The sequence below is a fragment of the Hyphomonas sp. KY3 genome (assembly GCF_017309975.1).
In the GTDB taxonomy this organism is placed as follows: Bacteria; Pseudomonadota; Alphaproteobacteria; order Caulobacterales; family Hyphomonadaceae; genus Hyphomonas.
In genome coordinates this window covers 1006282-1061446 of the sequence record NZ_CP022271.1, presented here as the reverse complement: position 1 = coordinate 1061446, position 55165 = coordinate 1006282, and the positions used below count along the sequence as shown (strand labels likewise).

58 protein-coding genes and 1 riboswitch (2 of these 59 running past the window's edge) are annotated in these 55165 nt (G+C 59.9%); of the genes, 28 read left to right on the top strand and 30 right to left on the bottom strand.

What is annotated here, in order from left to right; genetic code table 11:
• Positions 1–523, bottom strand: partial view of a quinone oxidoreductase gene (locus CFA77_RS05465; protein ID WP_206992581.1) — the 5' portion only. Its footprint begins 449 nt before the window's first position; 523 of the gene's 972 nt are visible here — the first part of the coding sequence; its start codon is at positions 521–523; its stop codon lies beyond the left edge, outside the window.
• 61 nt (positions 524–584) lie between these two features.
• Here CFA77_RS05465 and rnhB point away from each other — a divergent pair, with 61 nt between their 5' ends.
• The 6 genes from rnhB (at position 585) to ttcA (ending at position 4944) form a co-directional block, all read left to right on the top strand.
• The gene (rnhB, locus tag CFA77_RS05460; protein WP_206992580.1) at positions 585–1172 is read left to right on the top strand and encodes a ribonuclease HII; all 588 of its coding nucleotides are present in this window, start codon (positions 585–587) and stop codon (positions 1170–1172) included.
• A gap of 171 nt (positions 1173–1343) precedes the next feature.
• Positions 1344–1769, top strand: coding sequence for a GIY-YIG nuclease family protein (locus tag CFA77_RS05455; RefSeq protein WP_206992579.1), 426 nt, complete (start codon positions 1344–1346; stop codon positions 1767–1769).
• Between the two features lie 73 nt (positions 1770–1842).
• Positions 1843–2331, top strand: coding sequence for a DUF4440 domain-containing protein (locus tag CFA77_RS05450; protein WP_206992578.1), 489 nt, complete (start codon positions 1843–1845; stop codon positions 2329–2331).
• A gap of 143 nt (positions 2332–2474) precedes the next feature.
• Positions 2475–2936, top strand: coding sequence for a helix-turn-helix domain-containing protein (locus CFA77_RS05445; protein WP_206992577.1), 462 nt, complete (start codon positions 2475–2477; stop codon positions 2934–2936).
• Positions 2937–3008: 72 nt separating this feature from the next.
• Positions 3009–4043, top strand: a complete 1035-nt coding sequence (locus CFA77_RS05440) for an energy transducer TonB (RefSeq protein ID WP_206992576.1) — start codon at positions 3009–3011, stop codon at positions 4041–4043.
• Positions 4044–4050: 7 nt separating this feature from the next.
• The gene (gene ttcA, locus CFA77_RS05435) at positions 4051–4944 is read left to right on the top strand and encodes a tRNA 2-thiocytidine(32) synthetase TtcA (RefSeq protein WP_206992575.1); all 894 of its coding nucleotides are present in this window, start codon (positions 4051–4053) and stop codon (positions 4942–4944) included.
• Between the two features lie 6 nt (positions 4945–4950).
• On the opposite strand, the gene CFA77_RS05430 is transcribed toward ttcA, so the two are convergent.
• Both CFA77_RS05430 and CFA77_RS05425 read right to left on the bottom strand, forming a co-directional pair.
• Positions 4951–5433, bottom strand: a complete 483-nt coding sequence (locus CFA77_RS05430) for a DUF2165 family protein (RefSeq protein WP_206992574.1) — start codon at positions 5431–5433, stop codon at positions 4951–4953.
• 126 nt (positions 5434–5559) lie between these two features.
• Positions 5560–6861 (bottom strand): acyl-CoA dehydrogenase family protein, encoded by a 1302-nt coding sequence (locus CFA77_RS05425; RefSeq protein WP_034814082.1) that lies wholly within the window; start codon positions 6859–6861, stop codon positions 5560–5562.
• 152 nt (positions 6862–7013) lie between these two features.
• On the opposite strand from CFA77_RS05425, the gene CFA77_RS05420 reads away from it, so the two are divergent.
• The 3 genes from CFA77_RS05420 (at position 7014) to CFA77_RS05410 (ending at position 9612) form a co-directional block, all read left to right on the top strand.
• The gene (locus CFA77_RS05420) at positions 7014–7760 is read left to right on the top strand and encodes a sulfite exporter TauE/SafE family protein (protein WP_206992573.1); all 747 of its coding nucleotides are present in this window, start codon (positions 7014–7016) and stop codon (positions 7758–7760) included.
• Between the two features lie 155 nt (positions 7761–7915).
• On the top strand, positions 7916–8815 hold the full coding sequence (locus CFA77_RS05415; protein WP_034814084.1) for a LysR family transcriptional regulator: 900 nt from the start codon (positions 7916–7918) through the stop codon (positions 8813–8815).
• Between the two features lie 32 nt (positions 8816–8847).
• A riboswitch (yybP-ykoY riboswitch) is annotated at positions 8848–8949 on the top strand.
• Positions 8950–9042: 93 nt separating this feature from the next.
• Complete coding sequence (locus CFA77_RS05410) at positions 9043–9612, top strand: TMEM165/GDT1 family protein (RefSeq protein WP_206992572.1); 570 nt, start codon at positions 9043–9045, stop codon at positions 9610–9612.
• Positions 9613–9620: 8 nt separating this feature from the next.
• Here the strand turns inward: CFA77_RS05410 and CFA77_RS05405 are convergent, their stop codons facing one another.
• Together CFA77_RS05405 and CFA77_RS05400 are read right to left on the bottom strand one after the other, a co-directional pair.
• Entirely contained in the window at positions 9621–11351 is a 1731-nt protein-coding gene (locus CFA77_RS05405) for a cation:proton antiporter (RefSeq protein WP_206992571.1), read from the bottom strand.
• A gap of 31 nt (positions 11352–11382) precedes the next feature.
• On the bottom strand, positions 11383–11844 hold the full coding sequence (locus tag CFA77_RS05400; RefSeq protein ID WP_242517497.1) for a nucleoside deaminase: 462 nt from the start codon (positions 11842–11844) through the stop codon (positions 11383–11385).
• Positions 11845–11894: 50 nt separating this feature from the next.
• Between CFA77_RS05400 and rsmD the strand changes: the two genes are divergently transcribed.
• Positions 11895–12455: a 16S rRNA (guanine(966)-N(2))-methyltransferase RsmD gene (gene rsmD, locus CFA77_RS05395; protein ID WP_206992570.1), complete on the top strand. Its 561-nt coding sequence runs from the start codon at positions 11895–11897 to the stop codon at positions 12453–12455.
• On the opposite strand, the gene CFA77_RS05390 is transcribed toward rsmD, so the two are convergent.
• The gene (locus tag CFA77_RS05390) at positions 12452–13456 is read right to left on the bottom strand and encodes a patatin-like phospholipase family protein (RefSeq protein ID WP_206992569.1); all 1005 of its coding nucleotides are present in this window, start codon (positions 13454–13456) and stop codon (positions 12452–12454) included. The genes rsmD and CFA77_RS05390 overlap by 4 nt on opposite strands.
• Before the next feature lie 203 nt (positions 13457–13659).
• Here CFA77_RS05390 and CFA77_RS05385 point away from each other — a divergent pair, with 203 nt between their 5' ends.
• Genes CFA77_RS05385 through CFA77_RS05375 form a run of 3 tightly spaced genes read left to right on the top strand, consistent with a single transcriptional unit; the run spans position 13660 to position 15977 of the window.
• Positions 13660–14682, top strand: a complete 1023-nt coding sequence (locus CFA77_RS05385; protein ID WP_206992568.1) for a glycosyltransferase family 2 protein — start codon at positions 13660–13662, stop codon at positions 14680–14682.
• A gap of 2 nt (positions 14683–14684) precedes the next feature.
• Positions 14685–15131, top strand: coding sequence for an NUDIX hydrolase (locus CFA77_RS05380; RefSeq protein ID WP_242517496.1), 447 nt, complete (start codon positions 14685–14687; stop codon positions 15129–15131).
• Between the two features lie 60 nt (positions 15132–15191).
• Positions 15192–15977 carry an SDR family NAD(P)-dependent oxidoreductase gene (locus tag CFA77_RS05375; protein ID WP_206992566.1) on the top strand — a complete coding sequence of 262 codons (786 nt, stop codon included), beginning with the start codon at positions 15192–15194 and terminating at the stop codon, positions 15975–15977.
• Between the two features lie 73 nt (positions 15978–16050).
• Here the strand turns inward: CFA77_RS05375 and CFA77_RS05370 are convergent, their stop codons facing one another.
• Positions 16051–16347, bottom strand: coding sequence for a hypothetical protein (locus tag CFA77_RS05370; RefSeq protein ID WP_206992565.1), 297 nt, complete (start codon positions 16345–16347; stop codon positions 16051–16053).
• A 418-nt stretch (positions 16348–16765) separates the two neighbouring features.
• Between CFA77_RS05370 and CFA77_RS05365 the strand changes: the two genes are divergently transcribed.
• Positions 16766–17749 (top strand): nitronate monooxygenase family protein, encoded by a 984-nt coding sequence (locus tag CFA77_RS05365; protein ID WP_206992564.1) that lies wholly within the window; start codon positions 16766–16768, stop codon positions 17747–17749.
• Positions 17750–17805: 56 nt separating this feature from the next.
• Here the strand turns inward: CFA77_RS05365 and CFA77_RS05360 are convergent, their stop codons facing one another.
• Complete coding sequence (locus tag CFA77_RS05360; RefSeq protein WP_206992563.1) at positions 17806–19026, bottom strand: PQQ-dependent sugar dehydrogenase; 1221 nt, start codon at positions 19024–19026, stop codon at positions 17806–17808.
• Between the two features lie 65 nt (positions 19027–19091).
• Positions 19092–20081: an NAD(P)-dependent oxidoreductase gene (locus CFA77_RS05355; RefSeq protein ID WP_206992562.1), complete on the bottom strand. Its 990-nt coding sequence runs from the start codon at positions 20079–20081 to the stop codon at positions 19092–19094.
• Between CFA77_RS05355 and CFA77_RS05350 the strand changes: the two genes are divergently transcribed.
• Positions 20082–20474 (top strand): TIGR02301 family protein, encoded by a 393-nt coding sequence (locus CFA77_RS05350; protein ID WP_242517495.1) that lies wholly within the window; start codon positions 20082–20084, stop codon positions 20472–20474. It begins immediately after the preceding gene.
• On the opposite strand, the gene soxR is transcribed toward CFA77_RS05350, so the two are convergent.
• Entirely contained in the window at positions 20471–20938 is a 468-nt protein-coding gene (gene soxR / locus CFA77_RS05345; RefSeq protein ID WP_034814093.1) for a redox-sensitive transcriptional activator SoxR, read from the bottom strand. The two genes, CFA77_RS05350 and soxR, sit on opposite strands and share 4 nt — an antisense overlap.
• A gap of 97 nt (positions 20939–21035) precedes the next feature.
• Here soxR and CFA77_RS05340 point away from each other — a divergent pair, with 97 nt between their 5' ends.
• From CFA77_RS05340 to CFA77_RS05325, 4 genes are all read left to right on the top strand, one after another.
• Entirely contained in the window at positions 21036–21419 is a 384-nt protein-coding gene (locus tag CFA77_RS05340; RefSeq protein WP_034814406.1) for a VOC family protein, read from the top strand.
• A gap of 134 nt (positions 21420–21553) precedes the next feature.
• On the top strand, positions 21554–23542 hold the full coding sequence (locus CFA77_RS05335) for a gamma-glutamyltransferase family protein (protein ID WP_206992560.1): 1989 nt from the start codon (positions 21554–21556) through the stop codon (positions 23540–23542).
• A 33-nt stretch (positions 23543–23575) separates the two neighbouring features.
• On the top strand, positions 23576–24235 hold the full coding sequence (locus tag CFA77_RS05330) for a uracil-DNA glycosylase (RefSeq protein WP_206992559.1): 660 nt from the start codon (positions 23576–23578) through the stop codon (positions 24233–24235).
• A 63-nt stretch (positions 24236–24298) separates the two neighbouring features.
• Complete coding sequence (locus CFA77_RS05325; protein ID WP_206992558.1) at positions 24299–25096, top strand: hypothetical protein; 798 nt, start codon at positions 24299–24301, stop codon at positions 25094–25096.
• Between the two features lie 10 nt (positions 25097–25106).
• On the opposite strand, the gene smpB is transcribed toward CFA77_RS05325, so the two are convergent.
• On the bottom strand, positions 25107–25586 hold the full coding sequence (gene smpB / locus CFA77_RS05320) for an SsrA-binding protein SmpB (RefSeq protein WP_206992557.1): 480 nt from the start codon (positions 25584–25586) through the stop codon (positions 25107–25109).
• Positions 25587–25595: 9 nt separating this feature from the next.
• Positions 25596–26477: a 4-hydroxy-tetrahydrodipicolinate synthase gene (gene dapA / locus CFA77_RS05315; RefSeq protein WP_206992556.1), complete on the bottom strand. Its 882-nt coding sequence runs from the start codon at positions 26475–26477 to the stop codon at positions 25596–25598.
• Between the two features lie 102 nt (positions 26478–26579).
• Here dapA and CFA77_RS05310 point away from each other — a divergent pair, with 102 nt between their 5' ends.
• Entirely contained in the window at positions 26580–28604 is a 2025-nt protein-coding gene (locus tag CFA77_RS05310) for a lytic transglycosylase domain-containing protein (RefSeq protein WP_206992555.1), read from the top strand.
• Positions 28605–28607: 3 nt separating this feature from the next.
• Here the strand turns inward: CFA77_RS05310 and CFA77_RS05305 are convergent, their stop codons facing one another.
• The 4 genes from CFA77_RS05305 to CFA77_RS05290 form a co-directional block, all read right to left on the bottom strand.
• Complete coding sequence (locus CFA77_RS05305; RefSeq protein ID WP_206993176.1) at positions 28608–30155, bottom strand: acetolactate synthase large subunit; 1548 nt, start codon at positions 30153–30155, stop codon at positions 28608–28610.
• A 67-nt stretch (positions 30156–30222) separates the two neighbouring features.
• The gene (locus CFA77_RS05300) at positions 30223–32097 is read right to left on the bottom strand and encodes a feruloyl-CoA synthase (RefSeq protein WP_206992554.1); all 1875 of its coding nucleotides are present in this window, start codon (positions 32095–32097) and stop codon (positions 30223–30225) included.
• A gap of 42 nt (positions 32098–32139) precedes the next feature.
• Complete coding sequence (locus CFA77_RS05295; RefSeq protein WP_242517493.1) at positions 32140–32925, bottom strand: potassium channel family protein; 786 nt, start codon at positions 32923–32925, stop codon at positions 32140–32142.
• Complete coding sequence (locus CFA77_RS05290; protein WP_206992553.1) at positions 32922–34256, bottom strand: dihydroorotase; 1335 nt, start codon at positions 34254–34256, stop codon at positions 32922–32924. Before CFA77_RS05290 ends, CFA77_RS05295 begins: the two co-directional genes overlap by 4 nt.
• Before the next feature lie 108 nt (positions 34257–34364).
• On the opposite strand from CFA77_RS05290, the gene CFA77_RS05285 reads away from it, so the two are divergent.
• From CFA77_RS05285 to CFA77_RS05270, 4 genes are all read left to right on the top strand, one after another.
• On the top strand, positions 34365–35177 hold the full coding sequence (locus CFA77_RS05285; RefSeq protein ID WP_206992552.1) for a folate-binding protein YgfZ: 813 nt from the start codon (positions 34365–34367) through the stop codon (positions 35175–35177).
• Entirely contained in the window at positions 35170–35748 is a 579-nt protein-coding gene (locus CFA77_RS05280; protein ID WP_206992551.1) for a DNA-3-methyladenine glycosylase I, read from the top strand. Before CFA77_RS05285 ends, CFA77_RS05280 begins: the two co-directional genes overlap by 8 nt.
• 3 nt (positions 35749–35751) lie before the next feature.
• The gene (locus tag CFA77_RS05275) at positions 35752–36066 is read left to right on the top strand and encodes a hypothetical protein (RefSeq protein WP_206992550.1); all 315 of its coding nucleotides are present in this window, start codon (positions 35752–35754) and stop codon (positions 36064–36066) included.
• Positions 36067–36184: 118 nt separating this feature from the next.
• Positions 36185–37306, top strand: coding sequence for a beta-ketoacyl-ACP synthase III (locus CFA77_RS05270; RefSeq protein WP_206992549.1), 1122 nt, complete (start codon positions 36185–36187; stop codon positions 37304–37306).
• Positions 37307–37322: 16 nt separating this feature from the next.
• Here CFA77_RS05270 and CFA77_RS05265 read toward each other — a convergent pair whose 3' ends face one another.
• Positions 37323–37472 (bottom strand): hypothetical protein, encoded by a 150-nt coding sequence (locus CFA77_RS05265; protein ID WP_156947865.1) that lies wholly within the window; start codon positions 37470–37472, stop codon positions 37323–37325.
• 270 nt (positions 37473–37742) lie between these two features.
• Between CFA77_RS05265 and CFA77_RS05260 the strand changes: the two genes are divergently transcribed.
• Together CFA77_RS05260 and CFA77_RS05255 are read left to right on the top strand one after the other, a co-directional pair.
• Positions 37743–38270 (top strand): HD family hydrolase, encoded by a 528-nt coding sequence (locus CFA77_RS05260; protein ID WP_242517492.1) that lies wholly within the window; start codon positions 37743–37745, stop codon positions 38268–38270.
• On the top strand, positions 38267–39217 hold the full coding sequence (locus tag CFA77_RS05255) for an NAD regulator (RefSeq protein WP_206992548.1): 951 nt from the start codon (positions 38267–38269) through the stop codon (positions 39215–39217). The genes CFA77_RS05260 and CFA77_RS05255 overlap by 4 nt, the downstream gene beginning before the upstream one ends.
• Before the next feature lie 9 nt (positions 39218–39226).
• Here the strand turns inward: CFA77_RS05255 and CFA77_RS05250 are convergent, their stop codons facing one another.
• From CFA77_RS05250 to CFA77_RS05190, 13 genes are all read right to left on the bottom strand, one after another.
• Positions 39227–40633, bottom strand: a complete 1407-nt coding sequence (locus CFA77_RS05250; RefSeq protein ID WP_206992547.1) for a pitrilysin family protein — start codon at positions 40631–40633, stop codon at positions 39227–39229.
• A 1-nt stretch (position 40634) separates the two neighbouring features.
• On the bottom strand, positions 40635–41990 hold the full coding sequence (locus tag CFA77_RS05245) for a pitrilysin family protein (protein WP_206992546.1): 1356 nt from the start codon (positions 41988–41990) through the stop codon (positions 40635–40637).
• 50 nt (positions 41991–42040) lie between these two features.
• Positions 42041–42535, bottom strand: a complete 495-nt coding sequence (locus CFA77_RS05240) for a DUF3035 domain-containing protein (protein WP_034814107.1) — start codon at positions 42533–42535, stop codon at positions 42041–42043.
• Between the two features lie 33 nt (positions 42536–42568).
• A complete protein-coding gene (gene lspA, locus CFA77_RS05235) occupies positions 42569–43093 on the bottom strand; it encodes a signal peptidase II (RefSeq protein WP_206992545.1) in 525 nt (174 codons plus the stop codon).
• A gap of 49 nt (positions 43094–43142) precedes the next feature.
• The gene (ileS, locus tag CFA77_RS05230) at positions 43143–46130 is read right to left on the bottom strand and encodes an isoleucine--tRNA ligase (RefSeq protein ID WP_206992544.1); all 2988 of its coding nucleotides are present in this window, start codon (positions 46128–46130) and stop codon (positions 43143–43145) included.
• 193 nt (positions 46131–46323) lie between these two features.
• The gene (locus tag CFA77_RS05225; RefSeq protein ID WP_206992543.1) at positions 46324–46869 is read right to left on the bottom strand and encodes a hypothetical protein; all 546 of its coding nucleotides are present in this window, start codon (positions 46867–46869) and stop codon (positions 46324–46326) included.
• 74 nt (positions 46870–46943) lie between these two features.
• Positions 46944–47867: a riboflavin biosynthesis protein RibF gene (gene ribF / locus CFA77_RS05220; protein ID WP_206992542.1), complete on the bottom strand. Its 924-nt coding sequence runs from the start codon at positions 47865–47867 to the stop codon at positions 46944–46946.
• Positions 47867–48298: a MaoC family dehydratase gene (locus CFA77_RS05215; protein WP_206992541.1), complete on the bottom strand. Its 432-nt coding sequence runs from the start codon at positions 48296–48298 to the stop codon at positions 47867–47869. Before CFA77_RS05215 ends, ribF begins: the two co-directional genes overlap by 1 nt.
• A gap of 58 nt (positions 48299–48356) precedes the next feature.
• Positions 48357–49208: a TIGR01459 family HAD-type hydrolase gene (locus CFA77_RS05210; RefSeq protein ID WP_206992540.1), complete on the bottom strand. Its 852-nt coding sequence runs from the start codon at positions 49206–49208 to the stop codon at positions 48357–48359.
• A gap of 32 nt (positions 49209–49240) precedes the next feature.
• Positions 49241–49741, bottom strand: coding sequence for a hypothetical protein (locus tag CFA77_RS05205; protein ID WP_206992539.1), 501 nt, complete (start codon positions 49739–49741; stop codon positions 49241–49243).
• Positions 49742–49807: 66 nt separating this feature from the next.
• Complete coding sequence (locus CFA77_RS05200) at positions 49808–51037, bottom strand: EAL domain-containing protein (RefSeq protein WP_206992538.1); 1230 nt, start codon at positions 51035–51037, stop codon at positions 49808–49810.
• A gap of 299 nt (positions 51038–51336) precedes the next feature.
• Entirely contained in the window at positions 51337–52062 is a 726-nt protein-coding gene (locus CFA77_RS05195) for a hypothetical protein (RefSeq protein ID WP_206992537.1), read from the bottom strand.
• A gap of 13 nt (positions 52063–52075) precedes the next feature.
• Entirely contained in the window at positions 52076–52912 is an 837-nt protein-coding gene (locus tag CFA77_RS05190) for a fumarylacetoacetate hydrolase family protein (protein WP_034814122.1), read from the bottom strand.
• 112 nt (positions 52913–53024) lie between these two features.
• Between CFA77_RS05190 and CFA77_RS05185 the strand changes: the two genes are divergently transcribed.
• The gene (locus tag CFA77_RS05185) at positions 53025–54683 is read left to right on the top strand and encodes a DUF262 domain-containing protein (protein WP_206992536.1); all 1659 of its coding nucleotides are present in this window, start codon (positions 53025–53027) and stop codon (positions 54681–54683) included.
• Positions 54684–54766: 83 nt separating this feature from the next.
• Positions 54767–55165: the 5' portion of an SDR family NAD(P)-dependent oxidoreductase gene (locus CFA77_RS05180; protein WP_206992535.1), read on the top strand. It continues 369 nt past the right edge of the window; the window shows 399 of its 768 coding nt (coding positions 1–399); the start codon lies at positions 54767–54769; its stop codon lies beyond the right edge, outside the window.

Sequence of the window (55165 nt, the reverse complement as noted above, 5' to 3'; positions counted from 1 at the left end):
CCTCAGTGGAGGTGACGGCGATGACGCGCGCGCCGAGACTGGCGGCCCATGGCACGAGCAGGCTGCCGACACCGCCGACCGGCGCCCAGACGAGAATCGTCTCCCCGGCCTGAAGCGGGCGGACCTCGAACAACAGCGCCCAGGCGGTGAGGCCTTTCAGAAGGACGGCGGCGGCATCCTGCGGGCGGATGTCATCCGGCAGGAGCAACATTCGGTCGGCCGGGCCGGTGAAATGGCTGGCATAGGTGCCGCTGCCCAGATAGGCGACCTTGTCGCCGGGCTTCAGATGGGTGACGCCCTCGCCGACTTCCTGAACCGCGCCGGCGCCCTCCTGGCCGGGCGTGAAGGGAAAGCGCACGGGATAGAGGCCGGTGCGGTGATACGTGTCGATGAAGTTGAGGCCCGCCGCGCTCTGGCGCACGGTCACTTCGCCGGGGCCGGGCTTGCGGGGGATGAAATCCTCGACCTTGAGCACGTCTGGCCCGCCGGTCTCATGCATCTGGATGCGGTATGGCTGTGTCATGTGTGCAGTAGAACCCCGGAGCGCGCTGGAGCGCAAGAGCGACTCGCGTTTTGGTTGGGCGATGGCGACAGCACAGATCCTTATTGCGGGCGTGGACGAGGCCGGGCGCGGGCCCTGGGCGGGGCCGGTGACGGCAGGCGCGGTGATCCTCGACCCGGCGCGGCCCATCGACGGCCTGACCGATTCCAAGAAGTTGACCGAGGCAAAGCGCGATGCGCTGGCGCCGATGATCCGCGACCGGGCAGCGGCGTGGAGCGTGGCGCATGCCACCCCGGAAGAGATTGACCGGCTGAACATTCGCCAGGCGACGTTCCTCGCCATGGAGCGGGCCGTGACGGGGCTGGGCCTGGCGCCGGGGCATATATTGGTGGATGGCAACGCCCTGCCCGCCGGCTTTCCGTGCGCGGCGACAGCGATTGTGAAGGGCGACCTGACCGAGCCCGCGATCTCGGCTGCCTCAATCCTCGCCAAGACAGTGCGCGACGCGCTGATGAAGGAGATGGATCTGGCGTTTCCGTCCTATGGCTTTGCCCGGCACAAGGGTTATGGCACCGCCGCCCATGCCGCGGCGCTGATGGCGCACGGGCCCTGCGCCCACCACCGGATGAGCTTTGCCCCGGTCAAGCGGGCACTGGCCGCGAGCGCCTGATTCGCCCCGGACCGCCCTGCCCGGCGCTCCCCCCTTGCTCTGGGGCCCGGAGCTTAACCAATTGGGCAAATCGGGAAGGAATTCTTCCCCTCAGGCCCCCGAAACCGCCACATTTTAACGGCTGATTAACCGTAGCAAGAGAGCTTCGCGCGAAATGGGAGGGCTCCGCATATGTGGATATTGTTCGGGTGGCATACTTGGTGGGGCGAGTCTGGCCGGCCCTATCGCTTCAAGATCACGCTGACGCCGAAGGGCCTGCCGAATGATGGCGGCATCTATGTCTTCGTGCAGCGCCGCTTCGTCTTCTTCCTGTTCCCGCTCTACATCGGCAAGGCCGCAAACTTCAAAAGCCGCCTGATCGGCCATGAACGCTGGTGGGAAGCCTGGTGGAAGCGCGGCGCGACCGAGCGGCACGTTCTGGTCCTGAAGAAGGAATCGGACCGGGCGCGCGTGGAGGAAGACCTGATCCGCCGCTACCAGCCGCGCATGAACAACATCCTCGTGCCTCGCGGCAGCAATGATGCGCCCAACAACAAGCGCCTGCGCTTCTGGTGGAGCATCAAGCGCTTCTTCCGCATTCCCTTCCTGGCGCGCTAGGCCGACTTTCAGCTTGGCCCATGCGCCCCTTTTGCTAGGGTGACGCCGGGGCTGGACCTGAAAGGACTGAACCATGTTCGAAGTTTCCCGACTTGCGCTCGCGGGCTTGCTTGTCGCGTTGGGCGCTTGCACCAGCGTGCCGAGCGCAACGCAGGCCGATCTCGAACAGGAAAAGGCCGTATTGCGGGCCCTTAAATCAGACACCTGGCCCGGCCTCTATGCAGCGAACGATGCCGATGGACTGGCGGCATTCCTGGCCGATGACTTCGTCTTGATTGGCGGCGGTGTCCGCACCCGGGCCGATGAAGTGAACTGGATGCGCGAAAACAGCTGGGACGGGCCGGCGGATTTCGTGTTTGAAGTGGATGACGTCATTTTCCTCACGCCAGACTCTGCATTGGTCTACGGACGCGGCCTGAGCACGCGCATGGCTGAGGACGGCACACCTTGTAGACACAGTTACATGTCTTCCAACACGCTGCGAAGAACAGATGATGGCTGGCACCCCGTCTCGTCACACGTCTCCGATGCCACTTGCGACCCGGTTGCCTTGGAAGAATAGGAGTTCGACAGCCCTCTGGCGCCCCTGTGACGGGGCTCTTGCGGGCTTCTGGCGGCGCCGTGACGGCGTCAAGACGTGGTCGGCCAAGGGGTTTTTCCGCACTTTCATCGAGGTTACAAACAACCCGGAGAAAGGGGAACGAGATGCAGTATGATGCAGATGCCGCGAAGATCAAACGCTGGAGAGAAGAACGCCACTGGTCGCAGGAACATCTGGCCGAACTCGCCGGAATTGGCGTGCGCACCGTTCAGCGGATCGAGACGGGGGACAAGGCGTCTGGCGACTCCCTGAAGGCGCTGGCGGCGGCATTCAATGTCGATGTCATGGCGCTGACGGTGGACGCAAAGACCGAAGCCGAAACGATGATCCGGGAGAAGAACGCCAAGGCGACCGCCGCCATGCGGCTCGGTTTCTTCATCCATCTGGCCAGCTATCTGTTCGGCATGATCGTGTTCGCCGGGATCAGCCTGACCGTTGGAGGTGATCGCTATGCCATGCTGACGCCCACCATATGGTGGACGGTCGGACTGGCCGGGCACGCCTTGGCGCTGGCCCTGGTCGAACTTACGGCCCGCTACCAGCAACAGGTCGGCGCGGCGGACTGATCCGATCGCGCGGATTGAAACCGGCACCATACGCCGTTAGGTTGATGGTCCAGAGGGCTTTCGAGGATTCCCATGAAGAAGACACTGATGGCGGCGGCGCTGGACCTTGCCGACCATCTGTATAACACGGCACGTGCGGAAAATGATGCGGCAGGCGCGGGCGCTGCGGCCTATTCGCGGGCTGAGATCCTGACGGCGCAGAACGCGCATGAAGACGCGGCCAGAGCGTATGAACAGTGCGAAGACCAGTATCGCGCGATCAGTGCGGCGGCGCAGTCGCTGCAATGCGCGCTGCGGGCCGCAACCTCGCTTCAGTCGGCCGGGAAACCGGGCAATGGCCTCGACAAGCTGCAGGATGTGGCGCGAGAGCTCGAAGACATAGGTCAGGACCAGTCCGGCTTTGCCGTCGGGGTCTATATGGCATTGGCACAGGCGACGCTGCCGCCGAAGTTTCACCGTTTGGAAGGCGCGCGCAGCAAGCGTGAAAAGACCATAGCCTACACCAACAAGACAATGCGCGCACTTGAGGCGATTGGGCAGGCAACAAGCGAACACTACGCCTCCGCCTTGATGCTCAGAGGCGAAGCTCAGGAAGACATGCAAGATTACGAGGCGGCCGCCGCGTCTTACAAAGCCTTTCTCGAACTTTACCCGAACTTGCCGAATGCTTCTGAGGGCGTGTACGAAAACGCCCGCAATCGCTATCAGATCACTCAGTCCGAGATGGATGACAGCGAGGACGACACGTTCACCGTCACTGGCAAGGATGGCGAAGAGATCGTCCTGACCATTGAGCGCAAGCGGGAGGTTCGTTCACCGCGCGCGGGCAAGGAAACCCGCTTGGCTGATGGGGCCAGCGTCCGTGCGAAGATTACATTAAAAGCAGATGGACGCGTGGAAGATATCGAAATCCTTTCGAGCAAGCCGAACGAAAAGTATGGCGAGTCGTTTGAAAACGGCGTGAAGCATTGGCGCTTCATTCCGCCGAAGGGTGTATCAGGGACGGATGTGCCCCCTTTCGAATATGGCATGATTTTCTATGTGACGCGCCGCAACTCGGCCGAACGGCGTGAAATGCTTGCGCGGGAAACCCGGCCCGTGAGATAGGGCGCGTATGGCAGATGACACCTCCTCCTTTTCTGCGGCGCCGCCCCTGTTTGCGGATGCGCCGTCTGGCGTCAGCTTCAAGAAGCTGCGCAAGCGGCTGGTGCGCGGCGCGCTGAAGGCGATTGACGACTACAAGATGGTCGACCGGCGCGCGGTGGATGCGGGCGAGACCCCGCGCCCGAAATGGCTGGTCTGCCTTTCCGGTGGCAAGGATTCCTACGGCTTGCTGGCAGTATTGCTGGACCTGCAATGGCAAGGCGCACTGCCGGTGGACCTGGTGGCCTGCAACCTTGACCAGGGCCAGCCGGGCTTTCCGAAGCACGTCTTGCCGGACTGGCTGGAGCGGGTCGGAGTGAAATACAGGATCGAGACCGAGGACACCTATTCCATCGTGACCGAAAAGGTCGAGGCGGGGCGGACCTATTGCTCGATGTGCTCGCGCCTGCGCAGGGGCATTCTCTATCGCATTGCCCGGGAAGAAGGCTGTGAGGCGATCGTGCTGGGTCATCACCGCGATGATGCGCTGGAAACCTTCATGATGAATTTCGTGCATGGCGGACGCATGGCCGCAATGCCGCCGAAACTGCTGAATGATGAGGGCGATGTCTTCGTGCTGCGCCCACTGATCACCGCCGCCGAGGATGATCTGGCCAAGTTTGCCACCGCAATGGAATTTCCGATTATTCCTTGCAATCTATGTGGCAGCCAAGACGGGCTGCAGCGCGTGGCGATGAAACAGATGCTGGACGAATGGGAACGCAAGAAGCCCGGCGTGCGGCAGGTGATGGCGCATGCGCTGGCCACAGTGCGGCCGAGCCATTTGCACGACCCGCGCGTGTTCGACTTTGCCGGGCTGGAGATCGGCGACGCCGGCGAAGACGATCCGAACGTTCCGTTCTAGGCGACGTCAGTCCGGCGCGTTCACGAACAACAGGACAATGCCGCTCGATATTGCGTACTGGAACGCGCCGCCTTGCGCAGCAGCGCCCAGCGGAGTCTGCCACATCTGGAAGTAGGCGCCTCCGATCACCATGAACAGACCAAACCAGACCAGGAGCGCCATGACACACCCCATGATCGCCCAGGTCTTTGTGTCGTTAAAACCTTCAGCTGATCCCCCCCGCACCCGGAACATGTCGTATGCACCCTTGAGCGAGAACGCGGCGACCAGAAGTTCCCCGAGAATGATGAAACACAGCACAATCGTGATCAGGACGGGCGACGAGATTGCGGGCCCGAAGGCGTTGGGATAGGCCTCGTTGCCTGCCATGGGCAGCACGCCCTGAACGAAACTGGTCGCCGCTTCGAAGTTGACGATGTTGTTGAGCGCGTAGAACAGGCCCTGTAGCCCGACAAACAGGATCAGAATGATTTTGGAAATGCGTATCATAGCGTCCTCCCTACCAAGAGGATCACATTAAACGAGTTTTCTGGAAATTGCGAGAATTCGACCCGTGACGCAAAAAGGGCGGCCCAAAAAGCCGCCCTTCTCCAATATTCTTCTGAACCTCAAAGGCTATTTCCGCCAGACGGCGGCCATGGCCGGATCTTCCTCTTCGCCCGTATACTTGCGGGTTTCGGCACGGCCGACCACCATGTGGTGTACTTCATCCGGACCGTCCGCGAGGCGCAGGGTGCGCTGATTGGCGTACATGCGGGCCAGTGGCGTCCATTGGGACACACCGGCGGCGCCGTGCATCTGGATGGCATCGTCAATGATGGCGCAGACACGTTCCGGCACCATGGCCTTGACCATGGAAATCCAGACGCGAGCTTCCTTGTTGCCCAGCACGTCCATCGCCTTGGCAGCCTTCAGCACCATCATGCGCATGGACTCGATCTCGATGCGCGCGCGGGAGACCTTTTCAAGGTTTCCGCCCAGCTTGATCAGGTCACGGCCAAAGGCCTGACGCGTCATGCCGCGAACGACCATCAGGTCGAGTGCCTTCTCAGCCGCACCGAGCGACCGCATGCAGTGGTGGATGCGGCCAGGCCCCAGACGAAGCTGGGAAATCTCGAAGCCACGGCCTTCGCCGAGCAACATGTTTTCCTTCGGCACACGTACATTCTCGAAACGGATGTGCATGTGGCCATGCGGGGCATCCGGATCACCGAAGACGTGCATGGGGCCGAGAATGGTGACGCCCGGATGCGGCAGCGGCACCAGGATCTGGCTCTGCTGCTTGTTCGGGGCGGCGTCAGGGCTGGTTTTCACCATGGTGATCATGATCTTGCAGCGCGGATCGCCTGCGCCGGAAATGTAGAACTTCTCGCCATTGATGACCCACTCGTCGCCTTCGAGCACGGCGCTCATGGAGACGTTCTTGGCATCCGACGATGGCAGGGCCGGCTCGGTCATGGCAAAGGCCGAGCGGATCTTGCCTTCGAGCAGCGGCTTCAGCCAGCGCTCTTTCTGTTCGGGCGTGCCGACGCGCTCCAGAACTTCCATATTGCCGGTGTCCGGCGCGGAACAGTTCATGGACTCAGAGGCCAGCGGGTTCTTGCCGAGCTCAGCCGCGATATAGGCATAGTCGAGGTTCTTCAGGCCTTCGCCAGTTTCGGCGTCCGGCAGGAAGAAGTTCCAGAGGCCCTGCTTCTTGGCCTCGTCCTTTGCCTTTTCGAGCGCTTCCAGCTGGCCGGGCGCATAGGACCAGATGTCAGTCTTTCCTTCGCCAAGGCGATGGAATTCCTCACTCATGGGATTCACGACATCCTTGATGAAGCTTTTCACATGCTCGTAAAGCGGCACGGCTGCGTCTGACATGCGCAGATCGTTGAGCTCGTTTTGTGTGTCCTTGGACACTTCGGTATCCGCCATTTTGGGGTCTCCTCTCAGACTTTCTTGTTGGGGGAATGGTAGGCCTTGCGGCAACGGCACCGCAAATTGTTTCTTTGAAATGTTTTGTGTCGCGCATGTGGGCAGGGCTGCAAGATTTGGCGTTTGCCTGCAAACCGGTCTAGGCCTGCGCCATGACGTCGCTCGCCGCTTCCATCATCCTGGTGACCGTGCTGGCCACCAGTTTCCTGTCCGGCATCTTCGGCATGGCCGGCGGCGTGATCTTCATGGGCGTGCTGACTGCGCTGGTACCGGTTGCCACAGCCATGATCATTCATGGCGCGGTCCAGATGGTCTCCAATGGATATCGGGCGTATCTCTGGCGCCGTCATATTCACTGGAGCGTGTTTCGTCGCTATGCGCTGGGATCTGCCGCAGCGGTCCTGTTGCTGTTCGCGCTCAGCTGGCGCCCGGACAAGCAGATGGTTTACCTGATGCTGGGGCTGGTGACCTTGCTCGTCTGGCTGCCCAAATCGATTGCCGATCTCGACATCCAGAAACCCTATCAGGCCGAAGGTGCGGGCTTTGTCGTACAAGCGCTCAACACGGTTGCGGGCGTGGCCGGGCCGTTGATGGACCAGTTCTTCGTTCACACGGACATGCATCGCCACGAAATCGTTGCGACCAAGGCCGTGACGCAGGTTCTGGCGCATTTCGTGAAGATCATTTTCTGGAGCGTCCCGGTCATCATGGCGACGGGCGCGCAATCCCTGCCGCCAGCCTGGCTGATCCTTGCGGCGGCACCGCTCTCCATGCTGGGAACAACATTGGGCGGCAAAGTGCTGGACCGGATGAGTGATGTGAACTTCAAGCGGGGCATGAAATATCTGGTCACGGCGGTCGGCGCAGTCATGCTGATGCGCGCCGCAGGCTGGCTCTAGGGCCACTGCGCTTACGTCTCTGATTGTCTGTGGCGTCAGCGCCGCGCTCATTCAGGATCCTCTACTCTGCAAATGAAGTTAGCGAGTCCTGTACCATTCGGGAAGTTTATTATATGAAGCCCATGCATCACTATTGGTGATGGTTTGGAGCGCATATGAATCTCAGATCATTGGACCTGAACCTGCTGCCGGTGCTGGAGGCAGTTTATTCCGAGCGCAGCCTGACCCGGGCCAGCGAGACGCTGCACATCACCCAACCCGCAGTGAGCAACGCCCTCGCCCGGCTACGCACCCATTTCGAGGATCCGCTTTTCGTACGCGAGGGGCGCGGCGTGAAGCCCACGGCCATGGCCGAAGCCCTCATGCCTGCGGTGCGCGACGCGCTTGACCGGTTGCGCGCCGGGCTGGAGCCACGATCGGCGTTTGAACCGTCACGCTCGACGCGCGTGTTCAATATCTCCGCCCGCGATGCCGGAGCCTTCATGATTGCGCCAAGCCTTGCACGCCGCCTGCAGGACATTGCCCCCGGCGTGCGCATCGCCTGGACGCAACTGAACCGGGGCGCGATCTCCACCGAGTTGGCCTCGGGGCGACTGGACCTGGCCATCGACGTCCCAGGCATTCGCGGCACCGACCTTGAGCGTGAGCCGCTGATGACGACGCCTTATGTCTGTGTTGTGTCGGAAGACCATCCGCTCTCGGGCCGCCAGATGACGTTTGAAACCTTTTTGGAGTTGCGCCATGTCGTCGTCTCCAGCCGCCGCGAAGGACGTTCTTATGTCGAGGAAGTCGCCCGGTCGCATGGCGCGCGCATCACGCCGGTCATGCGACTGCCGACCTATATGCCAGCGCTGGAAATTGTGAAGTATACGGATCTTGCGCTCACCGCACCTGCCTTGCTCGCGCAATCACCGGGACTGGTCTCACATGACCTGCCCGGCGTCTTTCCCGCGCTCGACAGCGAGCTTTACTGGCGGCGGGAAAATTCTGAGGATGCTGCCCTGACCTGGCTGCGGGCTCTGATCCTTGATGCTGTGACAGAATTGGCGGGATGAGACTTGCGCCGGCAGGAGTGTGCCTATAACAGACGCGGGTCACTTGGGGAGTAGCCAGTCGGTCGACAGACCGAGCCTCCGCGTCAACATACTCGGCCTGCAGGTCGTGGCGCGAAGGGAACGGGACACCGTTCGGGCGAGACCAATGACGCCGCATTCCTGCTCGGGCCGGGCACGGAATGATGGTGTCATTGCGTCAGATTTGCCCGGCCTGGAGACTGTCTCTCATGGAAGCCCTGTTCACCTCCACACTCGTGGTCGCCCTTGCCGAGATCGGCGACAAGACCCAGCTATTGGCTGTCTTGCTCGCGGTACAGTTCCGCAAGCCACTGACCATCATCACCGGCATATTGGCCGCAACCCTCGCCAACCATTTTCTGGCCGCACTGGTCGGCTCTCAGGCCGCCACGTTCCTCCAGGGGGACTGGTTTCGCTATCTGATCGCCGTGTCGTTCATCCTGATGGCCGCCTGGACCCTCATCCCGGACAAGCTGGACGAGGATGAACGCCCCCGCATGCGAAATGGCGCTTTCCTGACAACGCTCATCACATTCTTTCTCGTCGAAATGGGCGACAAGACTCAGGTTGCGACGATTGCTCTGGGGGCACAATTCGAGCAAGTGATGCTGGTCACGCTCGGCACGACACTGGGCATGATGCTGGCCAATGTTCCCGCAGTCTATTTCGGAGAAGCCTTGATCCGGCGCGTGCCGCTCAGCCTCGTGCGACGGTTGGCGGCGCTGTTGTTCCTGGCAATCGGGCTATGGCTGCTGGCAGAAACGGCGGGGTGGCTCTGACGCAGCCATCAGATGGCAGCGCGCTCGTATTCCTCGTCGCGTTCGGCGGCCAGCCGGTCACGGATGGTTTCTTCATTGTATCCGAACTCATGAAGCGTACGTCCGGCCATTTGCAGGCCGGATTCAATGGCATCCGGGATCACTGACCGGGCCCCGGCATCGATGAGGCGCCGGGCGTGTTCATGGTCGCGGGCCCTGGCGATAATCGGCGCGTCAGGGCGCAATTTGTGAAAGGCTGACACCATCGCTTCTGCGGCGGTAACGTCATCCACCGTAACGACAAACATCATGGCACCGTCGACGCCTGCGCTATGCAGGATTTCCGGTCGCGCGGCGTCCCCCAGATAGGCGCGCCAACCAGCATTGCGGGCACGCGAAACATTGAAGGTACTGCGTTCCAGCGCGACGACTTCGGCGTCTTCCGCCGCGAGGATACGCGCGACGGCATGTCCGACCCGACCAAACCCGGCAATGATGACGTGGCCCTGAAGGTTTGAGAAATCTTCTTCCAGCGTATGCTCCGGTTCGGGCCCGGCCAACTTGTCTGACAAGAAGCCCCCGACCTTTCCGAGCACCGGAATGAGCAACATGGAGAGTCCGGCAATCGCGGCCATCAGCCCGGCTGGCTCCGGGGCGAGCACGCCTATGGCGGTGGCCGCGGCGATCACGACAAAGGCAAACTCCCCGGCAGGCGCGAGCAGGAAGGCGGCCTCGATGGACATCGGGGTCGGCCCGGCAAACAGACGCAGGGCCCCGAAACCGATGACCAGTTTCAGGACGAGCAGTGCGCCGAGCCCGGACAGGATCACCCAAGGTTGAGACAGGATCGATGGCAGGTCGAGCCCCATGCCCACCGTCATGAAGAACAGGCCCAGCAAGATGCCCTTGAAGGGTTCTAGATCGACCTCTGTCTGATGCTTGAACTCGGTTTCGCCCAATAGCAGGCCCGCCAGAAACGCGCCGAGCGCAAGTGAAAGGCCCGCCGTTGCCGTGATGGCGGCCGCGCCCACGACGGTCAGCAGGGTCAGCGCCATCAGAAAATCCCGTCCGCCTGCCGCCGCCGCAAGGCGAAACATGTGCCGCAGACCAAAGCGGCCAATGATCACGATCACGATGATTGCAATGACACCGTTGAACAGGGCTTCGAGCAGAATTTTCGTGACGTCCTGACCGGCCTCTATGTTGGCAAAGCCGACAAAGATCAGGATGGGGGCAACGAGGATGTCCTGAAACAATAGCACGCTGAGCGCGGCGCGCCCGACCGGTTGAGCGGCCTGCTTCTGCTCGATCAGCAGCTGCATGACGATAGCGGTCGACGACAGTGCAAGCGCCAGCCCGGCGATGATGGCGGCCTCTGCCGGCAGGCCGATCTGCCATCCGATGAGACCGATGGCGAGCGCGCTGATCCCTGCCTGAAGCCCCCCTGCGCCGAACACGGCCCGCCGCAGGGCCCACAGCTTTTCAAACGAAAACTCGAGCCCCAGCAGGAACAGGAGGAACAGCACGCCCAGTTCGGCAAAGGGCGCGGCGGCTTCCGGTTCCGAGATCGAGACAAATTCGAGTATGGGATAATTGTGGGAAAGCGAACCCAACGCGTAAGGGCCAAGCGCGATGCCGGACAACATGAATCCGACCACGGCGGGCAGTTTCAGATACCGGAAGACCGGAACCGCCACACCCGCCGCAAACAGGAAGACGATTGCGTCCTTGATCAGAATCTCGTGTCCTGGTTCCGCCATGCCTCGCTATGATTACCTTGTCTGGTTTGCCTCAGCTGCGCCGGGCCTTGAAGAAATCCTTGAGCAGCGCGCTCGCTGTCTCGCCCGCTGCCTCGTCCTGCTCGACCTCCGGCCGCCAGTGGCAGGTCGGTTGCTCGAAAAAGCGTGCGCCATGAATCACCGCACCGCCCTTCGGATCGCACGCCGCGAAGACGACCTTCCCGATCCGCGCAAGGCTGATCGCGCCTGCGCACATCGCGCAAGGTTCCAGTGTCACATAGAGGTGCAGGCCGGTCAGCCGGTAATTTCCCCTAGACGCCGCCGCAGCGCGCAGGGCGACAATTTCGGCATGGGCGGTCGGGTCATGCCCGGCAATCGGGCGGTTTGCACCCTCGGCCACGATCTCGCCTGTCTCCGGATCGACCACCACGGCGCCAACCGGCACTTCGCCCGCCTCGGCCGCCTCTCGCGCCAGTTCCAGCGCGCGGGTCATGGGATCAGCGAGAATTGTCATATGGATGGGATCGCCTTACACGGGCGCAAAGTAAAGGGATTGCCTGTCGAATGCGCATCATTGCCGGAGAGCACAAGGGGCGCGCCATTGCTGCGCCGAAGGGACAGGGCACGCGCCCGACGGGAGACCGTGCGCGCGAGTCGATCTTCAACATGCTGGCCCATGCGGACTGGGCGCCCGAGATCGACGGCGCGCGGGTGATTGATCTGTTCGCGGGTTCCGGCGCGCTGGGCCTGGAAGCCATGAGCCGGGGCGCCGCCTTCTGCCTTTTCGTCGAGACCGATCATGGCGCGCGCGGCGCTATCCGCGACAATATCGAAACACTGGGACTGTTCGGAAACACGCGGCTTCACCGGCGGTCGGCGACCGATCTGGGCGAGAAGCCCGCCAGCGCCGGCGTCCCCTTCACGCTCGCCTTCCTCGACCCGCCCTATAGTAAGGGCCTCGTCGAACCCGCACTGGCCGGCCTGGTATCTGGAAAATGGCTGGCCGAGAATGCGCTTGCCGTGGTCGAGACCGGATCGGACGAAACGATCACGCCAGACGGATGGGAGCCGGTCGAGACACGCGACTATGGCGCAGCGCGGATCTGGTTCCTGAAGCGGGTCTAGCCCTCGAAGAATTCCCGGCGCAAATCGAGGTGGGTCTGGTTGGTGCCGATCAGTTCTCCGCATTCGCCAAGCCAACCTTCCGCCGCCGCCCGGCCAATGTCCCTCAGCTTGGTCAGGAAGTCCCAGCTCGTGTCGTATTTGGTCCTTAGGCTGAACTCCATGAGGTCTTGCCCACCCTTGATGGCATGGATGTTCAGACGGCGGTATTTTTTGAGCATTGGCTCTTTCAACATGCCATCATCAAGCAATCGCTGGACAAAGGCGATGGCACGCAGCTCTCCGATCAGGGCGGCATTAAAACTGATCTCGTTCATCCGGTCTTGAATCTCCCCGGCACGTTTCGGAACACCGTCGCGGCGGATCGGGTTGAGCATGACCAGCAATACGTCACGCGGGGCGCCGGAATAGATCAGGGGAAAGAGGCTGGGATTGCCCATGAAGCCTCCGTCCCAATAAGCCTGCCCATCAATTTCCACGGCCTTGAAGGTTTGCGGCAGGCATGCCGAGGCGAGCACTGCGTCGAGGGAGATGTCCCCATCACTGAACACGGTGACATGGCCGGATTCGACATTCGTCGCCGACAGGAACAGTTGGATGCCCGACTCATCCACTTTCGAAAAGTCGATTACCTGCTCCACCACATCGCGGAGCGGGTTGATGTTGAACGGGTTGAGGTCATAAGGGCTCGCCAGACTCGACATGGCACTGGCATAGGCGAACACGATCGGACTGAGCGCGCCATAAGGCGTGACATTGCGGGAAGATTTGGAGATCCCCTGCCAGAGGGCTTCCAGCGTATCCTTCGCACCCTGCACGCCGTTTTCAGCCATGCCCGCCGAGAATGCGACGGCATTCATCGCCCCGGCGGACGTCGCGGAGATCGCCTTGATTTCAAGATCATCTTCCTCGATCAGCCGATCGAGCACACCCCAAGTATAGGCGCCATGCGCACCGCCACCCTGGAGCGCGAGGCTGATCTGCCGCTGCTTCTGTTTTGCCATGGCGGTGTTCCTGTCACTTGAACCGAGATATTACTTTGCCGGTGCGGTCTTAATGAGACCTGACCACAGGCGTAGGATGCCTGTCCGGTCGGCGCCACGTCCGCAAAACAGGAATCTGAGTATTCATGTCGATTTTGGTCGATATTGGCACAGGCCTTGCGATAAAAGCGGGGTAACCAAGCAGGATGAACAGGTGGGCCGCCGTGGCGTATGAGATTCCGCAAAAACCCATGATTTCGGTCATCATGGCGAACTATAATTGCGAGGCATTTCTTGCCAGCGCCATAAGATCCGTCCTGAATCAGACCAATACGGCGCTGGAACTGATCCTTGTGGATGACGGGTCCAGCGACCGGAGCGTCGAGATTGCCCAGGAAATCGCGAAACAGGATGCGCGACTGAGCGTCTTCAGCGGCACGCGTTATGGCGGACCTGCCCCGGTTCGCAACCACGCACTCGAGCAGGCCAAAGGCGATTGGGTCGCCATCGTGGACAGCGATGACTTGATCCGTCCCGACCGGTTGGAGCGCATGCTGACCGCCGCCGAAGACACCGGCGCAGATATCCTGATCGACAATCTTGCCGTGTTCCAGTCCGACGGTCCCGCCAATATCTTCACGATGTTCGAGGGGGATTTGCGGGATCGCCCGGCCAGGATCATGGAGAGCGAATACATCAAGGCGAACATGCTTTATGGACGGGGCAGCAAGCTCGGTTATGCCAAGCCACTGATCCGCCGCAGCGCGCTGGAAGCCAATTCGCTTCGCTATAATGAGACGATGCGGATTGGCGAAGATTACGATCTGATCGTGCGGCTGTTATCGACCGGAGCGCGGATGATGAGCGTGCCGGACGTGATGTATTTCTATCGCAAGCATGGCAATTCCATATCTCACCGGCTTGATGCCGTGGCTCTGGACGCGCTCGAACAGACGGCCGGCGAAGCGCTCCGCCAGCCGACCCCACACGCGGAAGTCACCGCCGCCCATGCCGCTCGCCTGAAGTCGATCCGGCGCGCCGTGATATTCGATCAGATCCTGACCGCACTCAAGCGCAAGAATGTGTTGGGCGCGGCCAAGCTCGTCGGGACAGAGCCATCTGTCATTCCACTGCTGAGGATGCCGCTAATCCATCGAATCCAGCAGCGCACGGGTAACCCGCTCGCACGCTCGGATCAGCATCTCGAGGCCGAATTGGTGAAACTGCGCGCCCTTTGCGAAGCTTGAGCGTGGCAAACGCCAGTTCCAGAAGCGTGGTCCCGGCGGTCGGCACGGTCTGCTTTCGGGGAGACGATGTTCTTCTGATCCAGCGGGGCACCAAACCCTTGCAAGGCGAATGGTCCCTGCCCGGCGGCCGGATTGAAGTGGGCGAGCGCGCGCCGCTTGCGGCGTTGCGCGAGCTCGCCGAAGAGACCGGGATTACCGCACGGCTCGTGGGCTTGGTAGATGTCGTGGACGCGATCTTCACCTCGCGCCAGACCGGCGACGTGACCCGTCACTACCTGTTGTTCGACTATGCTGCGGTTTGGGTATCCGGAAACCCGGTAGCCGGGGACGACGCAGCCCATGCCGAGTGGATCAGTCCTGACAGGCTGTCCACCTTGCCGCTATGGGACGAAACCCGTCGCATCATCGATTCCGCGCGCCATATCGTTCACAGCTCAAACGAAGCTTGACCGCCCCTACGTCACCCGCTTGATCTGCTGCCCAAGCAAAAAAGTCGCGGAGGACACAATATGACATACGCCCCATTCAACTTGGCCGGAAAGGTCTGCGTCATCACTGGCGGCAACAAAGGCATTGGCCTCGGCATGGCCGAAGCGCTCGCTGCCTCCAATGCGGATGTCGTGATCTGGGGACGCAAGGAAGATGACAACGCTGCGGCCCTCAAAAAGCTCGAAGGTCTCGGAACTGGCAAAGCGTCTTCAAAGAAGGTCGACGTGGCCGAGGAAGACCAAATCGTGAAGGCCATGGCCGAAACCGAAGAAGAGTACGGTCGAATCGATACCTGTATCGCCAATGCCGGGATTGGGCGCGGCGCGGCCAATTTCCATGAAATGACTTTGGAAACGTGGCAGTTCAATCAACGCATCAACTCGGAAGGCGCCTTCCTGACCTTGCGCGAGGCCGCCAAATCCATGGTCAAGCGTGCCAAGGCTGGCGATCCAGGTGGCTCCCTGATCGGAACAGCCTCGCTCGCAGCGCTGTCGGGTGCAGCGCGCAATCAGGCATATGGCCATACCAAGGGCGGACTCATCGCCATGATGAATGCCATCGCCGTCGAATATGGCCGCTATCAAATCCGCGCAAATTCCATTCTGCCGGGCTGGATCGCGACCGACATGACAGATGGCGCGCAGGACAGCGACGTTTTCAACAGCAAGGTCATTGCGCGCGTTCCAATCCGTCGTTGGGGCAAGCCGGAGGATTTCGGCGGAATTGCCGTCTATCTGGCGTCTGACGCTTCGAGCTTCCACTCGGGCGATACGCTGCTGGTAGACGGCGCGTACCAGAAATTCTGATCGACCGCCTGGTCTCACAAAAAAAAGGGCTGCCCGAGGGCAGCCCTTTTCAATTCTGGTAAGACCAGACCGATTACTCGGTTGGCTCTTCTTCAAGTTCGTCCGCAGCGTCGTCGACAGCTTCTTCAGCGTCATCCATTGCTTCGTCCATTGCATCGCCTGCATCTTCCGCAGCCGCTTCAATGTCGTCGCCAGCTTCGCTGAGCGCGTCGCCTGCATCGGCAGCAGCTTCGTCCATTGCATCAGCAGCATCATCTGCAGCTTCTTCGATGGATTCAGCAGCCGTCGTATCTTCAGGAGCCGTTGTTTCTTCTGCAGCGCATGCAGCCAGTACAAGCGCAGCGGCACCGATAATCAGGAGTTGTTTCATGCTTTATTCCCCTACTTCAGGTCAAAGATGACCGGGCAGAGGTTTAACATCTGCCGACCACGACGCAAAGATGGTTTCAGCTGAAGGTCTGATGCAGCGCTTTTTGCGCGAACTGCGCCCAAAACAGCGAATTCGCGCTCGAACGGCGCAGATTTGGGCCGATTCGGGCACTTCTTCATCACCTTCCCCCCTAAATATCACCGTCTCCGATTCGCAAGCGAATGGTCTTTCAACCCGCCAATCGCGTTGAAACAGGGTCCGGTTCCGCTTTGCGCCCGAATCACGTGGATAGGTTTGGAGCCAATCAGCGCCCCACTCCCTGCCAAGAACGGCGCTTGGTCAAACAGCCTTGCGTTGACGCAAGGACGGCAAATTACGGTCTTTTCAGAAGAGTTCATAAAGTCAGGGAGACGCCGTCATGGCCATAAAAACCGCACTCACAGAAATGTTGAATACCGAACACCCCATCATGCTCGCGGGCATGGGCGGTGTGTCCTACGCCGAAGTTTGTGCGGCCATGTGCAATGCGGGCGGATACGGCGTGCTCGGCATGGCGGGGACGACCCCGGACTTCATTGAAGGCCAGATGAAGCGCGTGCGCGAACTGACCGACCGGCCCTTCGGCGTGGACTTGCTGGCCGCCAGTCCGGAAAGCCTTGAAGAAAGCGTGGATGTCATCATCAACAATGGTGCCGACAGTTTCATAGCCGGTCTCGGCGTTCCGATGCCGATCATGGAGCGCCTGCAAAAGGCGAATGTGAAAGTCATGGTCGTTGGCGGCGCGGTGAAGCATGCCATCAAGGCCGAACAGGCTGGCTGTGATGCGGTCATCCTGCAGGGCGGCGAAGGCGGCGGGCATACCGGTCTGGTGGGGACGATGCCGTTGGTGGCACAAGCCGTGGAAGCCGTGAACATTCCGGTGATCGCGGCAGGCGGCATTTATGATGGCCGCGGCCTCGCGGCAGCGCTCGCTCTGGGAGCCTGCGGCGTCTGGATGGGTACGCGATTCATCGCCTCGACCGAGGCCCATGCCGCTCAGATGTACAAGGACACGGTCGTCGGCGCGGGCGATACTGATACAACACGCACGCGGTGCTATTCCGGTAAGCCGATGCGTTGCCGCACGAATGACTATATCAATGACTGGGAAACGCGCCCGCAGGACATTCAGCCCTTCCCGCACCAGGCCATCCACTCTACCCGGACAGGCGTAATTGGCGGCATCGGGGGGATTACGGACGAAGCCAAACTCGATGCGGACACCTCCTGCTTCGCCATGGGCCAGTCGGCTGGCGGCGTGAGAGAGGTCAAGCCCGTCGCGGAGATCGTGGCGGACATCATGCGCGATGCCGAATCAGCCATCGACCGGATGGCCAGCCTGCGGACCAAAGCGACCGCATAGAAATCATCACGCCGGAAACATATACAGCCGGGCCTACAGGCCCGGCTGAAATCGTTTTACTTCGCGGCGGCCGGTGTCAGCTTGATCAGGCGGCCACCTTCCTTGTCTTCCAGAACATAGAGCGCGCCGTCTGGTCCTTGCTCGACTTCGCGAATGCGTTTTCCCCATTCATAGCGCTCGGCTTCCCTGGCAACCGGCTCGGTTTGACCATCCTTGGGCGGTTGTCCGAGATTGTCAGTCGGCTCAGTCTCGAAGGAAACGCGGATCAACGCTTGCGAAGACAGCCCTCCGATGAATGCATTGCCCTGCCAATCGGCAAACATCTCTCCATCATAGAATACCAAACCGGCCGGGCTGATGGCTGGGACCCAAGCGATCGCCGGGTCCTCGAAAATCGGATTGCTTTCATGTGTCGGGATCGGCTTGCCGCTATAATGATCGCCCTCAGAAACTTCGGGATAACCGTAATTCTCGGACCGTACGATCAGGTTCAACTCGTCCCCGCCTTTCGGACCCATTTCAACCACCCAGAGGCGCTCTTGCCCGTCAAATGCAATGCCCAGCGGATTGCGATGACCAAGCGTCCATACCTGGTCCGCAACCGCGCCGTTTCCAAAGAAGGGGTTGTCCTCCGGAACAGACCCGTCCTGATTGACACGAACGACCTTGCCCAAATTCATGGCCATATTTTGCGCCGGAGTGAATTTCTGGCGCTCTCCTGAGGCGATGAAGAGATGACCATCCGGTGCGATGGCAAGACGATGGCCGTAATGGCCGTTGCCTTTCACTTTTGGTGTCTGGCGCCAAATCACGTCGCGCCCCTCCAATGTGCCGCCCGTGGCGGTAAGGGTCAGCGTTGCCCGCTCAACGGCTGCTCCGCTCAAACTCTCATCCGTCTCATCGCGTTCAACGTAGGAAATGAAGACGGTGCCGTTCTCAGCGAAGTCCGGGTGGACGATGATGTCCCCCAGACCTCCCTGCCCCATTGCCGTGACCGAAGGGACATTGGCGATTTCGCCCAGTTTCTTGCCCGCGGTATCCAGCAGCCAGAGATCACCATCCTTTTCTGAGACGAGTGCGCGGCCATCCGGCAGGAACGTCATCGCCCAGGCGCTGTCAAAGGTTTCGAGCGGGATAGCGGTGAGCTGCGTGCCGCTTGTGCCAGTGACCGTCATGGCGTCGGGTGCAGTGGCCTCATGATGTTCAGCGGTCGCACAGCCCACAAGCATGATTGCGGCGCTGCCGCTCAGCAAGGAGCGCAGGATGAGTGATGACATGGGAATTCCTCCGGTGGCAGATGTCTGCCAACCGGAACGCCCGACGGCCCAAGCAGTTCCACTGCTCAGTCAGCAAACGTCTCGCGCGGCACCACGTGCTTGAGCGGCTCATTGGCCAGATAGCGCTTGAGATTGTCCAGAAAGGTCTCGTCCGCGCGAATATAGGTCGCCTGGGTCATGGCGCTGTTGTGCGGTGTGATCGCGACTTTGGGATGGCGCCAGAGCGGGTTGTCGCTTGGCAAAGGCTCTTCAGCGGCGACGTCAACTGCGGCGAAGGCCGGGCGCCCCGCATCCAGCGCCGCGACGAGCGCTGCCTCATCCACCAATTGCCCACGGCCAAGATTCATCAGCAGCGCATCCGGGCGCATGGCTGCCAGGAATTCCGCGTCCACCATGCCAACCGTTTCATCTGTCAACGGAACGCTGAGCAGGACCACGTCGGCTTGCTCGAGTTCGCTCTTCACCAGCGCCATCGGCACAATATGATCAGCACCCTCAGCCGGACCAGGCGAGCGCCTTGCGCCAGTCACGTGACCGCCGAGTAGCTGGACCCGCTTGCCGACCGCCGACCCGATGGACCCAAACCCGACAATCAGCCAGCGCGACCCCATCATCTCACGCATCTCGAGCCGGTTCCAGTCAGCCTCGGCCTGTTGTGCGCGATGCTCCGGACCCTTCTTGAAAAAGTCGAAAGACTGCCAGAGCGCCCATTCGGCCATGGCTTCGGACTGCGTGTGGTTGGTACAAAACGTGCGGGAAATCTTGCCAACGGAGATCAGCGCCGGATTGTCGAGCCCAGCCGCGGAGGACTGGAACCAATCTATCCCGCCAGTCTTGAGTACGGCGATCATGAAGTCGCGGGCATGATCCCCGAACCAGACATCCGTATTCCCGAAGACAACATCGGGCCGAATATCGTGAACCACGGTGCCGTCCCCGGCATGGGAGAACAAACCGTCCTCATCCATGACAATGAACTCAATCTCATGTTCAAGGCCCTTGAGCCTTTCACGAATGCGCGCAAAAGTCGTCGCATGAAGCAAACAGGTTTTCATATGCTCCTGCTTAGCGCGGTGATGTTCTGCGGCGCAAGCACAGCGCAATCGGGATTGCCGATTCGTGGACCGGATTATTTCCGCGATGCGACCGATCTCGCAGCCACGCTGGGCGCCGCCCACGCGATCCGCGTAAAGTGCAATGGCCGCGATGACCAGTATTGGCGGCGCTACATGTCCGACATGCTGAAGTACGAAGCGCCCAATCGCGGCGCGGTCCGCAGCTCACTGGTCGACGCCTTCAATGAGGCCTTCACAAGCGCCGGGCGCATCTACCAGACCTGTGACAATCGCGCGGTCGAGGCTGAAGCTGATTTTGCCGTGAAGGGCCAGGAAATCGCCACGCGCATGGCCACCCATTACTTCCCTCAACCCCCAGAGCGCCAAGACTAGGTTTCGGTCGACACCACGCTGACATCCTCAAGCAGGAATCGCGGTCCTGTGCCGAGCCCACGCGCACGATCCTCCGGATTGTAAAGCTGGCATTTTTTCAGGGACAGGCAGCCACAACCGATACAGCCGTCCAGCTTCCGGCGCGTCCGCTCCATCAGCGCGATCCGTTCATCCAGCATGTGCCGGAAGGCCGTACTGATCCGGGTCCAGTCCCGCTTGGTCGGCGTACGCCGCTCCGGCAATGACGACAGGAGCTGGCTGATCTCTTCGATGGTCAGGCCAATCTGCTGGGCGATCAGGATAAAGGACAGGCGACGGATGTCCGAGCGCAGGAAGACACGCTGGCCGCCAGAGGACCGTTCTGGGTGAACCAATCCCCGCCCTTCGTAGAAACGGATCGCCGAGACCGACAGGCCGGTCCGCGCAGCCACATCTCCGATCGCCAAGCCCTTCGGAACTGCCATGAAAGAATCTCCTATTTCACGCTTGACCTCAACTTAAGTTGAGGAATTACGACAGCTTTATCAGAGATTTGATGAAGAAGAAATGGAGTTGAAAACAATGAGTATTGCCAAGTTCGAACATGTGAATGTGACCGTCAGTGATCCAAAGAAGACCGCGTCCATGCTGACCCGTTTGTTTGGCTGGAAAGTGCGCTGGGAAGGGCCATCCAAATATGATGGCTATACGGTGCATGTCGGCACGGATGAGGATTACCTCGCACTGTATGCGCTGCCCCAGCAAGACCGGCCAGATGAGGAAAGCTATTACCGGACCGGCGCCGTCAATCATTTCGGCATCCTGGTGGATGATCTGGACGCGACCGAGCAGAAGATCCTCGCCGCCGGCTATCGCACCCATAGCCACCAGACCTATGACCCAGGCAGCCGGTTCTATTTCCACGACCATGACGACATCGAGTGGGAGGTGGTGAGCTATGCTTGATGGACTGATCCATTCCTATCTCGAAACCGTGGGCCGGGCATGGGAACCGCGCGACGCGTTTGTTCGGCCTCGCTGGGACTCGCTTCTGCCCCAAAGCGCGCTAAGCTCTCGTCAGATGAGAACAGGAGAGGCTGATGAGACCCATTCAGGCAATCGCCGCAACAGCGCTGGCTATCGGATTGTACGCGTGCGCTACACCGCCAGCGCAGGATGAGGCGCAAGTAGACGCCACCGCCAAGGTCACGCAGAAGAAAGTGGTCCGGATATCCATAGAAAAGGATGCCGAAGCCACGCCGCCGGGACCGGGAGACCGGATGATTACCGGACGGGACCTTGGCACGCGCTCTTCTGTGGTGGCCCCGAATGGCGCGGCCGCCACAGCCCATCCCCTCGCCACGCAGACGGCGCTTGATGTGCTGAAAGCCGGCGGATCAGCCGTGGATGCGGCCATTGCCGCAAATGCGATGCTGGGCCTCGTCGAGCCGACCGGAAACGGCATTGGCGGCGATCTGTTCGCGATTGTCTGGGACCCGGAAACCGAGCAGCTCTACGGCTATAATGGCTCCGGCCGCTCGCCCCAGGGCGCAACGCTGGACGACATGCAGGCCAAGGCCGACGAATTCATGCAAGGCGAGGAGATTCCGCCCTTCGGCGCAGCGCCGGTGACTGTGCCCGGCACAGTCGATGGCTGGTACGCACTGCATGGCAAATTCGGCAAGCGGCCGATGAACATGAACCTCGAACCGGCCATTCAGTACGCCCGTGACGGCGCGCCGATCCCGGAAGTCATTGCCTATTATTGGGGCCGCAACGCAACGCGCCTGCAGGAAGCGGCTGACAGCGGCATGCTGGAAGAGTTCGACAATGCGAAGGCGACCTATTTCTCGCCCGCCCCGAAAGAAGGCAGCCTGTTCCGCAATCCGGACCTTGCCGACACGCTGGAGCGGATAGCCTATAAAGGCCGCGACGAATTCTATTCCGGCGAAACCGCCCACATCATGGGCGACTATTTCGAGCGGATCGGCGGATTTCTGCGCTATGAGGATTTCGCCACGCATACGGGCGAATGGGTCGAGCCAATCTGCGTGACCTATCGCGACGACTACAAGGTCTGCGAATTGCCGCCGAACACGCAGGGAATTGCGGCGCTACAGATGTTACAAATGCTGGAACGGTTTGACCTGCGCGGCATGGGCTTCGGGTCGGCGGACTCAATCATGGCGCAAGTGGAAGCGAAGCGGTTGGCATTCGAAGATCGCGCGCGGGGGTATGCGGATCCCGCCTTTAGCGGTGTTGATCCAGACCTGTTTATTGATAAGCGCTACACTAGTTATCGCTCTCAACAAATCGACATCACCAAACCCACAAGTTTTGCAGGACAATCGGGGCGTGGATTCCGAATTTCATCTGAGGGGAAACCGCTCTTGCCGATAGCTAGTGATATAATTCTTGAGGCAGACAAAAAACTCCAAGACGGCGACACGACCTACCTAACCGTTACGGACAAGGACGGCATGATGGTGTCCCTTATCCAGTCGAACTATCGCGGCATGGGCACGGGGCTCGTTGCGGATGGCCTCGGCTTCATGTTCCAGGACCGGGGCCAGTTGTTCAGCCTCGACCCGGCCCATCCAAACGTCTTCGAGCCCGGCAAGCGGCCCTTCCATACGATCATCCCTGCTTTCGCCTTCAAGAAGGACATGCCGGGCTGCCAGGTGCGGGCCGTGCCAATCGAACAGGCCTGCCCGTTCGAGCCCTGGCTCAGCTTCGGCCTGATGGGCGGCGGCATGCAGCCGCAGGGCCATGTGCAAGTCATCCTGAACCTCGTCGATTTCGACATGGGGCTTCAGGAGGCGGGCGATGCCGCGCGTTGGGAACATGTTGGCGGCTGCGAGCCGACGGATGATCTTGATGGCGATGCCTGTGAAACCGATATGGGCGTCGTGCATCTGGAGAGCGGCATCCCGCCTGAAACCCGCGCCGTACTGGAAGCGCGCGGCCATGCGGTGGAGTGCTGCAAGGCCAATGCGGGCGGCTATCAGGCGATCATGCGCGACTTCGAAACCGGCGCCTGGATCGCCGCCACCGAAATGCGCAAGGATGGCAGCGCGGATGGGTACTAGCCGTCTCGCTCCTCTCCCACTAGGGAGAGGGGCATGACGACGAAATTTGCACCTGAAGCGCCCGCCAATTGCCCCCTCTGTCCACGCCTTGTGGCGTATCGGGAAGAGGTCGCCGTGAAAGAGCCGGACTGGTTCAATGGCGCGGTGCCGAGCTTCGGGCCGGAGGATGCCGAATTGCTGATCATCGGCCTCGCGCCCGGCGTGACGGGGGCCAACCGGACGGGCCGGCCGTTTACCGGCGACTGGGCCGGAGACCTGCTCTATGCGACCATCGACAAGTTCGGCTTTTCCACCGGCACCTATGATGCGCGGCCGGATGACGGGCTGAAGCTGAAGCGCGCCATGATCACCAATGCCGTGCGCTGTGTGCCGCCACAGAACAAGCCGGTCGGCGCCGAGATCAATCAGTGCCGTCCCTTCCTCGCCGCGCGCATTGCGGCGCTGCCGAAGCTGAAGGCAATGATCTGCCTCGGCAAGATTTCCCACGATTCCACGGTGCGGACGCTGGGCCTGAAGCTGAAGGATCATCCCTTCGGCCACGGCACGCATTATGATGTGGCGTTCGAAGGTCGGCCACTCGCGCTGATCTCATCCTATCATTGCAGCCGCTACAACACGAATACCGGCCGCCTGACGGCGGAGATGTTCGAGGACGTGTTCGCGATGGCGAAGGGTGTGACCGATCCGGCCTAAGGGAGTTGCCATCGCCGAAATTTCCGTTTATCGATAATATTGTTATTCGATAAGGATCGCCCGATGCCTAGATATGCCGCTCCGCTGCTCACATGCGTTTTCGCATTGGTTTTTCTCGGCACCGGTGTCGCGCATGCCGCAAAGCTCGAAGTTGACCCGGACGCGCCCCTATGGATCAAGGTCGCCACGGATGCCTTGCTCTATGCCCATATTGGTGGCGGCGCGGTGGGGCTCGTATCCGGCGTCGCAGCGATTGCAGCGCGTAAAGGCCGGGCCTTGCACCGCCTTGCAGGGAAAGTCTTCTTCGTTTCGATGTTCGTCACCTATCTGATCGGCGCGGGCGTTGCGCCGTTCCTTGAGGAGGGCCAACGACCGAACTTCGTGGCCGGTATTCTGGCCCTGTACCTGCTCATCACAGCTTTGATCACAGTTCGCCAGCGCGGGCCTGTCCGGGTCAATTGGCGGCATTATACAGGACTGGCGACAGCGCTCGGCATCACACTGATGGGTGTGGGATTCATGTATATGGGCGCGAACAGCCCAAGCGGCACCGTGGATGGTTCGCCGCCTCAAGCCTTCATCCTGTTCATTGTAGCTGGCAGCTTCGCCGCGTTTGGCGAACTGAACGTGATCCTACGACAGGCGCTGTCCTACACGGCGCGCATCTCCCGCCACCTCTGGCGCATGTGCTTCTCGATGTTCATCGCATCCGGCTCACTTTTTCTGGGGCAGCCGCAAGTGTTTCCCGAAGGCTTCAACCAGACCGCCTGGCCCTTCCTGCTGGCCTTTGCCCCCTTGATCGCCCTGATTGTCTGGCAGGGTCTTTTGAGGCTTCGCGGCGGGAAATTGCGCGCCGCCTGAGCGGCAGTGCTCACCCCTCCTTCAGAATCCGCGCCTTCTGGCGTTGCCAGTCTCGCTTTGCTTCGACGTCACGCTTGTCATGGCTCTTGCGGCCGGTGGCGAGACCGATGAGAATCTTGGCCATACCACGCTCATTGAAATAGAGTTTCAACGGCACAATCGTGCGACCGGCCCGCTCAACCGATTGCGAGAGCTTGGCCAGTTCCCGTTTTGACACGAGCAGCTTCCGCTTGCGCTTTGGCTCATGATTGAACCGGTTGGCGGCGTTGTAGATCGGGATATCCGCATTGATCAGGTAGAGACCGCCATCTTCCGGGCTGACATAGGCTTCAGCGATATTGGCTTTGCCCTGACGCAGGGATTTTACCTCTGAGCCGACCAGCATGATGCCGGCCTCCAGCGTGTCCTCGACCGCATAATCGCGGCGGGAGCGGCGGTTCTCCGCGACCAGCCCATCCGAGCGGCCCTTGGTCTGGTTTTTCTTCGACATGGCCCTGATTTAGGCGCTCAGGCCCGCAAGCGCCATGGCCTGATCTATTTCAGCCCGTTTTTCTGCAGATGGGCTGGTGATCGGCAGGCGCACCTCGTCAGTGCAGAAGCCGAGCCGGAACAGGGCATATTTCGCCGGTCCGGGCGATGGCGAGCAGAACATGGCCTTGTGCAGCGCAATCAGCTTGCGCTCTATCGCGCGGGCCTCATCGAGATCTCCGGCGCGGAAAGCCGTGTGCATGGCGGCGCAGGCTTCCGGCATGACGTTCGCGGTCACCGAAATGCAACCCATACCCCCCATGGCAAGGTGGCCGAGCGCGCTCGGGTCATCGCCCGACAGCTGAACAAATTGGGTGCCTTCAGGGATCGACGCGGCATGCTGACTAACGCGGTCCATATCGCCGGTCGCATCCTTGATGCCGACAATGTTCGGCAATTGGGCGAGGCGTGCGACGGTATCCGGTGCAAGATCGACCACGGTGCGGCCCGGCACATTGTAAAGCAGGACCGGAAGCGCAACCGAGTCGTTGATCGCGCGGAAATGGGCCTCAAGGCCTTCCTGGTTGGGATTGTTGTAATAGGGGCAAACCACCAGCGCGGCGTCAGCGCCGACGGCCTTGGCGTGCTCGACCAGTTCGATCGCCTCGTCTGTGGCATTGGCCCCGGCCCCTGCAATGACGGGCACGCGACCTTTGGTAATTTCAACACAAAGCGTTACGACATCCTTATGCTCTTGGGTGGAGAGTGTGGACGTCTCGCCTGTTGTGCCGACCGGCACGAGCGCGCTGGAACCGCCAACAATCTGGCGCTCTACCAGCGCCGCAAAAGCGTCCCGGTCAATGGCACCATTCCTGAAAGGTGTGACGAGAGCTGGGATTGAGCCATGGAACATCGTAAATTTGCCGCGATTCAGGTGTTGTTTGTCTTGATCGAGTATGAATCGCCAATGCCTTCTCACGCTTTGGCCAAGAAATAAACTCTGCAGAGACGTTTCATGATGCGACCCGTTGCCATTTTTGCCTCTCTTGCCGTGCTGTCTCAGGCGGCTGCCGCCGCTGGCGTGCCGGAATCCCCGAGTCTGAAACCCGACCGACCCTATACGTCTTCCGTAACGGATGCCCGCAATGCGGAAATCCTGCACAAGGCACTCCGCGCGGCTGACCGCTATGACTGGCCGACTGTGGCACATCTGCAGACTCAGGCCTCTGATGCCGACGTGCGAAACCTCATTATGTGGATCCGGGCCAGCCGCGGCGTTCCGGGCATGAATTTCTCGGAAGTCTCGTTCGCGCTGGACAAGCTGCAAGACTGGCCGAAAACGACCTCCATGCGCCGCCGCGCCGAAGAGATTATCGGCGAATCGTCTTTCAGCCATAAGGAACGCATCGACTGGCTGACCGAGTCGGGTCCGATTACCGGAGCTGGCAAGATCGCGCTGGCCGATAGCTGGCGTGCGATTGGTGAACCCGGCAAGGCGCTGGAAGCCGTGCGCGACGCCTGGCACAATAATTCCCTCGAACGCGACGTCGAGCGCGAAGTCCTGTCCACTTATGGCAAACAGCTGACTCAGGATGATCACCGCGCCCGTGTCGAGTTCCTGCTATGGACCAACCAGCGCACGGCTGCATCGAAGCTCAAATACCTGCTCACGTCTGACTATCGTAAACTGGTCGACGCCCGCATCGCGCTCGCTGCGCGGTCGCGCAATGTCGATGCATTGGTCGATGCCGTCCCCGCCAACTTGCAGGACAATCCCGGCCTGCTTTACGAGCGCGCCAAATGGCGCCGCCAGAAACTGCGCAACCAGGATGTGGCGACCCCTCTGCTGACGGGCATCGACGGGAATGACATTCCGGAAGCTGGCCGCTCGCGCCTGTGGGACGAACGCAACATCGCCATCCGGACAGACCTGAAGGACGGCAACTGGAGCCGCGCCTACCAGCTGGCCTCACCGCATGGCATGGAAAGCGGCGGCGACTTCGCCGAGGCCGAATGGGTGTCGGGCTGGATCGCCCTGCGCCTGAAGAATGATGCGGATCGCAGCCTGCAGCATTTCGAGACCATGTCTGACGGCGTCTCAACACCGATCAGCCTTGCACGCGGCAAGTATTGGGCCGGTCGCGCCCGCGATGCGCTTGGCCAACCGGATGCCGCACGAACAGACTACACGGCAGCAGCTGAGCACAAGTTCACCTATTACGGACAACTTGCCGCCGAGCGTCTGGACGACAAGAAGCTCGCCTTCCCGAAGACCTCAGAGCCGACTGCAGAAGAGATTTCGGCCTTCGAGGACAAGCCAATGGTTCAGGCCCTGCGCCTGCTTGGCGAGAGCGGTGAGGAACGCCTGTTCCGTGAATTCGCCTATCACATGGACGACCTGCTTGAGACCGAGTCCGAATATCTGCTGCTCGCCCGCATTGCTACGGAGTATCAGGTGCCGGATGTCGGGGTTCGTGGTGCCAAGGCCGGTCTTGCCAAAGGCATTGTCTCTACCGATGCCGCCTACCCGGTGGTTGCATATCCGCTTCTGCGCGAGCCACAGGTAGAGCGGCCGCTAATGCTGGCCCTGTCTCGGCAGGAAAGCGAAATGAACCCGAACGCGATCAGCCATGTTGGCGCACGCGGCCTGATGCAATTCATGCCGGCCACCGCTCGTAACGAAGCGCGGCTACGCGGCCTGCCTTACCGCACTTCCTGGCTGACCGATGATCCGGGCTATAACATGACCCTAGGCGGCCAGCATCTGGACACGCTGCTCTCGCGGTTCAATGGCAGCTACATCATGACAGCCGCCGCCTATAATGCCGGGCCTAGCCGACCGCGCCAGTGGATCCAGGACTATGGCGATCCCCGCACTGGTCAGGTCGATCCGATTGACTGGGTGGAATTCATTCCCTTCTCGGAAACCCGCAATTACGTCCAACGCGTCCTTGAGAACACTCAGGTCTACCGTCACCGCCTCAGCGGAGAGCCGATTGATATCGAGATTGAGGAAGATCTCGACCGAGGGCGGGAATAGGACCTACCGCGCCGGAACGTGCGCTGCAATGAGCTGAGGCCCGTCCGCAGCAAACGCCCGCTCAAGCGCAAGATCGAACTCTTCCGCATTCGTGGCGTTGACTGCGGGTACACCCTGCGCCTCTGACAGCTTCACCCAATCGATCTCCGGATGGCCGAGGCCAAGCAGTTCCTGCGCGGCAGGCCCCGGATTGCCGGCGCCTGTCCGCGCCAGTTCTATATTCAGGATACGGTAGGAATGGTTGACGAAGACCACGTTGACCACGTTCGCGCCTTCGCGCGCCATGCTCCAAAGTGCCTGATTGGTATACATGCCCGCACCGTCGCCGGTGATGCAGAGCGTCTTGCGGTCAGGCGCAGCGAGCGATGCGCCGAGTGCCAGAGGCATGCCCTGCCCGATCGCACCGCCGGTCAGCATCATCCAGTCATGCGGTCGGGCGCGCTGGGTCATCAGGAAGCTAGGCAGGCCATTGGAGACGCCATCATCCGAGACGAAACTGCCTTCCGGCATGTGGCGGGCAATGGATGCGCCAATCGTAGCAGCATTGAGAGCGCCTGTCGGTGCAGCGGGCAGGTCCAGCTCAGCCACTGGCGCGGCTTCCTTCGCACCGAGCGCATCTGCGAGCGCCTCAAGGATCGCGGCGCTGTCGGTCTCCGGTCCGCCAATCTTCATCGGTGTACATCCTTCCGGCACAAGCACGCTCGGCTTGCCGGGATAGGCGAAGAAGGCCACCGGCACCTGCGTACCTGCGATCAGCATCAGGTCCGAGCCTTCAAGGTCCGACATGGCGCCTTCCGCGAAGTATTGCATCCGGTCTGGAACGAACCGCCCCGCACCACGCGCCTGTCGCGGGAAGAACGTGTCGGTCAATACGCGAACGCCTGCGGCTTTCACGCGCGCCGCCTGCGCGAGGCCCGCTTCGGTCAGTGCAGTGCCATTGATGATAATGATCGGCTTGCTGGCAGATTTGACTGCGGCTGCGGCGACATCGATCGCAATCGGGTCAGGCTTGCGCAGGGATGGCCGGGCGCGCGTTGCGCCGGGCTTCCCGCCTTCCAGCCAGGCGGTGTCGGCGGGAAGGATCAGAGACACCGGACCAGGTTCGGGTCCAAAGCTCGCCTCCCATGCCTGCGCGGCCAGGTCGCCGGCTTGCCCGACCTTGTCGGCGGATTTGATCCAGCGCGAATTCGGCCCCGCCATGCCGATGACGTCAGAGGCCAGCGGCGCGTCATAGCGCTGGTGCGGCACGGCATGGTCCCCGATCACATTGATCATAGGCGTCCAGGCCCGGCGGGCATTGTGAATGTTTGCGCCGCCATTGAGATATCCCGCACCGAGATGCAGCAACGTCATGGCCGGCGTTCCGGTCACGCGCGCATGGCCGTCGGCGGCGCCCGTCGCAACGCCCTCGAACAGGCAGAGCGTCGACTTGATGCGCGGCTCATGATCGAGCGCGGTGACAAGGTGCATTTCTGATGTACCGGGATTGGCGAAGCACGCCGTCACGCCATGATCGGCCAGCGTGGATACGAGCGCTTCGGCGCCGGTCATGGACTGGGTTGGCTGGTCTATCATCCGGATTCCCTTTGAGATTCTTGTTCGTGTTCGGTGTCGTGCGCTACAGGATGAGCAAATTCGCTGGCGTCTCGCTAGATTCGGCAAACAGCGTGTCGACCTGATCCTGCCTGAGGTCCTGCGTGCGCGATTGGTTGATGTAGCCCTTCTCGGTAATCTCACCATTGTCTGCCAACGGAGGATAAGTCTGAAGCAACACTCGCGCGACGCGAGCGGAAACATTCGGATGCGTCTTGTTGTGCAGGGCGATTCCTTCGCGAATTTTCTCATGTATGGCTGGGTGCGCGACCAATTGGTCAAGAGGCAAATCCTCCCCAACCAGCCGGCGGCACCACGCCTCATTCAGGAAACCCAGGAGACGGACATCATTCTTGTTTAGGCCGCAGACGACGGCATCTGATAGCGCACCACCCGTCGCAGCCACGGCCTGCACGCGCACGGTACCTGCCGAAACCCAAGTCCCGTTGGCGAGCTTGAACTCTTCGGCCGTGCGTCCATCAAAAGCGAGCCCCCGTTCGGGATTGTCGGGATCGACGAATTTCACCGCGTCGCCGAGCTTGTAGAAGCCTTCCTCGTCGAAAGCTTCAGCGGTCTTGGCTTCGTTGCGGAAATAGCCGGGCGTAACATTTACCCCTTTAACCCGCAGCTCCATCTTTTCGGCATTCGGCACCATCTTGAACGTGTTGCCTGGCAGCGGCAGGCCGATCAGGCCCATCCGGTCATTCGGCCAATGCACATTCGAGGCAGTTGGGGCGGTCTCAGTTGCGCCATAGCCTGCCGACAATGATATCCGTTCGCCAGTGATGCGCACGGCGACCGCCTGAATGCGCTCATAGATATCCTGCCCCATGGACGCGCCACCATAGGCCATGCAAACGAGCCGCTTGAAGAATACCTCAGCCAACTGATCATCGCGCTCAAGCTCGGTCGCGAGCGCGGCCCATGCCGCCGGCACGGTCGTGTGCTGGGTGGTGGAGACCTCTTTCAGGTTGCGCAACATTTCCGGAAGTCGTGCCGGCGTCGGCGCGCCCTGGTCGATGTAGAGCGTGCCGCCCCAATCCAGCATGTTGTGCAGGATCGAATGCGCGCCATAAGTATGGCTCCATGGCAGGAAATTGCACATCACCTGCGTGCCGCCCGTGAGTTCATCCAGACGATCTTCATCCCAGATCGAGCGGATCATCCTGGCATTGGAGGCGACCATGCCGTGGAGATTGATGACCGCCTTGGGTTCACCTGTGGACCCAGACGTCATCATGTATTTTGCCACTGTGTCCGGCGTGAGACGGGCATAGGCTTCATCCACCGCCGAAGTCGACGACCGCATGAATTGTTCGAAACGTACCGCCTCGTAACGCTCGGGCGCGTTGCCGCTATAAATGACGAGGCGACCTTCGAGACCCAGCCCATCCAGCGCGCGCTGATAGTCCGTCCCATCCTCGACATAGATGAATTTCGGCTGGGTCAGGCCATCAATATACTTGAGGCGGCCAAGGTCTTCGCTGAGCAGCGCATAGGCCGGTGTGACGGGCACGGCCGGGCTGCCCGCCCACATGGCGGCATACATGATCAGGGCATTGGCAATGGAGTTCTTCGACAGGATCATCAGCGGCGCGTCCGGTCCGGCGCCGGCGTCGAGGAAGCCTTGCGCGAGCCGGCGCACGGTATCGAGTCCCACCGCATACGTGATCGTGTTCCAGCCTTCGGCACCCGGATTTTCCGGATCGCGCTCGGCGAGCCATACTGTGTCCGGCCGATGCTCGGCCCAATGGACAAGCGCTGCAAGCATATGTGGCGGGCAAGCTTTCAGAGGCTGGCCGTTGTCGAGGTAGATCGTGCCGTCGGGTCGCCGATCGATCTCCAGCTTTAGCGGCAGATAGGGTACTTCCCTAAAGGGCAGGTCCGACGTGTCAGGCATGGTGTGCGCGTTTCTTCCCGTGTATTTTTTGTTCTTTCCGGCTCATTCAAAGCCGCTTGTGGGAATATGGATCACTTCTCCGCAGTGCTTGCAATGCACGGCATCGCGTTCGTGAAGCCGCAGGCCGCATTCCTCGCATTCCTGTTCCACCTTGTCGCGCGGCTCGATAATGGTGCGAATGAGCTGCAGGAAGAGGGTCAAACCCAGCACCATCACTATTATCGACAGAAGTCGTCCGCCAGGACCAACCATCAGAACATCGCCATAGCCAGTTGTGGTCAGGCTCGTGACCGTGAAATAGAGCGCGTCTATATAGGTGCGGATGCCGTCATTGATGCCGACCTGGGTCGAATAGACGACCGCAGCCATGATGAAGACGAACACAGCCAGGTTGGTCACCTTATCGATGATCCGCTCATGCCGCTGAAAGAAGGGGGTGATCACCTTCACCCGCTTGATAAAGGTGAACGCGCGAATGGCTCTGACCGCACGGAGCACGCGCAGGAAGGCGAAATTCGAAACCAGCAGCGGCGCAAACATGGTGATCACGACGACAAGATCCGCAATATTGATGGGCCGGACCACGAAATTCCAGCGGTGCCGCGCGATATAGAACCGCGCCAACAGGTCGGCGAGGATCACACTTCCAATCACGTAATCGACAGCGATATGCGTGCGGTCCCGCTGGTCAAAGGGCGCCCAGAGGAAATAGCCGATGGTAACGAAATCGAACGCCAGCATGGCCCAGCGAAACAGGAACGGCCATTTGCCTGTACCTTCATACAGCCAGAATAAAGCCCGGTTCAGCCCCTTGCGTTCGTGCTTCAACCGGCAGGCTCCAGCGTTTCGTTGAAGCGGACCGGCTGACCACCGCCCTTTTTCACGATCTCGCCGTCGCGCATGACGAAGCCGCCGCGGATAATGGTCGCCACCGGCCAGCCGGTTGCTTCGAAGCCATCATAGGGCGTCCAGCCACACTTAGACTTCGACCAGTCTTCCGTGATGGTCTCCTTGCGTTTGAGGTCCACCACCGTGAAGTCAGCATGATAGCCTTCGGCAATGCGGCCCTTGTCGGCGAGGCCGAAGACCCGTTGCGGCCCGGCGCTGGTCAGTTCGACAAAGCGCTGAAGGCTAAGCTTGCCATTGTTTACATGGGTCAGCATGACCGGCACCATCGTCTGCACACCCGGCATGCCCGACGGCGACGCGGGATAGGGCCGCTCCTTTTCCTCGCGCGTATGCGGGGCGTGGTCCGTGGCCAGCACGTCAACAATACCCGCATTCAGCGCGCGCCACAGCGCATCCTGATGGCGCTGTTCGCGCACAGGCGGGTTCTGCTGGGCAAAGCCCTTGAGGCGTTCATAACAATCCGGGGCCGCGAGGGTGAGGTGATTGGGCAGCACTTCGACACTGGCCAGATCCTTTGCATCGCGCAGCAGCTCCATCTCTTCGGCGGTCGAGATATGCAGCACATGGATGCGCTTGCCGGTCTTGCGAGCGAGACGCAGCAGGCGTCGAGTCGAACTGACGGCCGCCTCGACATCGCGCACAACAATATGGCTCTGCCAGTCACCGGGCACGGCCAGGCCGCGCCGTTCTTCGAGGCGGTATTCGTCTTCGGAGTGGAAGGCCGCGCGGCGCTTGATTGCGCGCAGAACAGCTTCGACACCTTCATCATCCTTGATCAGGAGGTCGCCTGTAGAGGCGCCCATGAAGACTTTCACGCCACAGCAGCCGAGCATCTTTTCCATCTCGGGCAACAAGTCGATATTCTCGTGCGTCGCGCCCGCATAGAACGCATGGTCGGTATCCATGCGCCCCTTGGCGCGGGCCAGCTTGTCGGTCAGGGCCTCGGGCGTGGTCGTTGAGGGATTGGTGTTTGGCATCTCAAACACGGCAACGACGCCGCCAAGCGCGGCCGAGCGCGCTTCTGTTTCTAGGTCGGCCTTGTACTCCAGACCCGGCTCACGGAAGTGGACCTGGCTGTCGATGACGCCCGGCAGGATGTGCAAGCCGGCCGCATCATAAATCTCCCCGGCATCCACGCCGGTCAGATCGCCAATATGCGCAATACGCTCGCCGATCACGCCGACATCGGTTTGGGTCATGCCGCCGGGAGAAACGACGGTGCCGCCTTTAAGGATCAGATCATAGGTCATGACAGATGGGGTGTGACTCCGGAGGGGCTAAGTCAAGGGTGGTTTTTCGGTACAGGCAAATGGCGTCGCTCCCTTGAGGTGGGTCAAAACCATACTTACAAGAGGTAGATGAAACGCATTCTTCCAAACCGCGACATTATCCGCCTGACCGGACCGGACATGCTGCACCTGCTTGGGCGCACCGTGACCCATTCGGTCGACAACTGGCAGACTGGAGAAATGCGCTATGGCGCGCTGCTGACGCCGCAAGGCAAGGTGATCGCGGATTATCTCGCCATGCTGGCGCTCGAAAACATCTATATCGACGTCCATGCCGACGCCGCCGATGACCTGGAGAAGCGCCTGAAAATGTTCAGGATGCGCAATGACGTCGCAATTGACCGGCTCACCGAGGATGTCGTGACAGAAGGCAGCTGGATCGACATCCGCTCCCCCCAACTGCCGCATCGCGCGATTACACCTGTTGGCGTCTCCGGCATCGAAATGCCGGCCCAGGAATGGCATGCCGCACGGATCGCGGCGGGCGTGCCGGAATGGGGCGCGGACTATCGAGGATCAGAGGTTTTCCCGACCGATATCAACATGGATATGATGAACGGCATCGACTACAAGAAAGGCTGTTTCGTCGGTCAGGAAGTGGCGAGCCGCATGAAGCGCAAGGGCAAAATTCGCAAGCGCACGGTGAAAGTCACTGGCGACGCGCTGGAAGCCGGCATGGATATTCTCGCGGACGCCCCAATCGGCACCGTGACCAGCGTGGCTGGATCTGCCGGCCTTGCCCTCATCCGCACCGACCGACTGGCCAAAGCCGAACAGGATGGCAAATCATTCACTTGCAACGGCGCGGCCGTCACCTTTGACTTGACCGAATGGCAACGCGCCGAAGTCGACGCGCATCTGGCGGAACCAGCCCATGACTGAAACCTTTCCCTGCGCATGGGCCCCGCTTACCGACGAGCTATATCGAAACTACCACGATACCGAATGGGGTGTGCCTGAAAGGGATGGCCGCGCGCTCTGGGAAAAACTTCAACTGGACGGCATGCAGGCCGGGCTCGCCTGGATCACCATCCTCCGCAAGCGGGACAGCATTCGCGAAGAGTTCGATAACTTCGATCCGGAAAAGATTGCCCGCTGGACACCTGCCCGCGCCGCGAAGGCGCTGACAAACCCCGGCATCATCCGCAGCCCAAAAAAGGTCGAAGCCGTGATTGGCAATGCCCAGGCCTATCTCGCCATGGAAGAGGCAGGGGAAGGTTTTTCCGACTATTGCTGGCGCGTCGTGGGCGGAACGCCAACCATCAATAAATGGAAGCATTTCCGGGACGCACCAACCCAAACCAGTTGGTCAGCTGCAATGTCAAAAGACCTCAAGAAACGCGGGTTCAAATTTGTTGGCCCCACAATCGTCTACGCATGGGCGCAGGCGGTTGGCATGGTCAATGACCATGATGTAGCCTGCCCCCGACACATCGCCGTCCAGGAGACCTGATTCATGAAAGCCAGTTTGATTGCCGCTGCCCTCATCGCGCTGCCGACGCTGGTCGCGTGCGCAACTTCCTCAATCGATCAGACCAATCGAGCGGAAGCCTGGAGTCGGTGCCGCACAGCCCCCAACCCGGAAACCCGCGATCGATGCATTGAGACGGAAATGGCTCTGATGACGGCGCGACAGGAACGCGAAGCTGCGTCTCGCGCCGAAAGACGCAAGGCAGCTGAAGAAAGTCAGGCCATCCACGAGGCCCAGGGCATTTCGCGGGAAGACGCGCGTCAAACCTCGGATTCCGGACTGCGCCTGCCGGACGAGTGAACAGCCACCGGCTCTTGCCAAACCCGGCATCTCGTCCAACACTGTCGGACAAGCTAAACCTTTGTAGACTCAAACAGAATTGGTCCGCACTTCGGCGGTTCTGGAATAGAGGGCAGGAATGAATACACCCGTGATTTCGGCGACAGGTCTCTGGACGCCGCCCAACTCGATTTCCAATGAAGAATTGGTTCACAGCTACAATGTATGGGCTGACAACTGGAACCGGGAACGCGCGGCAGATATCAGCGCGGGATTGATCGAGCCGAAAACCCATTCATCGGTAGAGTTCATCCAGAAGGCATCCGGCATCAAATCGCGCTTCGTGATCGACAAGGCCGGCATCCTGGATCCTGACATCATGGCACCGCGCATTGCCGAACGTCCGAATGATCGCATTTCCGTATTGGCCGAGATTGCGGTAAATGCCGCGCGCGATGCGCTGGAGCGTTCGGGCCGCAAAGCCGAAGACGTTGACGCCGTTATCTGCGCCGCGTCCAACATGCAGCGCGCCTATCCCGCCATGGCGGTCGAAGTGCAGGACGCATTGGGGTGTGGCGGCTTTGCCTTTGACATGAATGTGGCGTGCTCGTCGGCCACATTCGGCATTCAGACCGCAGCTGACTTCATTCGGTCCGGTAGCGCAAAATCCGTGCTGGTGGTGAATCCGGAAATCTGTTCCGGCCACCTGAATTTCACGGATCGCGACAGCCATTTCATCTTTGGCGACGTGGCCACAGCTATCCTTGTCGAGGAAGAGAGCATTGCACCGGTCGGCCATTGGAAGATTCTTGGCACCAAACTGAAGACCCAGTTCTCGAACAATATCCGCAACAATTTCGGGTTCCTGAACCGCGCCGCGCCAGAAGGCATCGACGCGCCGGACAAGCTGTTCGTTCAGGAAGGCCGCAAAGTGTTCAAGGAAGTCGTGCCGATGGTGGCGAACATGATCGCGTCGCAGATGGAAGAACTGGACATCAAGCCGGAAGGCCTGCGCCGCATGTGGCTGCATCAGGCAAATGCCAATATGAATCGCCTGATCTCGTCCAAGGTGCTGGGGCGCGAAGCGACGGAGGACGAAAGCCCCACCGTGCTCGACACATATGCGAACACCTCATCGGCAGGCTCTATCATTGCATTCCACAAGAATTCCGGCGACTTCAAGCATGGCCAGCGCGGGCTGATCTGCTCGTTTGGTGCTGGCTATTCTGCCGGAACGGTATTTGTTGAGAAAGCCGCTTGAGCGACCAAGACCTGAACTAGTCGTCCAGATCGTCCATGAACATGTCGCCCCAAAGGATTTCCTTGCTGGCACGGACCGCTTCTACAACGACGATGCTACACGCAATCAGCAATACGCCGAACGCAATGGCTTGGGTAGATACAACAGTCGTCAAAGAATCCAGCATGGTCACCTCTTGTTTGGGTCGGCCGCGAATTCGTGAACGCAGCCCTTGTTTACATCCCCCTTTTGCCCGAAACGCCTTAACAGCGCATTTGCCAATCAGGGCGAAAAAGGGACGAGTTCGTAACCGGAATGCCCTCGTTTCTTTACCCCTATTACAAATGGCTTAAAGAAGGGGGTGATGACGTCTCGAGTGAAGCATTCTGTTAAGGCCCCACGAGTCTGGCAACGCATGTTGTCCGGCCGCCGACTCGATTTGGCAAATCCCTCGCCCATGGATGTGGAAATCGAGGACATTGCCCACGGTCTGGCGCGCGTGGCCCGCTGGAATGGCCAAACCCGCGGCGAACATGCATTTTCAGTGGCCGAACATTCTGTCCTTGTGGAAAAGATCTGCCGCACCTTGCAGCCTGACCTGACACCACAGCAAAGCCTGACGGCCCTGCTGCATGACAGCCCTGAATACGTCATCGGCGATATGATCTCTCCTTTCAAAGCCTTGCTGGGAGAAAGCTACAAGAGCATTGAGGCGCGTCTGCAGGAAGCCATCCATATTCGGTTTGGCCTCGCTCCCGTAACACCGCAACGCCTGAAACGTCTGATCAAGAAAGCGGACCTGATCTGCGCATGGAGTGAGGCGATCCAGTTGGCCGGGTTTTCCGAGGACGAAGCAAACAAGCTGTTCGGCAAACCGCCCGAAGACACGAAATTGCGGTTGAAACCAAAAGCTGTACCGGACGCACAATCCACATTCCTGAAGCGCTATGCCCAGATCAACAAGCAAATAGAGACTGCCACATGACACAGTCATCCCCGTTGCTGATTGGTCTGTCTGCCGTGATGGTCGCCGTGGAGGCGGACGCACCACGTGTGTTGATCACCCAACGCGAGACAGGCGAGGATGCGCTCCCATTCGGCGTCTTCGACCCAGACAGGCACCGCACTTTTGACCTCTCGCTGAGAGGGTGGGTTCGGGAACAGACGGGTTTCGAACTCGGTTATGTTGAACAACTCTACACATTTGGGGACAAAGACCGGGAGACACCCGAAGCAACGCTGGCTGGCACAGCGCCAAATGCGCGTGTCATTTCTGTCGGCTATCTTGCGCTAACCCCCGAAGCGCGCCCGGCAGGTGACTCTTTTGAGGCGCGCTGGCAATCTTGGTACAGATTTTTTCCATGGGAAGACCATCGCAGTGGCAGACCCGCCATCATCGATGCTCATCTTGCGCCGCGCCTGATGACCTGGGCGGCGGGAAACGAACGTAGACTGGAGCGCGCACGCGCCGCTTTCGCGCTGGATGGAATCCGTTGGATCGAAGAGCGCGTGCTCGACCGCTATGAATTGCTCTATGAAGCTGGTCTGGTCATCGAATGCGCCCGTGACGCTGGCTTGCCTGAACCCGATGTACGCCTCGGCGAGCCTATGGCATCGGATCACCGCCGCATCCTCGCCACCGCCATCTCCCGCCTACGCGGCAAGATCAAATACCGACCGGTAGTGTTCGAGCTCATGCCTGACCGGTTTACACTGTCGTCACTACAACGCGCCGTCGAGGGTATCTTGGGTTTATCCCTGCACACACAAAATTTCCGGCGCGCCTTGGACAAGACCGGTTTTGTTATTGGAACAGGTGCGATGGAAACAAGCACCGGTGGCCGCCCGGCAGAGCTATATAGCTATAACCGGGACAGCGCCTTTGATGCATCGACTACCGGCCTGTCAGCGCCGCGAAAGACAGCGGATTAGGCGAGATGCCTAGTCAAGCCCTTCAGGCTGGCCCACCATAATGAAGCTGAAACGGTCCGGCTGGAGGAATTCCGCAGCAACGCGGTTTGCATCCTCGAGCGTGACAGCTTCGATCAGGGCATTGCGCCGGTCAAAATAATCCACTCCCAGCTCGTCCTGGCGGACACTCATCATCTGGCCCGCGATCTTGGCGTTCGAGTCGAAAGCCAATGGATAGGAGCCTGTGAGGTAAGCCTTCGCGTCAGCAAGCTCTTCCGCCGTAATGCCTTCTTCCGCGATCAAGGCGGTTTCGGCCAATAGTGCCTCGACGAATTCACCTACACTCTCATTCTTGGTTTGGCCGCTGCCACCCCAATTCTGATAGGTGTCGTCAAACGATAGCCAAGTGTAGACGCCATAGGTCAGCCCTTTCTGAACACGCAGCGATTCCATCAGTCTACTGCCAAATCCACCACCACCATATGTGTAGTTTACAACATAGGCCGTAAAGAAATCCGGATCTTCGCGTTTGAGGCCTGGTGCCAGAAAGCGCACAAGGCTTTGCGGCTGTGGCAGATCGATAAGCACAGGCTCAAATGCACCGTCTACCGTGAAGGTAATTTCAGGCGTTTCCGGAAGATCATTGCTCTCTGGCAGGCTCTCCGCGATCGCATCAAGCATGGGGGCGAGCTCTTCCGGCGTAATCGCACCGACGGCGGTCACAATCAGGCTGTCTTTCACCATCAGTTTACGCATGTGCGCCTTGGCGAGTTCTGGCGTAAGGGCAGCGATACTCTCGGCGGACGTTTCGCGCGCATAAGGGTGGTCAGGATAGATAGCCTGAGCCTCAGCCCGACCCGCGAGATAGCGCGCATTCGTCTCGCGCGTGTTCAATGAAACTTCCCTTTCCCGCTGGAAGCGGGCGAACGGACCCGCATCGAAACGGGGTGCCTCGAAAGCTTGCGCCACAAGGCTCATTGCCTCATCCGCATTGTCGGTGAGCATGGACGCAGCACAGGAGGTCCAGTCGCTCGAGGCGCTACAACCGAAGCTCATGTTCAGCTCTTCCATCCGGGTCTGAAAGGCAAGCGAGTCGAGATCGCCCGCACCTTCATTCATGTGATAGACAACCGCGTCGGCCAGACCTTCCAGGCCCTCCGGATCGGCCGCTTCGCCACCTTCCCACGCCATCGCCACCGACAGGATCGGGATGGATGGCTCGGAAACCAGCCAGACAGACACGCCGCCGGGCGTGGTAAATTGTTGGATCTCGGCGAAATCCCCTTCGTGGACGACGATATCCAGACCGCTGTCTTCAACAAGTTTTGCGGGTGCCGTATCGGCAACATTGGCCAAGTCATCCTGCGTCTCGACAGAAGCGCACGCCGCAAGCCCGACACCAAGGGCCGCACCAATGATGAGGTCAAAAGGTTTCATCTCAGGAATCTCCCTCGGCAGGCAGCAAGTGTGCCTCAATATAGTGGCGGTCAGCGCCAAAGATTTCGCGCACAGCGGCAATTGCCTGTTCAGTGGTTATGGCACGCATCGCGTCCGGATAATCCAGCACGTCCTCAATCGAGCCACCAAGGGCTAGCGTGGAGCCGAATGTGTTGGCCATGTTGGATTGGCTGTCCCGGGCGTAAATCGCCTGCGCGGCAAGACTGTTACGTGCCCGCTCGACTTCGGCATCAGTGAAGCCCTCTTCCAGCACCTTCTCCACCTCGGCCATGATGGCCGTTTCCAACACGTCCAGTGTGACGCCGGGCGCCGGGCTTGCCGTAATGATGGCGGGGCCTTCATCGTGAAGCGTCGTCCAGGCATACGTGTTGGCATTGATGGCAATCTGCTGGTCTTCGACCAGCGACTGGTAGAGGCGGCTGGTCATGCCGCCGCCGAGGACTTCGAGACCGACATCAAGCGCATAGGAAAGTTCACGGTCGCGGGTCTCGGAAGTGCCGGAATAATACCGGCTCCAGCTAGGCTGGCGAACCTTCGGATCTGAATAGACGAGTTCCTTGGTTTCGGTCAGAGGTGCAACGGGGGCCCATTTACGCTCGCCATGCGCCGTACCGGTTGGCGCAATCGTACCATAATGCTCTTCGGCCAGGACGCGCACTTCTTCGGGCGTCACATCACCAGCGACGACCAGAATCGCATTCTCAGGGCTGTAGTATTCCTTGTAGAAGGCCAATCCGTCCGCTGGCGTCAGAGCCGCCACTTCGTCCATATTGCCGATGATCGTGATCTCGTAAGGATGCCCCTTCCAGAGTTCGGACAGGACCATTTCCTGCAGGATCACGCCGGGATTGTTGTCGATGCGCTGGCGACGCTCTTCCTTCACGACATCGCGTTCGGAAATGAACGGACCGTCGGGATCGTCATTGATGACGAGATCGGTCATGCGCTCGGCCTCGAGCGCCATCATCGTACCGAGTTGGTCCTTGGCGACGCGCTCGAAATAGGCGGTGTAGTCCCAACTCGTGAAGGCATTGCTGACGCCGCCATTGCGCGAGACGATGCTGTCGAACTCACCTGGGGCGAGATCGTCAGTCTCCTTGAACATGACATGTTCAAACAGATGCGCGATGCCGGATTTTCCCTCGGCTTCGTCGACCGCGCCGACTTTGTACCACACCATATGAGTCACGACGGGCGCGCGATGGTCAGGAACAACAACGACTTCCATGCCATTGTCGAGATTGAACACGGTCGGAGTCCATGCGCTTTCGTCTGCGACGGCACTGGAAGCGAAAGCCGAGAGCGCGAACAGCCCCCCGGCAAATATCCGTTTCATGGGCGTTGTTCCTCTCAGGTGTACGACTGACTCATTTTACGTAGATTGTATCAGGTTCCCGGCAACTTGATGCGCGGCGCATCGCTGGATTGCTCGATCACGACCGGTTCACCACCGGTGGCATTATCGGTAGCAACGCCTTCAGCGGTTTCCTCATCATCAGCCCGCCAGAACAGGATGCGGTCGGCAATGCTGGTCGATTTGCGGATCGTCTTGGTCTCTTCATAGTCGACCTGCGTGCGGATGACCGGATCAACCGCATTGGCGCCAGCAGCAGCCACGAGGGCTTTCTCGGACGCGCTGGCATTGCGGCCAATGGTCGAGCCGAAGGCGGCGGTGACTTCAGTGCGCGAGCCATCCAGTTCCGGTGGCAAGGCGCCGCCGGCTTCCGGCGGTCGCAGCTTGTAGTTCGGCGGAACGGTCAGAGGAGCCATGGTCACAACGCGGAACTCGTCCGGCGTACGCGAACCGCCACCGGATGACGTACAGGCCGTGGAAGCCGCCATTGCGACACCAGTAGCCAGAAGGATAATCTGTTTTTTCATATCAGGGCGTCCTCGCCATCACGATTAAAATACTCAGGACTGTTTCTTAGCCTGTTTCCGGCCCGACAGTAAGAACTGGTCGGCAAACAGCAATACCGCGCCCACACTAATTGCAGCATCGGCTACGTTGAAGACCCATGGGAACATCAACTCATTGGCATTGACGAAGTCCACAACGGCTCCGAACCGAACCCGGTCGATCAGATTGCCGAACGCGCCGCCAACGACCATGGCCAGCGACAACTTCAACAGCCAATGATCGGCATAGCGCACAAGCCAGTACAGGAAGCCCAGCGCGATCACCAACATGACGAGCGCCAACAGCCAGCGCCCGATGCCATCGGACTGGAACAGGCCATAGCTCATACCCCGGTTCCAAACCATGGTCAGGTCAATCGGACCGGGCAGCGGGATATGTCCGCAGCCCTGACGGGTCTCCAGGCAGGTGAGCGCGTTGAACCGGGGTTCTTCCAGCACAAGCCATTTGGACCACTGGTCTACCAGCACGAATACGGGAATGAGCGCCAGAGCCCAGAGTTTGGAGATTTTCAGTTTCATCCCGCGCAGATTGCAGCTTCAAGCAGGCTGATCAAGCGATTCTGAGCACTCATCCGGCGGCTTTGTCCCACGCCTTCACGGTCAATGCATCGCGCGGCGTGATATCTGGGAAAACCGGATCAGCGGTCGCCGGGTCGAAATACTTCCAGCTACGTCGGCACTTGATACCATCCGCCTTCACCGGATAGACGACCACGCCATCTGTGTCGTCCAGCGTGAACCCGCCGCCATTACCATTGGATGTGTGGATCAGCTCGGCGCCGGATGTAATGAAGATATCGGCGGGACTTTCGCCCTTGAACGCATCGATCAGGTTCTGATCTGCAATGTGCACCTTGGGTGCCGCTTCCAGCGATGCCCCGATCCGCTTCTCGCGGCGCTCGACTTCCAATGCTCCGGTGACGACACGGCGAACCGTGAAGATCTTGGCCCAGCGCGCGGCCAGCGCCTCGTCTTTCCAGCTGTCTGGCGTATCAGCGAACTGCAGCAAGTGCACGGATTCCGCACGATCCTTGATGTGGCTCTCGAGAAACGCCTCCTCCATCGTGAACGGCATGATAGGCGCTAGCCATGTGAGCAGGCGTTCGAGCACGGCGGCCATGACGGTGCGCGCGGCGCGGCGGCGGTTGCCATAGGTGGCGGTCGCATTGTCCCATGCTGATTGGGTCTCAAACCGTGGGTCGCAATACAAGCTGTCCTTGCGGATGTCGAAATAGACCGCTGACAGGTCGACGCCGCAAAAATTGATCAGCAGCGACATGATGCGCTTGAAGTCATAGACGTCATACGCAGCGCGGATATGGCCATCGAGTTCGGCAAGACGGTGCAACACCCAGCGTTCCAGGCTTGGCATCTCTTCGCGCGGCAGGGCTTCCGCCTCCGTCCAGCCGTCGAGCGCGCCGAGCATGTAGCGCACCGTGTTGCGCAGCTTGCGATAGGATTCCACCGAGCCCTTGATGATCTCGTCGGAGATACGCAGGTCTTCCGTATAGTCACCGGACGCGGTCCAGATTCGCAGGATTTCGATCCCGTATTGCTTCTGGATCTGCTCGGGCTCGATCGTGTTGCCGATTGATTTCGACATCTTCTTGCCATCTGCATCGACGATGAAACCGTGGGTCAGCACCTGCTTGTAGGGTGCCATGCCGCGCGTCGCACAGCATTCCAGAAGTGATGACTGGAACCAGCCGCGATGCTGGTCCGAGCCTTCCATATAGAGGTCGGCCTGTCCGGTTTCTGCGTCGATGATGCCGCGCTCGCGCAGGGCGAAAGCATGCGTCGTGCCACTATCAAACCAGACGTCGAGGACGTCCGTGACCTTTTCCCACTCATTCGCAGACAGACCCAGCGGCGACAGGAAGTCTTCCGCAGGCGTATCGAACCAGGCCTCGACCCCGCCTTTGGCGATGGCCGCCTTGATGGCGTCATTGAGTTGTTCTGCCTGATCCGCTTCCAGCGCCGCCGTATGCGGCTGGCCATCCTTGTTGACGAAGATCGTGATCGGCACGCCCCAATTGCGCTGGCGGCTGATCAGCCAGTCCGGGCGCCCTTCGACCATGCTTTGCAGGCGGTTGCGCCCAACAGCCGGAAAGAATTCGGTATCTTCAATCGCCTTCAGCGCATTCTCGCGCAGGCTCTTGCCGTTTGGGCCGGGCTTGTCCATCGAGATGAACCATTGCGGCGTCGCGCGGCGGATCACCGGCGCCTTGGAGCGCCAGGAATGGGCATCGCGGATCGTCGTGATGCCGCGCGCCAGAAGGTTCCCGCTCTCGGCCAGCAGCTTGATGACTTCCGGGTTCGCCTTGCCCTGCTCGCCCCGCTTCTTGCCGGACGTGCGGATGATGTCGAGCCCTTGCAGCGCTTGGGGAAGGTCACGGTGCTGATAAGCGCCATCAGGGCTGACGATGTCGCGGATATCAGAGGCCCTGCGACCCGACGAGACCCAGGCATTGAAGTCATCCTCACCATGCGCCGGGGCCGTGTGGACAAATCCTGTACCGGCATCGTCGGTGACATGGTCACCTGCGAGCAGCGGCACGTCGTGCTGGAAGAAGGGGTCTAGCTTGGCCAGCGGGTGAACCAGCGAACCGAGTGAAGCCGGGTCCACATCTTCGACACGTTTGAAGGCGGAAACCTTGGCAGCATCGAGTACGTCCTGTGCCAACTTGTCCGCAAGGATCAGCTTGTCACCTGCAGCCGCGTACGGAGGAAAGCCCAGTTCTTCCTCGCTCATCACGGTTTCGACCTCGAAGAGACCGTAGGAGATGTCCGTGCTGAAGGATACAGCTTGGTTGGCTGGGATGGTCCAGGGAGTTGTGGTCCAGATGACCAGCTTTGCACCGTCCTCGCGGGACGGGACTCCAAACTTCACCCAGATCACCGGAACTTTGCGGTCGTGATACTCTACTTCCGCTTCGGCCAGCGCGGTGCGCTCCACCGGGCTCCACATGATCGGCTTGGCGCCGCGCACCAGCGTACCGCCCATCGCCATGCGCAGGAATTCGCCGACGATGGAGGCTTCGCTCTCGAATTTCATGGTGAGATAGGGATTGTCCCACTCGCCCTCGATGCCGAGCGCGCGGAACTCCTTCGCCTGAACGTCTACCCATTTCTGGGCAAAGGCGCGACAGGCCGCCCGGAACTCGTCGCCCGGAACATCATCCTTTCCGCGGTTCTTGCTGCGGAACTCTTCTTCCACCTTCCACTCAATCGGCAGGCCGTGACAGTCCCAACCCGGCAGGTATGCCGCGTCATGGCCGGTCATCTGGTGCGAGCGCACGATGATGTCCTTGACGATCTTGTTCATCGCCGTGCCGAGATGGATGTGCCCGTTCGCGTATGGCGGGCCGTCATGCAGGATCCACGGCTTGGCGCCGCGTGCTTTCGCATCGGCGCGCAGCTTTTCATAAAGTTTCAGTTCGTCCCAGCGCTTGATCCAGTCCGGCTCGCGCTTGGGCAGACCACCGCGCATCGGGAATTCGGTGGCGGGCAGGAACAGCGTGTCGCGATAATCGCGGTCGGTCAGGGAATCAGTCATGTCGGGCCTATGGCAGTTTTGGCGTGTTGTACGGAAATGCCGGGCAATGGCCACGGCTTTTTTCATGCGTTCAGAGCATGGGCTCCCGGCTTCGCGGCCCCGATGATCGGGTCAGCGCGCAGCCGGGCGGCTAATTCGAATGAAGCATATCCGTGCCATGGCGTTTCCGTAGCAGGCGCGGCTTAACGAGTCACTATTTCCACTCAGCCTTCGTTTCGGCCCCCGGGAGGCTCGCCAAACGCTCAGAAACCTTGCCGCAAAGCATCCGGAACACAGCCGCATTCTCCACGAGATTGCTCCAGCTGATTCCGTGATCCAGGATCACATAGCGGGAAACCCGCACCTTCTGGCTGTCGGACTTGTAAAGAGAGATCGCCGGATAGTCGCGATCGATGCCCGAAATCACATCACTGCTCGCACTTGAACCATACACGGCCATCAGCTCGAGCCCCCGGCAATCCGTGCCGTCCGGCCCGGCGCAAACGGCATATGCACCAAAGGTCAGGCCATCATCGAACTCACCAAATACGAAGGGTGCACCGTCGCCCGTGCGGCCGGCCGCTATGAACTGCGCGCCCATGTCATCCAGCAGGAACCGAAGATCATCCATCGTGACCGCCCGGATGATCTGAATCGGTTCGATCTCCACCGGCTCGGATGGCTCAACAGGCGCCTCTTGCGCGATCGCAAGCGGCGCCATTGCCAGAGCAAGTCCGGTGATCACTAACCGTGTCAACATGGTCGTCCCTCTAACCAGTGCATCAGTTGTCTACGAATGGATTATGGCGGTGAATTGACAATAACCTGAGTTAATCAGGACGCTTTCAGCCGCCGCTTTGCTTCGATTTCGTCCTTCCCCATCTGAACCACCATCAGATCCAGACTGTCAAAGTTCAATTCCGGCCTCAGATAGGACAGCATCTGGACTTCAATCCAGCGACCATAGATATCCCCTACAAAATCAAAGATATGTGCCTCAAGCAGTGGGTCGCGCAGTCCCGTGGTGGGCGTGCGCCCGAAATTTGCGACGCCCGGCATCCAGTCACCTGTCCGGTCGATGCGCACCTTTACGGCATAGACGCCATATTTTGGATGGATCAAATCGCCGAGATTTGTATTGGCCGTCGGATAGCCAAATTTGCGTCCATTCTGTTCGCCCTTCATCACAGGGCCATCCGCGATCCAGGGCGAGCCCAGAATTTCCGCAGCTCGCTCCGGTTCGCCGGCTCTCAGCGCCTGTCTTATCGCGGTTGATGAGGCTTTTTCGTCTTCATTCTGGACTTCTTCGACAATGGTCACCCCAAAGCCGAGCGCGCGCCCAAGGCTCGACAAGCGCTGCGCATGGCCCATTCGGCCTCTGCCGAAACGGAAATCAAAACCGACAGAGACATGGCTCACGCCCAGGCCATCTACCAGAACTTGCCGGACAAACTCTTCGTCCGTCTTCGACGCCATTTCCCCATTGAACGGCAATTCAAAAACCGAATCCGCGCCTTCGTTCAATATCGTCTCGTTGCGCCGCTCAGGGCGGAATATCCGAAAAGGGGGATCCAACGGGCGGAAATAGGCATGAGGTGGCGGCTCAAAGGTCGCCACTGAAAAAGATCCTTCGCCAGCCTCGCGGGCAGCTGCAATCACGGCTTTGTGGCCCGCATGCAAGCCATCAAAATTGCCCAGAGCGATCGACGCGCCCCGTGCAGATTCAGGCAAACCGCGATAGTCAGCAAAGATGCTCATCAGCTCTCCCGGCGCGGTGCCACGACTTCAGCTTCACCCGTAATAACGCGTTTGCCGTCCACCGTACAATCAACCTTCAACGTCACACGGTTGCCACGCTCCTTCTTCTCGGACACTTCTGCGCGCACAATCACTTCGTCTCCGATGTGAACGGGGCGTTTGAAACGCATCGACAGGCCGATGAAAATCGCCCCAGGACCGGGAAGATTGTTGCCCAGAATGCCGGAGATATAGCTGGCCGTCAGCGCGCCATGCGCGATCCGTTTGCCGAAAATCGTCTTGGCGGCGAAGTCGTCCGACATGTGCAGCGGATTGAAGTCACCAGAGACTTGCGCAAAACGCTGAATATCATCCTCGGTAATCACATGCACGGTCTCGTGAGACATGCCGATGTCGAGGTCTTCATATTTGTAACCGGTGAATTCGCTCATCCCACTCGGGCTCCTGATTGCTTTTCGGCAGTTTGGTTACACGCTGCAGCGCAGCACGTCACCATCTGAGGCCAGTCATTGCGTAGGTTGCTTCCTCGCCATAGTCCGCCAGGAGGTCTGAAACTTCTGCTTGGAAGTCTGCACCATGCTCTGTCAGGCCAGTCCCGACATAGAGACCATCAAAGCCCTGAATTCGCGCACCGCGCATGTCGGTCGTGGGGCTGTCGCCAATGCACAGGACCCGTGACTTGTTTGCGGCGGCGTCACCCACACGGGAAACGGCGAGATCGTAAATCGCTGCGTGGGGCTTTCCGGGATAGACCACGGATCCGCCAAGGTCTTCATAGATTTCCGCCAGTGCGCCGGCACACCAGTGCAACTGGCCGCCGATCCGCACCTGCTTGTCCGGATTGGCACAGATCATCGGAATGTTCCGGTCGACCCCCTGTTTCAGCGTATCGGTATAATCGGACGGATGGTCCTTGAGGGAATCGCTCAGACCGATGCAGAGCAGGACATCGGACTCGTCCGGCTCGCCAAAGCTCAAGTTGAGCCCTTGATACAGGTACGGATCTCGCTCCCACCGCGCATTCGCGCCCATCGCCCAGAAAACCTTGTCCCGGCGCTTGGCCAGTTCTTCGCGGGTCGCATCTCCGGACGAGACGCAGTCATCATAGGCATCGGTTGGCACACCAAGCGGGAGGAAATAGTCGATCACCTGCTGCTTTGGCACGGGCGCATTCGTGATGAGACAGACTTTTCCGCCTTGTTCACGAAAGTTCACCAGCGCCCCGCAAGCCTCTTCAAAGGCATCGCGGCCATTATGGATCACGCCCCAGACATCGCACAGGATGGCGTCATACTGGCCAGCAATCTCGGACAGGCCGCCCGGAAATTTCAATTGTGTCATGCATTTGGACCTAGGCTGCACCGCCAAGCCGGTCAATCGCCAAAACCGCAAGCCTCTGCCGGCAAGGGATTGAGGCGCCAGTGCACAGCCGTTGGAATGGAAATGGCATGCGCAAAAAAACATCCCTTCAGACGGGTCATATGGCCAAACCCGTCATCAGAGATCAGGTTCGGATCATAATTGCAGGACAAGAGGTTTCCAGCGTGCTGCTCAGGGTCGCCTGTGCGCACTTCCAGGATCATGTGGTTAGACCCCGTTGCAACCATGACCATGTCTGCCTCAACCGGTCCGAATTCGCATCCGTCCAGACTGCCATAATTGCCATCCTTCAGGATGATAGCTGGTTCCAGCTCCGGCGCGATGCGCAGATCAAGCCAGACAACGCCTTCCGTCATGGCTTGCAGCGCCTCAGGCGCCTCAAATTCGATGGGGCCTGGCAAGTCCGCGTCGACGCGCTGAACGGCGCCTGACTCTGCCATAGCCGATGTCGCGAGAATTGATGCCGCAGTACCGATCTGTACGAAACGTTTCATTCTGCCACCTCCTTTACCGGAGATGACAGCTTGGAAATGGGGCATATTGAAGGTCGGGTGGCGGCCCTAGCCGAAATTCGACAGGCGCTGGACGAGCTCCTGTGGCGGCGCTGTGGCTTCCATCAGGGATGACTTGATCGGGCGCGGCGCGCCGAATACGTGGCCCTGGCCGTACGGGATGTCATATTCAAGAATCTCGACAACGCTGGCCTCATCCTCGATCTTCTCGGCAATCATTGTGATGCCATAGCGCGAGAACACGGCGCTGACTTCTTCTCCATCAACGCGGCGGTTGATCGACGAGACCGGGCGCGGACCGGTTGGGTCGCGCAGCTGGTCCATCAGACTCGTGCCATTCATCTTGACGAAACGAATGCCCGCCGATTGAAGCCGTGGCAGGTCGAGGCCCAGATTATCGGCGTGGTCAATTGAGAAGCGGAAACCAAGCGCCGTCAGCTTGTCCATATTGTCCCGCATGGCGCGCGAGCGTGTCTCGAACCGGTCTGCCGTGATCTCGAAGATCACCGCGCCGGACAGGTCACGATTCTCGGTGATGAATTCCAGGAACATCGGGAAGAAGGTTGTGTCTTCCAGCGACGCCGCAGAAATATTGCAGAATACGCCGACGCGACGGTCACGCTCAGCCAGGCGACGCACGATCTGGACACACCGGAACAGCGTGAAATTGTCGATGATGCCCATCAGTTTGGCGCGGCGCGCAGCATCAAGAAATTCCGCTGGCAGAACCAGGGAACCATCCGGACGACGCAGGCGGGTGAACCCCTCGTAGAAGGACACACGACGCTGGGGCAGAGACACGATCGGCTGCAGGTGCAGGTCAACACGACCATCCTTCAGCGCGTCGCGCACATCACGCAGGACAGCATCTTCTTCCGGTGCCACGACCGCGGTGCTGGTCGTTTCCGCCAACTTGTTTTCAAAGCTCTTGGACAGCCGGTCGATCAGGCTCTCCAGCTGCTTCATCTCGGTCACGAGCGCGTCGCGGCGCTCGGTCAATTCGTGCTTGACGGTCGCCTCGACGGCATCCGTGCGCGCTTCAATGACATCAACACGTTCCGCGGAATCCCGAACGGTCCGCTCCACCCGGTCAATGCGGTCATCGATGTCCTTGGTGGCGCGTCCTGAACTGGCGAGTAGGTGAATCTGCCCCAGCAAAGCCGTGGTGATGCCACCCGCCGCAATCGACATGGGCAGGCCGACATCCGTCAGCGTGAAGACGCCGTAGCCGACGCCGCCGCCGATGGCCGCGTATAGAAGGAACAGAACAAAAGTCATTACGTCAGCACCCGATACAACCCAATAATATTAACAGCTAGGCCCAATTGGTTAACGAATTGCGAGGAATTGGAGGAATTTGTCGACCGCGGCAATCCTGTCACAGCGCCGTTGCAAACAAGCCACAATCCCCATCAAGTCGAGCATGGCAGGCGTCGCGCATGCGGACAAGGCGATTAGTGCTGGCATCACGGGCAGCTATCGCCGGCACAATGACGCAGTTGCGGTCAGATCGACTGGCACAGACGCATCTGAACCCAGATCGGAGAACTGTGGAAAAGCAGGTCTCGATCCGATTTTCAGTTAACCACCCCATCACGAAACACGAAAACCGGATCTGCTGTTGGCCAATTCGATTCGCAATCAAGCACCAGATCAATTCCATCGGTTACCGAGTCGGGCAGTTCAATGCCACAGCCCGCGATCAGCGCCGTATGGTCAACATAGTCCACAACATAGAAGGCTCGGTCCGTCCCGGTTTCGAACTTGCTGATACGCAAATCGCCGGTATCGAAAACGGTTGCCACCTGCTCACCGTCTCCAGGCAACAAAGCGAGCAGCGCCGCATCGAACCCACCGGCTGGACGGTCCTCGACATAGATCAGCGCATCGGACACCTCATAGGCGCGATTAAGCAGTCCTAGAAAGTCACCCGTGCCGGATGGACCCGCCACCGGAAGAGAAGATTCCCGCCCGGCACGCCAAGCTGCGTTTCGCATCTCGTCCAGGCCTTCAATATCCTCACCGCGCAAGGATAGAAGCATGACGGCGTCGGTATTCCGCAAGCTCGCTTGCGTCATATCGAGTGTCATGCCCGCCGGCGCGCCGAATACGACCCGTTTGCCGCCCGCCAGAACATGGACGCAGGCTCCGGGCAAACTCCGCTTTGAGCAAGGCAGCACCGCAAAATCTGTCGAATGCACAGTCAAATCCGCTCGTGCCGTCTCGGCATCTTTGGAAGTCACCGGATTGCATGCGGCGAGCGCAGTAGCGCATACGACAATTCCAAGAGCTCGAAATTTCATGATCGTACCCACCCTACCCGATCCGCGTGTCTCCGGGTTCGGTTACGATTTCGTTTTCGATGACACCGACCTGATCAATTTCCAGACGCACCCGGTCGCCCACCTTCAGCCACTTCGGTGGGGTGAACCCACCCCCAACACCCGCAGGCGTACCTGTGAAGATGAGGTCACCCGGCTCCAGCGTGAAGGCGGCAGTAAGATGCGCAATCTGCGCAGGAATGTCATGGATCATGTCGCGTACATGACCGGTCTGGCGCAACTCATCATTCACAAAGCTGCGCAGTTCCACCGAGGCCAGATCCTCGATTTCGTCCGGTGTCACAAGAGCCGGACCAAATGGGGCGTGGGTGTCGAACCCCTTGCCCATGATCATGGTCTGGCTCGCGCGCTGCCAGTCACGCACCGAGTAGTCACAGCCGACGCAAAAACCGGCGACGATTTCCATCGCCCGCTCACGTGGCACGTGCCGGCCATGCTTGCCGATGACAACAACCAACTCGACTTCATAGTCCAGCTGATCAGAAACCTTGGGTAGATGCACGCGGCCGAAGGGCTTGTTGGCCGATGTCGCCTGCTTGTTGAACCATTTCTGCACCTGCGGAGATTTTGTATCCACAAAACTCACACTCTCGGCGGCATGGGCGGCATAGTTCACCCCAATCCCCAAAATCTTGCGGGGACGCTCCACCGGCGCCAGCAGATCGAGCGTTTTCAACGGGACCGGCAAAGCGTCTGATCCTGTAATTGCCAGCGCATCTTGCAGAGTTGTCGCACCTGTCGGCCGGACGCTGTCCCCGTCCAGAACTCCATAGCGAGCGGTACCATTTTCTGCGAACCGAACCAGCTTCATTGCGTTACTCTCCTGTCACACTTTTTCCGCAAACGCGTTGCAAGCCGTTCATGTGCCGTTGTGATGACACTTGGCAAGGGCTAGGCACAAAGCTTGTATAGAGGATGCCAGTATGGATCTCGGCGTACGTGCCCAGGAGAGCTCGCTCAAGAGTATTTTCGGCCCCAGCGAACGGCTCTGCATGCCGCCCTACCAGAGAAGTTACTCCTGGACGGAGCGCGAGGCTGGCGAACTCCTGACTGACCTTCTTGACGCCGCCGAAACCGGCACACCCCACTTTGTCGGGGCTGTGGTTCTGAACCGCGGCACGGAAGAAGGCTTGCTGGAGATTGTCGACGGCCAGCAGCGCCTCACGACGCTGACCATCCTGCTCTCTGTCCTGCGAGACATTGAATCCGACCCGTCGAAAAGTGCGGAAATTCACGCTCTGATTGCTGACGAGGCACGCCCCATGCTGGGAGAAGCCGCGAGTTGGCGCTTGCAACTGAACCATATGGACGGCCCGTTTTTCCGCCACATGATTCAGACTCCTGGCGCCACGCTTCGGTTGGATGGCGAGTCCGGGGACAGTGACAGCCAACGTCGCATGGTCCAAAATGCCCGCACGCTCCTGAAACGCGTGAAGGTCCTGTCAGACGCAGATCGGAATGCCTTGGCAGATGTCACGATGAATCGCTGCGCGCTGGTTCGCGTGGTGGTGAACGACAAGGACCAGGGCTTCAAGGTCTTCCGTGTACTCAACACGCGCGGCAAGGAGCCGGGCGCACACGACATCATCAAGACCGAACTGTTCCAAAGGTCAAAATTCACGACTGAAGAAGCAAGCTTTTACTCAGAGCGCTGGGCCGAGCATGAGGCCGCTCTGGGCGGCAGCGCGTTTGACGACCTGCTTCGCCAGATCCGCTCAATCTATGACAAATCTTCAAAGGGTGAGTTGATCACCGGCTTCCTGAAAAACGTCATCCCCAAGATCACCGCACGCGGTTTCCTTGATGACGTCCTGCCCCGCTACGTAGCAGCTTACAAGATCATCACGACCGCCAATCTGGATACAGGCCCACACGCCAAACTGATCAGCGACAAGCTGAACCAGATGCGCGCGCTGGACCAGACGAGCTGGCGCGCTCCGGCGCTCAAATTCCTTGTCGAGCATGGCGTGGAACATGAGAGTGCGCCGGAATTCTTCACCAAGCTGGAGCGGCTTTCCTACATCATCATGCTGGTCCTCACGGATCGCGACCAACGCACGAAACGCTTCAACAAGGTGAACGAGAATATCGGCAACAGCCGCACGCTTTATGGCCGCGGCAGCCCTTTCAATATTACCAAGGATGAATCCCGCCGCGCCTTTGACAGGATGCTTGGTCGGTTCGCGACGTTCGGCCAGAGGCGCTCAATGGCGCTGCGCCTGAATGCGGCGCTGGACGGCGGGTTCACCATTGCCCCTCAGTCTGACGCGACGGTCGAACACGTCCTGCCCCGCAATATCAGCGAAGATAGCCACTGGATGATCACCTGGCCGGACCCGGCCAAACGACGCGAGCAGTGCGACACGCTCGGCAATTTCGTCTTGCTGACCAACAAGGTGAACCAGAAAGCCGACCGGCTCGACTATCGCGCCAAGAAGGAGGTCTATTTCAATGGCGGTGGCGGACAGGATTTTGCGCTGACACGGGATCTGGTTGATCAGGAAGCCTGGACGTCAGAAGTGGTTAGAAAACGCACAGAACGGCTCGCCGAAATCCTCATGATGGAATGGAGCCTCGCCTGATCGGCCTTTCCTAGCGTGACCCCTGTTCGAAGCGGCCTCCTGTGCTAACGAGTCTGCAAAGATATACATTAGGGAGCCTCACCATGAGCTTGTTCGACCTCACCGGAAAAACTGCTGTCATCACCGGATCTTCGCGTGGCATAGGCAAGTCCATCGCCGAGCAGATGGCCGAACAAGGCGCACGCGTGGTGATCTCGTCCCGCAAGCCGGGCCCTTGCCAGGAGGTGGCTGACGCGTTGAACGCCAAGCATGGCGATGGGACGGCGATTGCGATCCCAGCCAATATTTCTTCGAAGGATGACCTGAAGAATCTGACCGAGAAAACACGGGCCGAATTCGGCCAGATCGACATTCTCGTCTGCAATGCGGCGTCGAACCCGTATTATGGCCCGCTGGAAGAGATCGATGACGAATCCTTTGAGAAGATCTTGTCCAACAACATCATCTCAAACCACTGGCTGATCCAGTTGGTCGCGCCTGAA

What these genes read in the sequence shown, in the direction of transcription:
- rnhB (WP_206992580.1), top strand. Translation starts at nt 585, where the DNA reads ATGGCGACAGCACAGATCCTTATTGCGGGCGTGGACGAGGCCGGGCGC.
- CFA77_RS05455 (WP_206992579.1), top strand. Translation starts at nt 1,344, where the DNA reads ATGTGGATATTGTTCGGGTGGCATACTTGGTGGGGCGAGTCTGGCCGG.
- CFA77_RS05450 (WP_206992578.1), top strand. Translation starts at nt 1,843, where the DNA reads ATGTTCGAAGTTTCCCGACTTGCGCTCGCGGGCTTGCTTGTCGCGTTG.
- CFA77_RS05445 (WP_206992577.1), top strand. Translation starts at nt 2,475, where the DNA reads ATGCAGTATGATGCAGATGCCGCGAAGATCAAACGCTGGAGAGAAGAA.
- CFA77_RS05440 (WP_206992576.1), top strand. Translation starts at nt 3,009, where the DNA reads ATGAAGAAGACACTGATGGCGGCGGCGCTGGACCTTGCCGACCATCTG.
- ttcA (WP_206992575.1), top strand. Translation starts at nt 4,051, where the DNA reads ATGGCAGATGACACCTCCTCCTTTTCTGCGGCGCCGCCCCTGTTTGCG.
- CFA77_RS05430 (WP_206992574.1), bottom strand. Translation starts at nt 5,433, where the DNA reads ATGATACGCATTTCCAAAATCATTCTGATCCTGTTTGTCGGGCTACAG.
- CFA77_RS05425 (WP_034814082.1), bottom strand. Translation starts at nt 6,861, where the DNA reads ATGGCGGATACCGAAGTGTCCAAGGACACACAAAACGAGCTCAACGAT.
- CFA77_RS05420 (WP_206992573.1), top strand. Translation starts at nt 7,014, where the DNA reads ATGACGTCGCTCGCCGCTTCCATCATCCTGGTGACCGTGCTGGCCACC.
- CFA77_RS05415 (WP_034814084.1), top strand. Translation starts at nt 7,916, where the DNA reads ATGAATCTCAGATCATTGGACCTGAACCTGCTGCCGGTGCTGGAGGCA.
- CFA77_RS05410 (WP_206992572.1), top strand. Translation starts at nt 9,043, where the DNA reads ATGGAAGCCCTGTTCACCTCCACACTCGTGGTCGCCCTTGCCGAGATC.
- CFA77_RS05405 (WP_206992571.1), bottom strand. Translation starts at nt 11,351, where the DNA reads ATGGCGGAACCAGGACACGAGATTCTGATCAAGGACGCAATCGTCTTC.
- CFA77_RS05400 (WP_242517497.1), bottom strand. Translation starts at nt 11,844, where the DNA reads ATGACAATTCTCGCTGATCCCATGACCCGCGCGCTGGAACTGGCGCGA.
- rsmD (WP_206992570.1), top strand. Translation starts at nt 11,895, where the DNA reads ATGCGCATCATTGCCGGAGAGCACAAGGGGCGCGCCATTGCTGCGCCG.
- CFA77_RS05390 (WP_206992569.1), bottom strand. Translation starts at nt 13,456, where the DNA reads ATGGCAAAACAGAAGCAGCGGCAGATCAGCCTCGCGCTCCAGGGTGGC.
- CFA77_RS05375 (WP_206992566.1), top strand. Translation starts at nt 15,192, where the DNA reads ATGACATACGCCCCATTCAACTTGGCCGGAAAGGTCTGCGTCATCACT.
- CFA77_RS05370 (WP_206992565.1), bottom strand. Translation starts at nt 16,347, where the DNA reads ATGAAACAACTCCTGATTATCGGTGCCGCTGCGCTTGTACTGGCTGCA.
- CFA77_RS05365 (WP_206992564.1), top strand. Translation starts at nt 16,766, where the DNA reads ATGGCCATAAAAACCGCACTCACAGAAATGTTGAATACCGAACACCCC.
- CFA77_RS05360 (WP_206992563.1), bottom strand. Translation starts at nt 19,026, where the DNA reads ATGTCATCACTCATCCTGCGCTCCTTGCTGAGCGGCAGCGCCGCAATC.
- CFA77_RS05355 (WP_206992562.1), bottom strand. Translation starts at nt 20,081, where the DNA reads ATGAAAACCTGTTTGCTTCATGCGACGACTTTTGCGCGCATTCGTGAA.
- CFA77_RS05350 (WP_242517495.1), top strand. Translation starts at nt 20,082, where the DNA reads ATGCTCCTGCTTAGCGCGGTGATGTTCTGCGGCGCAAGCACAGCGCAA.
- soxR (WP_034814093.1), bottom strand. Translation starts at nt 20,938, where the DNA reads ATGGCAGTTCCGAAGGGCTTGGCGATCGGAGATGTGGCTGCGCGGACC.
- CFA77_RS05340 (WP_034814406.1), top strand. Translation starts at nt 21,036, where the DNA reads ATGAGTATTGCCAAGTTCGAACATGTGAATGTGACCGTCAGTGATCCA.
- CFA77_RS05335 (WP_206992560.1), top strand. Translation starts at nt 21,554, where the DNA reads ATGAGACCCATTCAGGCAATCGCCGCAACAGCGCTGGCTATCGGATTG.
- CFA77_RS05330 (WP_206992559.1), top strand. Translation starts at nt 23,576, where the DNA reads ATGACGACGAAATTTGCACCTGAAGCGCCCGCCAATTGCCCCCTCTGT.
- CFA77_RS05325 (WP_206992558.1), top strand. Translation starts at nt 24,299, where the DNA reads ATGCCTAGATATGCCGCTCCGCTGCTCACATGCGTTTTCGCATTGGTT.
- smpB (WP_206992557.1), bottom strand. Translation starts at nt 25,586, where the DNA reads ATGTCGAAGAAAAACCAGACCAAGGGCCGCTCGGATGGGCTGGTCGCG.
- dapA (WP_206992556.1), bottom strand. Translation starts at nt 26,477, where the DNA reads ATGTTCCATGGCTCAATCCCAGCTCTCGTCACACCTTTCAGGAATGGT.
- CFA77_RS05310 (WP_206992555.1), top strand. Translation starts at nt 26,580, where the DNA reads ATGATGCGACCCGTTGCCATTTTTGCCTCTCTTGCCGTGCTGTCTCAG.
- CFA77_RS05305 (WP_206993176.1), bottom strand. Translation starts at nt 30,155, where the DNA reads ATGACCGGCGCCGAAGCGCTCGTATCCACGCTGGCCGATCATGGCGTG.
- CFA77_RS05300 (WP_206992554.1), bottom strand. Translation starts at nt 32,097, where the DNA reads ATGCCTGACACGTCGGACCTGCCCTTTAGGGAAGTACCCTATCTGCCG.
- CFA77_RS05290 (WP_206992553.1), bottom strand. Translation starts at nt 34,256, where the DNA reads ATGACCTATGATCTGATCCTTAAAGGCGGCACCGTCGTTTCTCCCGGC.
- CFA77_RS05285 (WP_206992552.1), top strand. Translation starts at nt 34,365, where the DNA reads ATGAAACGCATTCTTCCAAACCGCGACATTATCCGCCTGACCGGACCG.
- CFA77_RS05280 (WP_206992551.1), top strand. Translation starts at nt 35,170, where the DNA reads ATGACTGAAACCTTTCCCTGCGCATGGGCCCCGCTTACCGACGAGCTA.
- CFA77_RS05275 (WP_206992550.1), top strand. Translation starts at nt 35,752, where the DNA reads ATGAAAGCCAGTTTGATTGCCGCTGCCCTCATCGCGCTGCCGACGCTG.
- CFA77_RS05270 (WP_206992549.1), top strand. Translation starts at nt 36,185, where the DNA reads ATGAATACACCCGTGATTTCGGCGACAGGTCTCTGGACGCCGCCCAAC.
- CFA77_RS05265 (WP_156947865.1), bottom strand. Translation starts at nt 37,472, where the DNA reads ATGCTGGATTCTTTGACGACTGTTGTATCTACCCAAGCCATTGCGTTC.
- CFA77_RS05260 (WP_242517492.1), top strand. Translation starts at nt 37,743, where the DNA reads ATGGATGTGGAAATCGAGGACATTGCCCACGGTCTGGCGCGCGTGGCC.
- CFA77_RS05255 (WP_206992548.1), top strand. Translation starts at nt 38,267, where the DNA reads ATGACACAGTCATCCCCGTTGCTGATTGGTCTGTCTGCCGTGATGGTC.
- CFA77_RS05250 (WP_206992547.1), bottom strand. Translation starts at nt 40,633, where the DNA reads ATGAAACCTTTTGACCTCATCATTGGTGCGGCCCTTGGTGTCGGGCTT.
- CFA77_RS05245 (WP_206992546.1), bottom strand. Translation starts at nt 41,990, where the DNA reads ATGAAACGGATATTTGCCGGGGGGCTGTTCGCGCTCTCGGCTTTCGCT.
- CFA77_RS05240 (WP_034814107.1), bottom strand. Translation starts at nt 42,535, where the DNA reads ATGAAAAAACAGATTATCCTTCTGGCTACTGGTGTCGCAATGGCGGCT.
- lspA (WP_206992545.1), bottom strand. Translation starts at nt 43,093, where the DNA reads ATGAAACTGAAAATCTCCAAACTCTGGGCTCTGGCGCTCATTCCCGTA.
- ileS (WP_206992544.1), bottom strand. Translation starts at nt 46,130, where the DNA reads ATGACTGATTCCCTGACCGACCGCGATTATCGCGACACGCTGTTCCTG.
- CFA77_RS05225 (WP_206992543.1), bottom strand. Translation starts at nt 46,869, where the DNA reads ATGTTGACACGGTTAGTGATCACCGGACTTGCTCTGGCAATGGCGCCG.
- ribF (WP_206992542.1), bottom strand. Translation starts at nt 47,867, where the DNA reads ATGAGCATCTTTGCTGACTATCGCGGTTTGCCTGAATCTGCACGGGGC.
- CFA77_RS05215 (WP_206992541.1), bottom strand. Translation starts at nt 48,298, where the DNA reads ATGAGCGAATTCACCGGTTACAAATATGAAGACCTCGACATCGGCATG.
- CFA77_RS05210 (WP_206992540.1), bottom strand. Translation starts at nt 49,208, where the DNA reads ATGACACAATTGAAATTTCCGGGCGGCCTGTCCGAGATTGCTGGCCAG.
- CFA77_RS05205 (WP_206992539.1), bottom strand. Translation starts at nt 49,741, where the DNA reads ATGAAACGTTTCGTACAGATCGGTACTGCGGCATCAATTCTCGCGACA.
- CFA77_RS05200 (WP_206992538.1), bottom strand. Translation starts at nt 51,037, where the DNA reads ATGACTTTTGTTCTGTTCCTTCTATACGCGGCCATCGGCGGCGGCGTC.
- CFA77_RS05195 (WP_206992537.1), bottom strand. Translation starts at nt 52,062, where the DNA reads ATGAAATTTCGAGCTCTTGGAATTGTCGTATGCGCTACTGCGCTCGCC.
- CFA77_RS05190 (WP_034814122.1), bottom strand. Translation starts at nt 52,912, where the DNA reads ATGAAGCTGGTTCGGTTCGCAGAAAATGGTACCGCTCGCTATGGAGTT.
- CFA77_RS05185 (WP_206992536.1), top strand. Translation starts at nt 53,025, where the DNA reads ATGGATCTCGGCGTACGTGCCCAGGAGAGCTCGCTCAAGAGTATTTTC.